At 70.6% G+C, this 57,671-nt stretch carries 51 protein-coding genes and 2 pseudogenes (1 of these 53 running past the window's edge); 33 read left to right on the forward strand and 20 right to left on the reverse strand.

Going from position 1 to position 57,671, the window contains the following annotated elements:
- The coding region (locus HHX35_RS36885; protein ID WP_182903250.1) for a glycoside hydrolase family 11 protein at positions 1-424 on the forward strand (424 nt) is incomplete at its 5' end.
- Positions 425-612: 188 nt separating this feature from the next.
- Positions 613-1,731: a hypothetical protein gene (locus tag HHX35_RS36890; protein WP_182903251.1), complete on the forward strand. Its 1,119-nt coding sequence runs from the start codon at positions 613-615 to the stop codon at positions 1,729-1,731.
- On the opposite strand, the gene HHX35_RS36895 is transcribed toward HHX35_RS36890, so the two are convergent.
- Entirely contained in the window at positions 1,678-2,781 is a 1,104-nt protein-coding gene (locus tag HHX35_RS36895) for a pyruvate kinase (RefSeq protein ID WP_396781557.1), read from the reverse strand. The genes HHX35_RS36890 and HHX35_RS36895 overlap by 54 nt on opposite strands.
- 46 nt (positions 2,782-2,827) lie before the next feature.
- On the opposite strand from HHX35_RS36895, the gene HHX35_RS36900 reads away from it, so the two are divergent.
- The 3 genes from HHX35_RS36900 (at position 2,828) to HHX35_RS36910 (ending at position 5,013) form a co-directional block, all read left to right on the forward strand.
- Complete coding sequence (locus HHX35_RS36900; RefSeq protein ID WP_182903253.1) at positions 2,828-3,643, forward strand: hypothetical protein; 816 nt, start codon at positions 2,828-2,830, stop codon at positions 3,641-3,643.
- Positions 3,644-3,665: 22 nt separating this feature from the next.
- Positions 3,666-4,220, forward strand: coding sequence for an NUDIX hydrolase (locus HHX35_RS36905; RefSeq protein WP_182903254.1), 555 nt, complete (start codon positions 3,666-3,668; stop codon positions 4,218-4,220).
- A gap of 112 nt (positions 4,221-4,332) precedes the next feature.
- On the forward strand, positions 4,333-5,013 hold the full coding sequence (locus HHX35_RS36910; protein ID WP_182903255.1) for an HAD family phosphatase: 681 nt from the start codon (positions 4,333-4,335) through the stop codon (positions 5,011-5,013).
- 141 nt (positions 5,014-5,154) lie between these two features.
- Here HHX35_RS36910 and HHX35_RS36915 read toward each other — a convergent pair whose 3' ends face one another.
- From HHX35_RS36915 to HHX35_RS36935, 5 genes are all read right to left on the reverse strand, one after another.
- Positions 5,155-5,661 carry a hypothetical protein gene (locus HHX35_RS36915; RefSeq protein WP_182903256.1) on the reverse strand — a complete coding sequence of 169 codons (507 nt, stop codon included), beginning with the start codon at positions 5,659-5,661 and terminating at the stop codon, positions 5,155-5,157.
- A 441-nt stretch (positions 5,662-6,102) separates the two neighbouring features.
- Entirely contained in the window at positions 6,103-8,556 is a 2,454-nt protein-coding gene (locus tag HHX35_RS36920; RefSeq protein ID WP_182903257.1) for an N-acetylmuramoyl-L-alanine amidase, read from the reverse strand.
- Between the two features lie 375 nt (positions 8,557-8,931).
- Positions 8,932-9,486 (reverse strand): hypothetical protein, encoded by a 555-nt coding sequence (locus HHX35_RS36925; RefSeq protein WP_182903258.1) that lies wholly within the window; start codon positions 9,484-9,486, stop codon positions 8,932-8,934.
- Between the two features lie 46 nt (positions 9,487-9,532).
- Entirely contained in the window at positions 9,533-10,288 is a 756-nt protein-coding gene (locus tag HHX35_RS36930; protein WP_182903259.1) for a hypothetical protein, read from the reverse strand.
- Positions 10,260-10,769, reverse strand: coding sequence for a CHAT domain-containing protein (locus HHX35_RS36935; protein ID WP_182903356.1), 510 nt, complete (start codon positions 10,767-10,769; stop codon positions 10,260-10,262). Before HHX35_RS36935 ends, HHX35_RS36930 begins: the two co-directional genes overlap by 29 nt.
- Before the next feature lie 174 nt (positions 10,770-10,943).
- Between HHX35_RS36935 and HHX35_RS36940 the strand changes: the two genes are divergently transcribed.
- A complete protein-coding gene (locus tag HHX35_RS36940) occupies positions 10,944-11,282 on the forward strand; it encodes a VOC family protein (protein ID WP_310739551.1) in 339 nt (112 codons plus the stop codon).
- Between the two features lie 112 nt (positions 11,283-11,394).
- On the opposite strand, the pseudogene HHX35_RS36945 reads toward HHX35_RS36940, so the two are convergent.
- Both HHX35_RS36945 and HHX35_RS36950 read right to left on the reverse strand, forming a co-directional pair.
- Positions 11,395-12,228: pseudogene (locus HHX35_RS36945) on the reverse strand (IS5 family transposase).
- Complete coding sequence (locus HHX35_RS36950) at positions 12,225-12,569, reverse strand: hypothetical protein (protein WP_396781561.1); 345 nt, start codon at positions 12,567-12,569, stop codon at positions 12,225-12,227. Before HHX35_RS36950 ends, HHX35_RS36945 begins: the two are co-directional and overlap by 4 nt.
- A 49-nt stretch (positions 12,570-12,618) precedes the next feature.
- Between HHX35_RS36950 and HHX35_RS44895 the strand changes: the two genes are divergently transcribed.
- From HHX35_RS44895 to HHX35_RS36975, 6 genes and pseudogenes are all read left to right on the forward strand, one after another.
- On the forward strand, positions 12,619-12,909 hold the full coding sequence (locus HHX35_RS44895; protein WP_310739566.1) for a hypothetical protein: 291 nt from the start codon (positions 12,619-12,621) through the stop codon (positions 12,907-12,909).
- Between the two features lie 9 nt (positions 12,910-12,918).
- Entirely contained in the window at positions 12,919-13,410 is a 492-nt protein-coding gene (locus HHX35_RS36955; RefSeq protein ID WP_182903262.1) for a hypothetical protein, read from the forward strand.
- A gap of 232 nt (positions 13,411-13,642) precedes the next feature.
- A pseudogene (locus HHX35_RS36960) lies at positions 13,643-14,632 on the forward strand (IS481 family transposase); the annotation flags it as partial.
- 107 nt (positions 14,633-14,739) lie between these two features.
- Positions 14,740-15,159 carry a hypothetical protein gene (locus HHX35_RS36965; protein ID WP_182903263.1) on the forward strand — a complete coding sequence of 140 codons (420 nt, stop codon included), beginning with the start codon at positions 14,740-14,742 and terminating at the stop codon, positions 15,157-15,159.
- A 93-nt stretch (positions 15,160-15,252) separates the two neighbouring features.
- The gene (locus HHX35_RS36970) at positions 15,253-15,606 is read left to right on the forward strand and encodes a transposase (protein WP_310739552.1); all 354 of its coding nucleotides are present in this window, start codon (positions 15,253-15,255) and stop codon (positions 15,604-15,606) included.
- Positions 15,607-15,688: 82 nt separating this feature from the next.
- Positions 15,689-17,272 (forward strand): IS1182 family transposase, encoded by a 1,584-nt coding sequence (locus HHX35_RS36975; RefSeq protein WP_182903357.1) that lies wholly within the window; start codon positions 15,689-15,691, stop codon positions 17,270-17,272.
- Between the two features lie 203 nt (positions 17,273-17,475).
- Here the strand turns inward: HHX35_RS36975 and HHX35_RS44120 are convergent, their stop codons facing one another.
- The 3 genes from HHX35_RS44120 to HHX35_RS36990 form a co-directional block, all read right to left on the reverse strand.
- Positions 17,476-18,906 carry a family 43 glycosylhydrolase gene (locus HHX35_RS44120; RefSeq protein ID WP_182903264.1) on the reverse strand — a complete coding sequence of 477 codons (1,431 nt, stop codon included), beginning with the start codon at positions 18,904-18,906 and terminating at the stop codon, positions 17,476-17,478.
- Between the two features lie 131 nt (positions 18,907-19,037).
- Positions 19,038-19,472 carry a hypothetical protein gene (locus HHX35_RS45240; protein ID WP_396781565.1) on the reverse strand — a complete coding sequence of 145 codons (435 nt, stop codon included), beginning with the start codon at positions 19,470-19,472 and terminating at the stop codon, positions 19,038-19,040.
- Between the two features lie 89 nt (positions 19,473-19,561).
- A complete protein-coding gene (locus tag HHX35_RS36990) occupies positions 19,562-19,879 on the reverse strand; it encodes a hypothetical protein (RefSeq protein ID WP_182903265.1) in 318 nt (105 codons plus the stop codon).
- Positions 19,880-19,949: 70 nt separating this feature from the next.
- Here HHX35_RS36990 and HHX35_RS36995 point away from each other — a divergent pair, with 70 nt between their 5' ends.
- The 8 genes from HHX35_RS36995 to HHX35_RS37030 all read left to right on the forward strand — a co-directional run bounded on the left by HHX35_RS36995 (position 19,950) and on the right by HHX35_RS37030 (position 31,793).
- Entirely contained in the window at positions 19,950-20,828 is an 879-nt protein-coding gene (locus tag HHX35_RS36995) for a LysR family transcriptional regulator (protein WP_182903266.1), read from the forward strand.
- A 482-nt stretch (positions 20,829-21,310) separates the two neighbouring features.
- A complete protein-coding gene (locus HHX35_RS37000) occupies positions 21,311-22,126 on the forward strand; it encodes an NAD(P)H-binding protein (RefSeq protein ID WP_182903267.1) in 816 nt (271 codons plus the stop codon).
- The gene (locus HHX35_RS37005) at positions 22,123-22,500 is read left to right on the forward strand and encodes a pyridoxamine 5'-phosphate oxidase family protein (protein ID WP_182903268.1); all 378 of its coding nucleotides are present in this window, start codon (positions 22,123-22,125) and stop codon (positions 22,498-22,500) included. Before HHX35_RS37000 ends, HHX35_RS37005 begins: the two co-directional genes overlap by 4 nt.
- 11 nt (positions 22,501-22,511) lie before the next feature.
- Positions 22,512-23,372: a haloalkane dehalogenase gene (locus HHX35_RS37010; RefSeq protein WP_182903269.1), complete on the forward strand. Its 861-nt coding sequence runs from the start codon at positions 22,512-22,514 to the stop codon at positions 23,370-23,372.
- Positions 23,373-23,566: 194 nt separating this feature from the next.
- A complete protein-coding gene (locus HHX35_RS37015) occupies positions 23,567-24,172 on the forward strand; it encodes a bifunctional 2-polyprenyl-6-hydroxyphenol methylase/3-demethylubiquinol 3-O-methyltransferase UbiG (protein ID WP_182903270.1) in 606 nt (201 codons plus the stop codon).
- 213 nt (positions 24,173-24,385) lie between these two features.
- A complete protein-coding gene (locus tag HHX35_RS37020; protein ID WP_259405740.1) occupies positions 24,386-25,996 on the forward strand; it encodes a TIGR02677 family protein in 1,611 nt (536 codons plus the stop codon).
- On the forward strand, positions 25,993-27,432 hold the full coding sequence (locus HHX35_RS37025) for a DUF2398 family protein (protein WP_182903271.1): 1,440 nt from the start codon (positions 25,993-25,995) through the stop codon (positions 27,430-27,432). Before HHX35_RS37020 ends, HHX35_RS37025 begins: the two co-directional genes overlap by 4 nt.
- Complete coding sequence (locus HHX35_RS37030; protein WP_182903272.1) at positions 27,429-31,793, forward strand: SbcC/MukB-like Walker B domain-containing protein; 4,365 nt, start codon at positions 27,429-27,431, stop codon at positions 31,791-31,793. Before HHX35_RS37025 ends, HHX35_RS37030 begins: the two co-directional genes overlap by 4 nt.
- Positions 31,794-32,762: 969 nt before the next feature.
- Here the strand turns inward: HHX35_RS37030 and HHX35_RS37035 are convergent.
- Positions 32,763-32,939, reverse strand: a complete 177-nt coding sequence (locus HHX35_RS37035) for a hypothetical protein (RefSeq protein WP_182903273.1) — start codon at positions 32,937-32,939, stop codon at positions 32,763-32,765.
- A gap of 257 nt (positions 32,940-33,196) precedes the next feature.
- Entirely contained in the window at positions 33,197-33,787 is a 591-nt protein-coding gene (locus HHX35_RS37040) for a TetR/AcrR family transcriptional regulator (RefSeq protein ID WP_182903274.1), read from the reverse strand.
- Positions 33,788-33,935: 148 nt separating this feature from the next.
- Between HHX35_RS37040 and HHX35_RS42875 the strand changes: the two genes are divergently transcribed.
- A complete protein-coding gene (locus HHX35_RS42875) occupies positions 33,936-34,121 on the forward strand; it encodes a hypothetical protein (protein WP_220506320.1) in 186 nt (61 codons plus the stop codon).
- Positions 34,122-34,328: 207 nt separating this feature from the next.
- Positions 34,329-35,267: an alpha/beta fold hydrolase gene (locus HHX35_RS37050; protein ID WP_182903275.1), complete on the forward strand. Its 939-nt coding sequence runs from the start codon at positions 34,329-34,331 to the stop codon at positions 35,265-35,267.
- A gap of 96 nt (positions 35,268-35,363) precedes the next feature.
- On the opposite strand, the gene HHX35_RS37055 is transcribed toward HHX35_RS37050, so the two are convergent.
- From HHX35_RS37055 to HHX35_RS37065, 3 genes are all read right to left on the reverse strand, one after another.
- The gene (locus HHX35_RS37055) at positions 35,364-35,765 is read right to left on the reverse strand and encodes a hypothetical protein (RefSeq protein ID WP_182903276.1); all 402 of its coding nucleotides are present in this window, start codon (positions 35,763-35,765) and stop codon (positions 35,364-35,366) included.
- A gap of 89 nt (positions 35,766-35,854) precedes the next feature.
- Positions 35,855-36,169 (reverse strand): hypothetical protein, encoded by a 315-nt coding sequence (locus tag HHX35_RS37060; RefSeq protein WP_182903277.1) that lies wholly within the window; start codon positions 36,167-36,169, stop codon positions 35,855-35,857.
- A gap of 256 nt (positions 36,170-36,425) precedes the next feature.
- Positions 36,426-36,974, reverse strand: coding sequence for a hypothetical protein (locus HHX35_RS37065; RefSeq protein WP_182903278.1), 549 nt, complete (start codon positions 36,972-36,974; stop codon positions 36,426-36,428).
- A gap of 440 nt (positions 36,975-37,414) precedes the next feature.
- On the opposite strand from HHX35_RS37065, the gene HHX35_RS37070 reads away from it, so the two are divergent.
- Complete coding sequence (locus tag HHX35_RS37070) at positions 37,415-37,774, forward strand: TIGR02679 domain-containing protein (RefSeq protein ID WP_182903279.1); 360 nt, start codon at positions 37,415-37,417, stop codon at positions 37,772-37,774.
- Positions 37,775-37,805: 31 nt separating this feature from the next.
- Positions 37,806-39,500 carry an AMP-binding protein gene (locus HHX35_RS37075; RefSeq protein ID WP_182903280.1) on the forward strand — a complete coding sequence of 565 codons (1,695 nt, stop codon included), beginning with the start codon at positions 37,806-37,808 and terminating at the stop codon, positions 39,498-39,500.
- Positions 39,501-39,562: 62 nt separating this feature from the next.
- Here the strand turns inward: HHX35_RS37075 and HHX35_RS37080 are convergent, their stop codons facing one another.
- On the reverse strand, positions 39,563-40,450 hold the full coding sequence (locus tag HHX35_RS37080; protein ID WP_182903281.1) for an oxidoreductase: 888 nt from the start codon (positions 40,448-40,450) through the stop codon (positions 39,563-39,565).
- 26 nt (positions 40,451-40,476) lie between these two features.
- Positions 40,477-41,910 carry an MFS transporter gene (locus tag HHX35_RS37085; protein ID WP_182903282.1) on the reverse strand — a complete coding sequence of 478 codons (1,434 nt, stop codon included), beginning with the start codon at positions 41,908-41,910 and terminating at the stop codon, positions 40,477-40,479.
- A 201-nt stretch (positions 41,911-42,111) separates the two neighbouring features.
- Between HHX35_RS37085 and HHX35_RS37090 the strand changes: the two genes are divergently transcribed.
- Entirely contained in the window at positions 42,112-42,690 is a 579-nt protein-coding gene (locus tag HHX35_RS37090) for a TetR/AcrR family transcriptional regulator (protein WP_182903283.1), read from the forward strand.
- Positions 42,691-42,756: 66 nt separating this feature from the next.
- Here HHX35_RS37090 and HHX35_RS37095 read toward each other — a convergent pair whose 3' ends face one another.
- A complete protein-coding gene (locus HHX35_RS37095; RefSeq protein ID WP_182903284.1) occupies positions 42,757-46,347 on the reverse strand; it encodes a LamG-like jellyroll fold domain-containing protein in 3,591 nt (1,196 codons plus the stop codon).
- A 445-nt stretch (positions 46,348-46,792) separates the two neighbouring features.
- Here HHX35_RS37095 and HHX35_RS37100 point away from each other — a divergent pair, with 445 nt between their 5' ends.
- From HHX35_RS37100 to HHX35_RS37125, 6 genes are all read left to right on the forward strand, one after another.
- The gene (locus HHX35_RS37100) at positions 46,793-48,070 is read left to right on the forward strand and encodes a sugar ABC transporter substrate-binding protein (RefSeq protein ID WP_182903285.1); all 1,278 of its coding nucleotides are present in this window, start codon (positions 46,793-46,795) and stop codon (positions 48,068-48,070) included.
- Between the two features lie 14 nt (positions 48,071-48,084).
- A complete protein-coding gene (locus tag HHX35_RS37105; RefSeq protein WP_310739555.1) occupies positions 48,085-49,038 on the forward strand; it encodes a sugar ABC transporter permease in 954 nt (317 codons plus the stop codon).
- The gene (locus HHX35_RS37110) at positions 49,035-49,841 is read left to right on the forward strand and encodes a carbohydrate ABC transporter permease (RefSeq protein WP_182903287.1); all 807 of its coding nucleotides are present in this window, start codon (positions 49,035-49,037) and stop codon (positions 49,839-49,841) included. The genes HHX35_RS37105 and HHX35_RS37110 overlap by 4 nt, the downstream gene beginning before the upstream one ends.
- Positions 49,842-49,868: 27 nt before the next feature.
- On the forward strand, positions 49,869-51,602 hold the full coding sequence (locus tag HHX35_RS37115) for an amylo-alpha-1,6-glucosidase (protein ID WP_182903288.1): 1,734 nt from the start codon (positions 49,869-49,871) through the stop codon (positions 51,600-51,602).
- A gap of 51 nt (positions 51,603-51,653) precedes the next feature.
- Positions 51,654-52,661, forward strand: a complete 1,008-nt coding sequence (locus tag HHX35_RS37120; protein ID WP_182903289.1) for a LacI family DNA-binding transcriptional regulator — start codon at positions 51,654-51,656, stop codon at positions 52,659-52,661.
- Between the two features lie 108 nt (positions 52,662-52,769).
- Positions 52,770-54,311, forward strand: a complete 1,542-nt coding sequence (locus HHX35_RS37125; protein ID WP_182903290.1) for a serine/threonine-protein kinase — start codon at positions 52,770-52,772, stop codon at positions 54,309-54,311.
- Here the strand turns inward: HHX35_RS37125 and HHX35_RS37130 are convergent.
- Positions 54,286-54,765 (reverse strand): Lrp/AsnC family transcriptional regulator, encoded by a 480-nt coding sequence (locus HHX35_RS37130; RefSeq protein ID WP_182903291.1) that lies wholly within the window; start codon positions 54,763-54,765, stop codon positions 54,286-54,288. The two genes, HHX35_RS37125 and HHX35_RS37130, sit on opposite strands and share 26 nt — an antisense overlap.
- A gap of 189 nt (positions 54,766-54,954) precedes the next feature.
- Here HHX35_RS37130 and HHX35_RS44130 point away from each other — a divergent pair, with 189 nt between their 5' ends.
- Entirely contained in the window at positions 54,955-57,021 is a 2,067-nt protein-coding gene (locus HHX35_RS44130; protein WP_259405741.1) for a hypothetical protein, read from the forward strand.
- Positions 57,022-57,154: 133 nt separating this feature from the next.
- Positions 57,155-57,671: the beginning of a DUF6537 domain-containing protein gene (locus tag HHX35_RS44135; protein WP_259405755.1), read on the forward strand. It continues 758 nt past the right edge of the window; the window shows 517 of its 1,275 coding nt (coding positions 1-517); its start codon is at positions 57,155-57,157; its stop codon lies off the right edge, out of view.

A 57,671-nucleotide genomic window follows, 5' to 3' on the forward strand; every position in this document is an offset into this window, starting at 1 on the left:
CGCCTGGGCCCGTTACGGCATGAACCTGGGCAGCCACGACTACCAGATCCTCGCCACCGAGGGCTACCAGAGCAGCGGCAACTCCAACATCACCATCGGCGGCTCCACCTCCACCGGCGGCCCCACCACCTCTCCGAGCAACCCGCCGTCCGGCGGCGGTGGCTGCACCGCGACGCTGTCCGCCGGTCAGTCGTGGAGCGACCGGTACAACCTCAACGTGTCGGTCAGCGGCTCGAACAACTGGACCGTGACGATGAACGTGCCGTCCCCGGCGAAGGTCATCGCCACGTGGAACATCAGCGCCAGCTACCCGAGCTCCCAGGTGCTGACCGCCAAGCCCAACGGCAGCGGCAACAACTTCGGGGTGACAATCCAGCACAACGGCAACTGGACCTGGCCCACGGTCTCCTGTAGCGCGAGCTGACCCCGGCGCCAGAAACACCGCACCCGAAACACCCCACCAGGAAACACCGCACCCATGGCGCGGCGGCCGATGGCCGCCGCGCCATCCTGCTGCCGATGGCGAGCCGCCTCCGTCGCCCGTGCCGGGCACGCTTGACCGGGGCGGATGTTACGGTCGGCTGATCTACGGCATCCCGAGGGACGGTCACGATGAAACCCGCTGTCCGAGTGACCCTTGGCGCCGGTCGTCGTTCGGAACTGGCACCGCACCTGCTGACGGCGACGCTTCCACTCGGAGACAAGAACCTCGAACTGAGGATCTGGATCGAGGATCCCGCGCTCGCCGGCTGTATGCGGGCTCGAATGCTCGCGCACGCCGCCGTCGCGAGCCTGCCCCTTGCCGCCACGGTCTCGGCCGTGTTGCTGAGCGGCTCTCCGGAGAGATACAACCTGGCCGTCGAGGGCGGAGTGCGGCGTGCTCTCAACACCCGCGCCCGCGAGGTCGTCGCCTTCGACTGCACGACCATGATCGAAGCTGATCTCGCCATGCGGTCCGCGATAGCGATCTCCCTGCCGGACCGGTTCGAGGGCATGCACGGAGCGTTGCTCCGGCTCAGGCGTGGGAACGCGGCCGGGGCCCCGAGCCGGACCGGAACCGTGGCGCTCCTCGGCGCGTCGGGCGCCGGGAAATCCCACATCATCGCCCGCTTCCTCGCGGACCCGGAGTACGAGGTGACCGTCCTCGCCGAGGACTGGTTCGTGGCCTGCGCCGACACCGGCAGGGCGTACTTCCTTCCGGAGCGACGCGTACTGCTCAAGCACGAGACCGCCGCCATGTACTCCCGGCCCGGGTCGGCGCCGGAGCCGTCGTATCCCGACCCGGCCGACGGTGCCCGGGCTCTCTACGACGCCGACCGCCTGTTCGCTTCCGCCTACGCCTCCGATGACGGAGGAGAAGTCGTGATCGACACACTTGTGGTCCTGCGAGCGGAAAGCCCGGCGGCTCCCCACTTCCGGCGCTTGAGGTCAGAGGACGCTCAGTGGATCCGCGCCGGCGAATACTCGGCGTATTACCAGGCGAACGAACAACTGCTCGACGGGAGCAGCGAGGTCTTCACCCCGGCGCAAACAGAGCGGCGGCTGGCGAATCTGTTGCGTCTGGCCGGACGGACATCGGCCTTCGTGTTCGCCGGGAGCCGGGTCCTGGACGGTCATGCGGTCCTTCGCACGCTGCTTTCCGCCGCGCCTGAGCCCGATCCGTACCGTTCGCACGGGTCACCCGCACAGGTCTCGCAGGACGCGGACGGCGCGCAGGGGGTCGAGCACTGAGATCGAGCCGGCCACCAGGAGCCCGTCCACTCCCAGGCGCAGAAGCCGTCGTACGTCGGCGACATCCGTCGCGGACGGCGTGGACCGGTCGCACAGGCTCTCGAGGATCCTCGACCCGACGACGACGGGCCGCCGGAGACGCCGGCACAGCTCCACCGTGTTCCTGACGACCTCACATACGGCGGAGGGGTCAAGCTCCACACCGAGATCGTGTCTGCCGACGAGCACGCCGTCAGCGGCTTCGGCTATGCGTTCCGCCTCGGCGTAGCCGCGGGCCGACTCGATCTTGGCGAACACCGTGACGCCGGCCGCGCTCTCGCGTATGCGGGTTATCTGGGACACCTGCTCGCAGAAGGACACGACGACAGCGTCCGCGAGCTTTGGGCCGAGGCGAGCGGCGAGCTCGAGTTCCGGTGCGGTCGGGCAGGAGACGCTCAAGGCCGTGCTCCGCCGTCCGACGCTTCTGGCCGAGAGCGTCATGGGCGAGGACGCCACGCATCGCGTCGTCACTTCCGCCGCGTTCACAGCGTTGACGACGAGCACGTAGGCCCCGTCGGCGACGACGATCTCGTCCCCGACGGCCACGGCGTCGAGCAGCCGCCGACCATGGTCGATCTCCATGACCCGCGATCCCGGATGCCTTCGCGGCGCCTCCTCGGTGCTGTCGGCCAGGACGACCTCGTCACCGGCGACCAGGTGGAGGGCTCCCGTCAGCCGCCTGACCAGAGGCTTGTCGCCCGGAAGGTCGAGCAGCACCCGGAGGCCCCCGTCTCTCGCGGCGTGAATCCAGGGGGTGAGTTCACCGCGGTCAAGGAGCGGGAGGATTTTCCCCTTTGCGATGATCCGGACGCCTGTGCATCCTGCCGCCAATAGATCGGCGGGAGCCGGCCAGGTCTCATTTCGATTCGACAGGGTCGTGAATATGTCGGTTCTCATGCTGACGCCTTCGGCGGGAGTACGGTCGACGCCGGTCGGGCATTCCCGGACGACGATTACGGACCGTCCGGAACATGGGTATCGGCACGATTGCCGCATCGCGTCGGGGTGCATCACCTATGGTAAGCGCGGGGCCGTGCAGTCCATACTGGAGATCGCCATGAGAACGATCCACTGGCGCGATTGGCTTGAGGCGGTCGCCGCGCTTCTCACCGTCACCGGTTTGCTTCTGCCCGTCGCGATATTAGCCGGCGTATCCGCGGGCCTGTGGGACTCGAAGGACCCTCTGCAGGACATCCGGCATGTTCTGGAGTTGGTCAGCGGAGCGGTCTCCGGGTTCATGCTGGCGGCGGGAATCGCGCTGTTCACCTTGCGGCGACAGAGTATGGCGAATGGGAAAAGAACGGCAGAGGTCGAAAAATCCGTACAGGCGCTTCAATCGATGATCTTTCCGGAGGTCGACGGCGTGCTGAAACGCCGCGAGGTGATGCCGGGATGGCCGCTGACCTTGCGCGGTGGCCGGCGACTGTCGCTCAGCGGTATGTCACTGCGCGCCTTCTCCCTGGAGAACCTGGGGGACCTCGAACGCATCCTTGAAGCGGGCGGTAGCTGCAGAGTCTTGTTGATCGAGCCGGGATCCAAGTCCAGTGCCGTCGCGGCTTCGAACTTTCTGAACCACTCCGACCCGACCGAGTATGATCGCGATGTTCGTCAGAGCCTCGACAGATTCGCTTCCCTGCGCGATCGTTACGCGACTCAGATGCAAATTCGGTTGCTCGATCATGTTCCGGCCGTGAGCCTTGCCGTGGTCGATCAGGGCCTTCCCGAGGCGCGCACTTTCGTGGAGTTCTACACATATGAAAGCTCTTCGAATGCTCGACCTCACCTGGAGCTCAGGCCGGCCACCTCACCAGTATGGTATGGGTACTTCACCAATCAGTTCGAAAAGATGTGGCAACGAGCCACGAACTACTGACATGACGTGATGGATGGTGGCCATGCGAGTGGACCGGATGCCCGCAGCGAAACGTGATTCTTTCCAGGTCGCTTACCACGGAAAGGTCTTCGACATAGCGACCCAAGCGACGCGGGATCCCGGCGGACAGCAGGTGCTCGCCGAATTCGCGGCCTGTGACGACGTGGTCAGGGTCTATCCGGTCGACGACGAGAACATATGGCTCATAAGGGAGAAGCGCCTCGGCATGGGCAGTGAGCTCGTCCTGCGAACCGTGGCCGGTGGGATCGAGGAGGGCGAGGATCCTCTGGTCGCCGCTCAGCGCGAGCTGCTTGAGGAACTGGGCATCGTGGCCGACTCTTTCGAGGTCTTCCACGAGTCGACACCGATGCTCAAGGCGTTGCACACCGTCTATCACGTCGTGGCTCGGGGCCCGAGAACGTCGGCCGACGCCTCGCGGTACAGCGATCCCGCCGAATACATCGAGCCCGCGATCTTCCCCATCGACCAGGTCGAGCACCTTGTCTGGGACGGCTCGATCCGGGAGGACATCATCGCGTTCGGTCTGCTCAGACTGCTTCGCTGCCTCCACCGATGAGGCGTCGACAGCGTCCGCGATCGTCGCCGAGTCGACCGCTCCCGGGTGCGAGCCGCCCTGGGGACCTCGGTGACTCGCGGCCGGAACGTCAGCCCGATGGCATGATCATGACATGCCCATCGTCCGGAAAACGCCGCCAGCCAGGAGATACGTCCTCTTCGACGTCGACGGCACGCTGATCGACGCCTTGGACAACCAGCGGCGAGTCTGGGCGGCGTGGGCGGTGAGATTCCGCCTGGATCCCGAGGAGGTCTACCGCGTCGCGCTGAGGACCCGGCCGGTGGAGACCTTCGCGGCCGTCGCGCCTGACCGGAATCCGGATGCCTGCCTGTCCGCACTGCACGAACTGGAGGACGAGGACGTGCGGTCCGGCGTCTACACGGCTTTCGGCGGAGCGTCGGAGCTGCTGCATGGCCTGCCGCCGGGCTCGTGGGCGCTGGTGACGTCGAACTACGCGCATCGGGTTCGTGGACGCTTCACACGTACAGGCTTGCCCGTACCCGAGGTGATCGTGGACGCGGGGGCGGTCGAGCAGGGCAAGCCGTCTGCGGCCCCCTACCTGCTGGCCGCCGAGCGAGTCGGCGCGGCACCCGAACAGTGCCTTGTCGTGGAGGACGCTCCTTCCGGCGTACAGGCCGGACTCCGAGCCGGGATGACGGTGTGGAACGTCAACGTGCCCATCGCCGTCGATGGTGCGCACCGTCACTTCACGAACCTCCGGGATGCGGCAGGCGACATCCTGGCCTTTGTCTCCGCTGGTTGGCGCAAGCCCTCGCGCCCTACGTCCCCATGACTCCCCGAACTGCCCCGTGCCTGCTCCGTGCCTGCTCCGTGCCTGCTCCGTGCCTGCCCCGCAGGGGCGTCACACCTGGTAGGTCGTGTCCCGTGATCTTTTCAGCCTACTGCGGTCGCTTCCGCCTGGTGGGCTGGTCGTTCAGGGCTGCCAGTCGTCCTGGTATTCGGTGTGCCAGTTGTACGCGGAAGCCTCCAGCTTCAGCAGGTGCTCCGCCTGGGCATGCTCCTCGAGCGCCAGGTAGAGCTCGTTGACGAGCACGGACTCCAGGAAATCCACGCGGTCCCGCTTCGCGCCCAGGTCCCGCTCCGCTTTGTGCGAGTTGCGCTCCCCGGCGTCCGCGGCCCTGTACGCCCGGTGCGAATCCTCGGCGATACGGGCCCGCAGGAACGCGATCAACCCCGCGAACACGGCTTTTCCCTGATGCGCACGGGCCCTGCGCGCGTCGGCCATGATCTCGCGGTAGCGGACGGCGAGGGCGGGTTCGTCCGTGCTCGTGAGTTCCAGCCGGGGGAAGCGCCGCCGATGCGTTTCCGTGTCGCCCGGCTCTTCGTCGCCGGCGGCCAGAGCGTCCCCGAGGAGCTCTGCTGCGAACAGGGGACGGTTGCGGACCAGCTCCAGGAGCGTTCCGCGATCGATCCTTGTCATGGCCAGGAGGTTACATGGAGTAATCGCGTACGCGCCAAGGGTGGCCGACGTGGGCTGTGGTGGTTTCCTTCCCTCCGGTGGAAGCTCTCTTCAACCCGGTGGTCCTTGACGACGTGCTCCGAGTCCCGGGCCGGGTTCGGGGGCGGCGTGAGGGTGAACACCGCTGCACTCGGCGCCGGCAACGACGGTGCGCAGAACCGGCGGTAGTACCTGCAGAACGTCTGCTTCGCGAGCGCCTTCGTCGCGAGCGCCTGGAAGTCCCTGCACCGTGGTCGCGAGGACTGGGACGACTTGCTCTTCTACATGCGCGACTGGGCGGGCAAGAACTGGAAGCACACGCTGAAGCCGGCCAGGGAGGCCGCCGAGAGCTCGTCTCGGCCTAGCCGCGGCACGCCTGACGGCCTGCCGGGGAGGGAAGAGCCTCCCCGGCAGGCCGCGCCGTCAGCGGGTCACCGGCCGGGTCGCCGCCGAGGTGGCGGTCGCCTTCGCGTAGGCCTTGGCCGACACGGTCACCCGTACGGCGACGCGGGCGCCGCGGTCGTGGCCCGTGAGGTGATAGGTCCGCCCCGTGGCGCCCCTGACCGGAACGCCGCCGCGCAGCCACTGGTAGGTGACCTTCTCGGGCGACGGCGTCCACGTGCCGGGGGACGCCTTCAGCCTGCGGCCGACCTTCGGCGTCCCGCTCACGGCGGGCGGCTCGGCCGAGGTGAACGTTCCCGGCGCGACCGGCGCGGTCGCCGCCGACCGTGCCGAGGTGGCGGTGAAGTACGGGTCGTCGACGGTCACCTCGACGAGCACGCTCTTGCCGAGGTTCGCGACACCCGGCCGATAGGTGGCCTCGGTGGCCCCGGAGACCGCCGTGCCGTCCACGTACCACTGGTAGGTGAAGCCCGCCACCTGCCGGGACCAGGTGCCGGGGGAGGCGGTGAGCTCACCGCCGACCTTGGCGGACCCGCTGATCACCGGCGGTGTGGTGTTGACAACCGGCGACCGCTGCGCGTCGTGGAGGTCTGCATCGGCGGCGCGGACGAAGACCTGGCGGTGGGCGTACCAGAGTTGGTAGTAGCGGTCCTGTCCTTTGAGGTCGGTGCGGTCGCCCGGCGCCGATCCGTCGAACGACACCGCCCGGTAGTAGTCGGTGACGACGTCGTCGTCGCTCACGGCGTAGGCCTGGCCGACCGGGATCTTGTATTCCAGCGGCGACAGGGCCTGGACCGGAATGCCGGTGCCGGTGTAGGCGGTCGCCTCGGGGTAGGCGCGGCCGTAGACGGCGGCGGGGGTGGTCGCCCCGGCCTTCACGGTGACCGTCTTCGCCTGTGTGCGGACCACGACGGGATGGTCGGCGGGGTTGTGCAGCCAGGCGAGGGAGCCGGCCCACCACACGCCGAGCCAGTTGCCCTGCACCTGGGCGACGACGAGCTTGTGGCCGGAGACGACGCGGGCGCTGATGTCGCTGACGTATGTCGTGCCCGCGGTGGCACCGGGTTTCCAGCCGGGGTCGGCGGCGAGCGGCGCGGTCTCGGAGGGTGACTGGTAGAGGGGCAGGAAGTTGGTGCCCGCTCCGGGGACGCAGTCGGGGGAGGGCGGGGAGGCGGCGGCGCAGCCGGTCAGCGGCTGCGGGTTGTCCTGGTAGCCGGTGCGGACCTCCACGACGTCGCCGGGGGCGACGTCGGCCGTCGCGTCCCGGCCGCCGCCGACGGGGGCGCCGAGCAGGTCGAAGTAGTGGTCCCAGTCCCAGTAGGGGCCCGGGTCCCAGTGCATGCTCTTGGTGGCGCCGAGGACGGTTCCGGGCACCTGGTCGTGGCCGATGACGTGCGCCCGGTCGAGGGGGATGCCGTATTTCTGTGCGAGGTGTTTCACCAGCGTGGCCGACGTCTGGTACATCGACTCGGTGAACCAGTTGGCGGTTCCGGCGAAGCCTTCGTGTTCGATGCCGATGGCGTGCATGTTGACGTACCAGTTGCCGGCGTGCCAGCCGACGTCCTTGGCGTCGAGGTGCTGGGCGATGTGGCCGTCGGAGGACCGGATGGTGTAGTTCCAAGCGAGGTATGTCGGGTCCTGGGCCAACCGCACCGAGGGGCCGTAGTAGCCCTCGGTGTCGTGGATGACGATGTAGTCGAGCTTGGGACCGCCCGGCCCGGTCCTGTCGGCGATGTCGTGGTTGCCGTAGTCGGTCGTGTTGTCCGGCTCGCTGGCGGAGCCCTTGGCGTACGGCGCCTCCAGCCACTCACAGTCGAGGCCGGACGGGCAGTCGACGCCGGCATCGGCGGCGATTCGCGCGGCAGGCAGCGCGACCGAGTCGTCGGCGGCGAGGGTGACCCGCTGGCCGTCTGCGGTGACGCGGCTCTCGCCGGTGCGGAGGGTCTGGTAGACCTGCCGGACGAAGTCGTTCTTCGCCCCGAACCGCGCCACCGCGTCCCGCCAGGAGCCCAGGTCGTCGCCGTCGTCGTGGTAGGACGCCAGCAGCGCCGCGCCGCCGCAGATGCCGGCGTTCGGCTCCCGGCGCAGCGCGTCGGCCGTCAGACCGGTCAGCTCGGCCGCCGCCGCGATCTGGCCTTTCGACTCGGCCGCGCGGCCCTTGTCCGCGCCGTCCCAGGCCTCGGGCGCTCCGTCGCTCAGGTCGAACACGCCGTAGCCGCCGTCGGAGCTCGGCTTGCCCTGGTGGTCGTCCCAGCGCGACAGCATGTACGCCACGGCCTTCAGCAGCGGTTCCGGCACGCCCGTCGCCTTGGCCGCCTCGCCGAAGGCGGCTTCGCGCGTGGGCGCCGACAGCGTTGCCGTGCAGGAGACCCCCGGCCCGGCCGTGGAGGTGGAGGCCAGGACGGACGGCGCGGCGGGGAAGAGCGCCGCCGCCGCGGCGACCGCGACGGCGATGCCGCGATGTGGAGTTCTCAACGTTGTGCGACCCCTTCTCGAATGCCTGTGGGGGGATCAGGCCGGGGCAATCACACCGCCGCGCGCCGCCGTACGCCAGAGCGCCACGCAAATCTCGTCGAGATCGTAACTTTTCGCCAGACAGGCCGAGTCAGATGAAAATCCTCGCCCGGAGCGCGCGGCCGCCCTTCGCGCCCCGTACGATCACGCTGGTCCTCGTGTCTGTCCGGGGACTTGGAGCCTCGGACCGTTGGTGAGGCCCCTTGCAGGGCTCGCTGCAGATCACCAGGCCGTCGCCTGGCATAGTCGCTGAAGGCGGGCTCGGGGCGCTCCGCGGTCTTTCCGACGCAGGCTCTCAGAGGCGTTTCGGCCTCGGGTCCGGGTGCAGCCGGTCCTCTACTCCTGCTGATCCTCTTGGGGATCGGCGTAGCGGAGCCAGGAGGTGCGGCTGCGGGGTTGCGGCCCACGCAGGAAGTCCGACAGTCGCGTGTTGAGCTCGCGTTCCTCCTCCAACGTGGCCGGCAGGGGCTGACGCATCGCGCGGAGCAGGTCGAAGCGGTGCAGGTCGAACGCGACCTCCAGCAGATAGCCGTAACCCACGGCGGCGGCGACGGCAGCGGTGTAGGACGCCGCAGCCATGGCAAGGGCCCCGGCCGCCAGCAGGCTCCACCATCCGTCGCCGGTCAGCGCCGCCGCCGACAGCACCGCGATGGCCAGGAACATCGCGGTGAACGACACCATCGCATCGACCTGGTTGCGCTGGGCGGTGAGCAGCCCGGTGAGCCGCTCGGAAAGGAGCGGATAGAGCCTTGGCCACACCACGAGCGCGTCCAGGCCGTAGCGCTCAACCGAGCGCAGCTCGCCGGCCCGCAAGGCGTTGCCGAGCACGGTCGGGAGGAGCAGATCGCGGGCCGGGTAACGCTCCCGCAGCCGGATGTCGAAGAGCTGCATGGCGGCGAGCTCTTCGGGAGAGACGGCCGCCTTGCCGCTATGGGACTTACGCTCCCAGCGGGCGCGCCGCCACCGCTGCAGTCCGACCGCCGCGCGGGCCGGCCACCGCTGCCAGCCTGGAGGCTCCCCAATAGCCCTCCAGAAGGCGGACCAGCGGGCGCTGCAGGGGCTGGGCGACGATGCTGAACACGAGCAGGACCAGGAACAGGCCGACCGCCTGAGCCGCGCTGATGCCGGCAACGCGGGATGCCAGCAGGGCCAGGTCGGGCCGGTGGGCGAATCCGTCGGCCATCCCCAGAGCGAGCGTGAAGGCGCCGAGCACGCCCATGGGCAGCAGGGCGGTCAGCCGGTAACGCGTGCCCAGCTCATCGGTGATGCCCAGCAGATCGGTGATGATCACCCTGCCTCCGTCAACGCGGTCTCGGGGTGCTGCGCGCAGTGCGGTGGCGCGGTTCGTCGAACGACAGCGCCCACTGGTCGCGAACCGGGCAACCGGCCACGGGCAGACCAGGTGGATCAGCTTGAGCCTGCTGGGCGGCGTCGTGCCCTCCAGGCGCGCGTGGTCGGCCTCACCGATGTCGCGTTCCTGCGGGGTGATGCTCCAGAGGAAGTCAGCCAGCTCCAGCCACCCGGCCTCGCGCCCGCCGACCACCAGGCTCACGCCCGAGACGTGCCGCTGCCGCGCGAAGAACGCGACCAGGACGTTTTCCGCGGCGATGTCGTCGAGCCCCGGATCGAGGATGACGGCTTGATAGTCCCGCTCGACCGGCCGTTCACGGGTGAGCGCGAGGATGTTTTCCATCTGACCTGCCTTCCTCGATCAGGACTCGTCCGCGTCCGTACACCAAGAACGCGGCCCACCACCAGGGGTGCGCGAACACGGGCTCCGTTCCTCGCTCCAAGTGCTGGCCGTACGCCAGCAGTCGGATATACGCCGCGGAGTCCTGTGCGCCGCCTGCGAGTGCGGACAGCCGCTCGGCGGCGCTGTCCCTCGACATGGCCCGGACGGTGTGGTTCACCTCGCGAACGAGGGCGGCGAGATCGGCGACGCCGGCCCCGGCCGTCAGCCGCTCGTAGAACAGGTCCGTCCAGAGTGCGGCGAAGCCCTCCTCGATCGGCCACATCGGTGCGATCACGGTGCCTACACCTGCGATGATCAAAGCGGAGGGCAGGTCGAGGCATTCGTCGAGCCGGGGGTCCATGCGCATGGCGGCGGACTGGCAGGAGGAGAGGACGGCGACGGCGCAATTTCGAAGGGAGCCCTCGACGGCTTGGGCGTGTATCGAAAGCGCCGGTCACAGTCACCCGTTGCTCTGAGCAGGGGTAAACCGCTACTTCAGCGGTGGATGTGGCGGGTACGGTGTGGCTGTGGCCGATGATCGCGTGCAGCGGCGGCTTACGGAGACAGACGCGCGGACACGAAGGAGCGAATGGTGCCAGGCGCTGTACTGCGAGGGGTGACTTTGGACTGTGCCGACCCGCAGGTGCTGGCGGGCTTCTACGGTGCACTGACCGGGATGCGCGAGATCTTCAGTACGGACGAGTTCGTCGCTCTGACGGACGACTCCGGCTGTGATCTGGGATTCCAGAGGGTTGACGGATACCGGGCTCCGCAGTGGCCGGGTCAGGACGTGCCACAACAGTTCCACCTGGATTTCCGCGCTGACGACCTCGATGCGATGGAAGAGCTGGCGCTGGAACTCGGCGCGGCCAAACCGGCCCATCAGCCCGGCGACGGACGCTGGCGGGTACTCCTGGATCCGGCTGGCCACCCCTTCTGCCTGACGTCTTTCTGACATCCCCGGCGTTGACAGGTATCCCCCGTCAGACGCCGTAGCGCTCAGGCGTGGTCGGGCGGTTCATCAGCTGCTGGCCGCCTCGGAGAGGGCATGGCGTCGGCTGTGCTGGTCACAGCCACTCGTTTATGGCCGCGACGAGGACGGTCGCCTCGTAGCGGACCGCGAGCTTGTCGTACCTCGTGGCCACAGCCCGGTGCTTCTTGAGGCGGTTGATGCCGCACTCGACCGCGTGCCGAGCCTTGTAACCCTGCGGGTCGAACTTCGGCGGACGGCCGCCGTGGGAGCCGCGTTTCTTGCGGTTGCGGGCCTGGTCGGCCTTGTCCGGGATGGTGCAGCGGATCCCGCGCCGCCGCAGGTAAGCGCGGTTCTTCCGGGAGGCATACGCCTTGTCGGCGCGCACGCGATCCGGCCGGGTGCGCGGCCTGCCCGGCCCAAGACGCGGGACACGGACCTTGTTCAGAACAGGCTCGAACTGCGGCGAATCGCCCCGCTGCCCGGGCGTGATCACGATGGACATGGGCTTCTGGCCCTGTTCGACAGCCAGGTGCAGCTTGGTAGTCAGGCCGCCGCGCGAGCGCCCGAGCCCGTGGTCGTCCGGCTCGACGGTGACGCCGCCGGGCGGCTCCTTCTGCAGCTCCCCTTTTTCCTCGCCCCGGCGGCGTGCTGGTGGGCCCGGCACACCGTGGAGTCGACGTTGATGTCCCAGGTGATCAGATCCTTCGCGTCAGCCCGGGTCTGGAGCGCGGTGAAGATCCGATGCCAGGTGCCGTTGCGCTGCCACCGGCGGAACAGGTCGTACACCCGGCCCCACGGCCCGTACTCGGCGGGCATGTCCCGCCACGGGATGCCGGTGCGGACCCGGAACCGTATGCCGTCGATCAGCTGCCGCCGGGTCCACGTCGGCGGCCGACGGTTCCAACACCGCCCATTGCGCGTCCGTCAGATCTCCCCGGCGCGGCGTTCGACGACCGTGGGCGGGTCCGCCGCGAGCGGCGCGGGTGGCTCAGCGAGCAACTCGGCGATCCCCGGGGGCAAGGGACCGGTTGAGAGTACGAGGCCGCAGCGTTCCGGCTGGAAGGGGTCGGCGCGGTCGTGGGCCGCCATGTGGACCAGTGACGCCGGCGCGGCCGCCTGAGTAACGCGAGGCAAGGTCGCGTCCGGTCCTGAGACCCGCACCACGTCCAGGCCGTACTCGGAGAGGCGACGGGTCGCGGCGTCGGCCTCCGCCCGCCCGATGGGTAGGTCGAGCGTGGGATCGTCGACGACGAGCGCTGGTCCGCGCATGACCGGGGTGTCCGAGCCTAGCCATGCGGCGACGTGCCCGAGGCTCGGCGTGACCGTAACGGTGACGTGCCGCAGGCTGGGCAGCGCGCCTGATCCCGATCCCTCCCTCGAGCCCGAGTGGCAGGATGACAGCCTCGGCGCCGAGGCGGGCGCTCGCTCCGCCGCGGTCGCCGTCGAGGACCGATCGGACATCTTCAACGAAGCCGCGGCCCAGCTCGGCGTGATGGCCGCCTCGTCCGCGAGGGGCTGCATCACAGAGGCGCGTGGCTGGCACTACGGCGTGCAGGAGCGGTTCATGGAGGCCCACGGCTGGAGCGGTGCCAAGGCGAAGATCACTTAGGAGTACGAGGTGGACCACCAGCTGGGGATCGGCTTCAAGAACACCGCCGGGAAGTGGTCGGGAGGCGGAACGCGCAAGGTCGACCTGATGGCCACCGCCGAACGGGACGGTCTCATCAGCGTCTGGGCCTACAACAGAGTCAACTATCGGGACTACACCCGGGTCTGCACGTATACGACGAGGGTGGTCGGTCCGACCGAGCGCCGGCCGATGGGCGTGCACAGCCTCCTCACCAAGGTCACCAAGGCGAAGCCCGTGATCTTCAAGGACCCGCGCAAGTGCAATGCCTACACCAGCGGAACCTTCATCAAGAAAACCGGCAAGAACGCCACGGTCAGCGGCGGCGTCGACCTCGGGGTGGTGAACGTCTCCGCGCAGTCGGGGTTCAACTCCTCCTCGTCCATTACCTGGGTGGTGCACAAGAAGACCTGGTTGCGCGGTAATTCACCGTTGGGCTGGGTCGACGGCGCCTTGCGGATCGCCGAAGCGCACAAGTACTGAGACCAGTCGATCGGGGTAAGGAGTTCCGCCATGCGTGCCCTCATCCACCGGATCCTGCCGGCCATCATCATCGTGGTCATGACAGCCGGCTGTGTGGGTGAGGGCCCACGGCTACTTGTACTGACCACAGAGGTTAGGTACGGGGCGACACGCACCAATGATCTTGTAAATGGGTGAGGGCCTTCGGTTTGGTGTGGATTGCGACATCTACACGCCAACCAGAAAGGCCCTCATGCCCCACCGTAACGCGCCGCTGACCGAACTCGGACGCCTGCGCCTGGCCCGGTGTGTCGTCGACGACGGCTGGCCGCTGCGCAGGGCAGCCGAACGCTTCCAGGTCGCGGTCACCACCGCCCGGCGCTGGGCCGGCCGCTACCGGCGCTACGGAGCAGCCGGCATGGCCGACCGCTCCTCGCGCCCGCACCACAGCCCTCGCCGCACCCCAACCCGCACCGAGCGGCGCATCATCAAGGTCCGCGTGCTACGCCGGTGGGGCCCGGCCCGCATCGCCTACCTGCTGGGCCTGCACCCCTCGACCGTCCACCGCGTCCTTGCCCGCTACCGGCTGACCCGCCTGGCCCACCTGGACCGCGCCACCGCCCGCACCATCCGCCGCTACGAACACCCCGCACCCGGCGATCTCGTGCACGTCGACATCAAAAAGCTCGGCAACATCCCCGACGGCGGCGGCCATCGCGTGCACGGCAGACAGACAGGTGCCCGCAACAGCTCCGCCCACCGCGACCCGGACCGGCCGCGCACCCACCACGGCCGTCCCAACCTCGGCTACGGCTACCTGCACAACGCCATCGACGACCACTCCCGCCTGGCCTACACCGAAATCCTGCCCGATGAGACCAAGGAGAGCGCCGCCGCGTTCTGGCACCGCGCCCAAGCCTTCTTCACCACCTGCGGGATCACCGTGCGCCGGGTGCTGACCGACAACGGCAGCTGCTACCGCTCCCGCCTATGGCGCGACACCCTGGCAGCGGCCGGCATCACCCACAAACGCACCCGCCCCTACCGGCCCCAGACCAACGGCAAGGCCGAACGCTACAACCGCACCCTGCTCGACGAATGGGCATACGCCCAGCCCTACACGTCCGAGACCCAACGCCGCGCCGCCCTGCCCGCCTGGTTGCACACCTACAATCACCACCGCGGCCACACCGCGCTGAACGGCCTACCACCCGCCAGCCGCGTACCCAACCTCACGGGACAGAACAGCTACTCCTCGACGAAGACCCCAAAACGGGCGAGACCGCCTCAATCGGTATCGTCCTGCCCGACACCGTGGCCCGTCGGCCCTACTCCCTGGGAGGGTGGGTGATGTGCCTTGATCGGCCGGGTTCGGTCACCATCGACAAGGTCGACCTGATCAGGCCGAGTGGCGGAATCGTCCTGCAGGCGTTCTCCTCCCGGCTACAGAGCCGTACACGTGCCATGCTCGGCAACGCCGAGCAGCCTCTGACCGAGCTCGAATTCCCGGCTCGCAGTCCCGCCGTGACCACGCCCTGCAGCAACAGGGACCACGACGGACTCCTCACGGAGCTCGGTCTGCAGTACGGGAAGACCCGCAACCGCACCGCGCGGGCCGAAGGCGTTCGCGTCACCTACACCTCGGCGGGCCGGCAGCGCACCGTCGATCTCGACCTGGACGTGCAGCTGTGCGCTCCCGACGACATGAGTACGAAGCAGTGCAGGGAGATGTACAAGGAGCTTCGGACACCGAGCGAGGGCGACGAATAGCCGCCCTCGCGTCGTCCGGTTCGACCAGGCTCGCCTACCTCGCCCGGCAAAGCCACAGGCCGCCCAGGACACCGAGGGCGGTTCGACTGGCAGGTGTCGGTCGACTCGACCACGGCTCGGGCCCGGCCGCCCTCGCAGCCGGCCGGAGGGTGTCAGCGCGACCAGGCCTACAGCTCCCGCTCGAACCGCTCCTACCTGCGGAGACGTAAGATCTCGCTCACCATTCCCGAGCCTCGTGACCAACGGGGCAATCGCCGCAGGCGTGGCTCGGCGGGTGGGCGCCCCGCCGGGTTCGACAAAGAGCGCTACAAGAAGCGCGACGTTGTCGAGCGGGCGACCAACCGGCTGAAGAACTTCCGGCCTGTGGCCACCCGCTACGACAAGCGCGCATACATCTATCTCGGCACCGTGACCGTGGCAGCCCTGGTGATCTGGCTCCGAAGGTGATCCAAGAAACAGGGCCTAGAAGGCCACTGAAGATCTTGCGTTCTGGCCTCGTTCTTTCTGGCATGAGGTCACAGTGGTTGATGTGCAGGGTGAGTGGGCTGGGGAACTGGTCGGGCCGGATGTGTGGCAGACCTGCCGGGAGCTGATCCCGGCAGGCAGCGTGTTCGCGTTCTTGGCCGAGTATCGTCAGGCGCTGTTTCCCGCGGGGATGTTCGCGGACATGTATCCCTCGTGCAACGGGCGGCCGAGTATGCCGCCGCAGGTCCTGGCGGCTGCGGTGGTGCTGCAGACGCTGCACGGGCTGTCGGACGCCGACACCGTGCAAGCGCTGCGGTGTGACCTGCGCTGGAAGGCGGCCTGTGGGCTGGGGCTGTATGACACCGCGTTCGATCCGTCGCTGCTTACCTACTTCAGGCGGCGGCTGGCCCGCTCCCGCAGGCCGAACCGCCTGTTTGAGGCTGTGGGCGAGGTGGTCGCGGCGACCGGGGTGCTCAAGGGCAGGCAGCGGCGGGCGCTGGACTCGGCGGTGCTAGACGATGCGGTAGCCACCCAGGACACCGTCACCCAGTTGATCGCCGCGATCCGCCGGACGATCCGTCACGTGCCCGGCGCCGCCCAAGTCGCCGCCGAGTGTTGCACCGCTCATGACTACGCCGATCCGGGCAAGCCGCGTATCGCCTGGGATGACGAGCAGGCCCGGGATGTGCTGGTGGACGCCCTGGTCACCGACGCGATCCGGCTGCTGGCCGGCCTGTCTGAGCAGCCCTTGGACGAGCAGGCGGCCACCGCCGTGGGCCTTTTGGCCCTGGTCGCCGGTCAAGACGTGGAACCGGCCGAGGACTCCGACGGCCGGGACGGGCGCTGGCGCATCGCCCAGCGCACCGTCCCCGACCGGGTGATCTCCACCGTCGATCCCGAATCCCGGCATGTGCACAAGACCCGCACCCACCGCCAGGACGGCTTCAAGGCCCATGTGGCGGTCGAACCGGAGACCGGCCTGTTCACCGCCGTGGCGTTACGGCCCGGATCCGGCGCCGCCTATCACGAGGCCGCCCTGGCCGCCGAATTGCTCGCCGAGCAGACCAGCCCGGTGGAGGTCTTCGGCGATGCCGCCTACTCCAGTGGGCCCTGCCGTCAAGCGCTGATGGAGGCCGGGCATCGTGCCGTGATCAAACCCGCACCGCTGCGCCCGGCCGTGCCCGGCGGATTCGACCTGGACGACTTCGCCATCGACACCGCAGGCAGCACCGTGACCTGCCCGGCCGGGCACCAGGTTGCGTTGTCGGCGCCGTCGGGCCGCAACCAGCAGCGCAAGGCGTTCTTCACCGGCCAGTGCACCGGATGCCCACTGCGCCCGCGCTGCACCACAGCCAAAGCCGGGCGCATTCTCACCATTCGCCCGCACCACGACGAGCTTGCCGCTGCCCGCCGGCAGGCTGCCACCGATCCGGTCTGGCAGGACGACTACCGGCGCTGGCGGCCTCCCGTCGAACGCGCGATCGCCTGGATCGTCGCACGAGGCAACCGGCGATTACGGTACATCGGCACCATCAAGAACAACGCCTGGCTCCACACCCGCGCCGCCGCCCTCAACCTGCGAACCCTTATCAATCTCGGACTCACCCGGACCGGCAACGCCTGGACACTGGAGCCCAAACTCACCTGAGCGGACCACGGCCGACCTACAAGCACCGGCTGTCATCGAGACAAGATCTTCAGTGGCCTTCTAGCCGCCGCCCGCGTGTTGGCTGTTGAGACGCTGACTGTTCCTGGGGTCACAGCGCAGGAGTACGGTGCGCCGCCAGGCCCGTCCTTACAGGGCAAACAACCCCCAGCCCTGGAGGCGCATGCTTCGTCGTCTCCTCGTCTTCAGTAGACGTAGGGCCAGCCGGCGCTGTCCCAGCCGAGCTTGTTGATGCCGAGGCGGGAGGAGCCGTCGTCGGCGTACCAGTGGTAGAAGAGGATGTCTCCGTCGTTGTCGGCGAGAACGGCCTGGTGGCCGGGACCGTGGATGCTCCCGTGCCCGGCCAGCACCTGCGTGCCGCCCCCTGACGTCATCGCCGTCCCGTTGCGGTCGACGTACGGGCCGGTGACCGAAGTGGAGCGGCCCACCATGATGCGGTAGGTGCTGGACGCGCCCTTGCAGCAGAGGTCGAAGGAGACGAACTGGTAGTAGTAGCCGCCGTGCCGGTAGATGAACGGCGCCTCGATCGCGCCGCCGTTGCGGCCGGCGATGCTGCGGATCGTGCCGTCCAGCCGCTTGCCGGTGGCCGGGTCGAGCTGGACCATCTTGATCCCCGACCAGAACGAGCCGAAGTCGAGCCACCAGCGGCCCTGATCGTCGATGACGAGGTTGGGGTCGATGGCGTTCCAGTTGTCGGAGGTGGTCGACTCGACGACCAGGCCCTGGTTGCTCCACGATCCCGACGCGCCGGTCGTGCTGGTGGCCAGGAAGATGCCCGAGTGGTTGGAGCCGAAGGTCGAGGCCGCGTAGTACATGTAGTACTTGCCGTTGACGTAGGTGATGTCCGGCGCCCACAGGGTGTTGCTGCCGTTGGTGTAGGCATGCGTCCAGGAGGCCCCGCCGGGGAACGCCACGCCCGCGTTGCGCCAGGTGGTCCGGTCGGTCGAGGTCTTGAGCACGATGTTGTCGCCCGTGTGCGCGAGCAGGTAGGTGCCGTCCGGCTTCTTGGCCACCTCCGGGTCGTGCACGGTGATGTCACCGGTGACGTAGCCCGGGTCGGGGTAGGAGGTGACCTTGACGAGCTGCCACTGCTGGTTGGCGCCGTTGAGGTCGGCGTACTGGGAGACGCGGCCGCCGTCGGCGGTGGACCACTCCCAGACCTCGAGGGCCTTGCCGCTGTTGCGGTTGATCAGCTTGACGTATCCGCTGTCGGTGTCGACGACCCGGAACTGCTGGTTGGTGGCGTTCTTGTCGGTGTACTGGATGACGTCGGCGCCGTCGGCGGTGGAGCGGCCGGAGATGTCGACGACCTTGCCGCTGTGGCGCGACCTGAGGCGGTAGTAGCCGCCGCCGGAGTCGACGAACTGCCACTGCTGCCAGGCGCCGTCGTTGCGGGACCACTGCACCAGGGGCGCGCCGTCGTTCGTCGCCATGTTGTAGACGTCCAGCGCCTTGCCGCTGTTGCGGTTGACCAGTACGTACGACGCGCTCGTGTCGACGCTCGCCGCATGGGCGGCGCCGGCGGCCACGACGGATGGACAGATCGCGAGCAGCGCCAGGATCGCCAGGGTGAGGATGCGGCGCGGCCAAGCGGGAGAACGTGCGGAGGTGTCCATGGGGGGTGCCTCTCGTCGTATCGATGTGAGCGCTAACAAACGCAGTCCGGAGGTGCCCTCGATCACGCTGTCGTTCACCGGAGATCGCCGCTCAGTGTCAGCGTCGGTTCCCGGGTCGTCAAGGGCCCCCGTCAAACGGCGCCGGCGCGCCCCGCGCTCGCCCGGCCGCGTGCGTGCGCGATGAAAACGCTTGCACAAACTCGGGTCGCCGGGCGGGAATCGTCCATTCGACCTGCTTCCGGCGCTCCGGACCGGTCGTCGCGGTCTCCCGGTGAGAGGAGTGTCCTCCCGTGCCGAGAATGCGACGATGGCGGTGAAAGTTTCTCACCGCGCACCGCGCCGAACAGGTCATCGCGCGGAGCGTGCTTGAGCAGGTGACCGGTCGCGCCGGCATCGATCGCCGGAAGGGTGTCGGAGTCGGTGTCGTACGTGGTGAGCACCCTGACCCGCGCGCCGTGCCCGTTGCCGATGCGCCGCAGCCGGTACGGGATGCCTTCGCCGAGGTGCCCGAGTGCGACGGCCAGTCCCGGGTGGCGGTCCAGCGTGCCGAGGTCGAGCACGGCCACCGCGGCGCCGCTCCGGGCGAACTGGAGCGGCACCGCGCGGCCGGTCCCGCCGGCCCCGGTGACCAGGCCCGCCTTTCGCGAAGTGCCGCTTATGCCAGCGCCTCGTGGTTCGCCCAGGCGACCTTGTACGGGTGCCGGGACTGCCAGCGGTCGATGACCTCGTGCATGCCCGGCGCGGTGAACGCCTTGGCGAGGGCGTCGGTGTCGGCGACGGCCACCTGCACGATCACGGTCGCGATCAGGGCCGGAATGGCCTCCTCGCCGGGGATGGGAATGTGGTGCCGGGTCGCGACCGACTGCACGAAACCGGAGTCGAGCATGACCTGTTCGATATCCATGAGGTATTGGTCGAGTTCGGTGTCGGGCAGCGGCTGGTCGAAGGAGACAATCATCGTGTGGTTGATCATGCAGCAATTCTGGGCTCCGCACGGCACCTGTGTCCAAGACCGGTTCGCCATTCGGCGATAACCTGGAGGCATGGTCGAACTGGAGATTCGCGAACTCGAGTACTTCGTCGCGCTCGCTGACGAGCTGCACTTCGGCCGTGCCGCCGTCCGGCTCTCGATCGCCCAGCCCGCGCTGTCGAAGGCCATCCGACGGATCGAGACCCGGCTCGGTGTCCCGCTCTTCATCCGCTCCAGCCGGCACGTCGAGCTCACCCCGGCAGGGGAGGCGTTACAGGAACATGGCCGGCACGCGCTCAACGCGGTCAGCGCCGCCATCCGGCACGCCCAGCGTGCCGGCGACACCCAGGCCCACCTGCGGCTCGTGCTCAAACCCGGCGGCGACGGCGGCCTGCTCTCCGGGCTTCTGGCCGAATACGCGCACCAGCCCGACGCCCGCCAGGTGGACATCCTGTTCAGCGGCCCGGCCGATCGCGCCGACTTCCTGCGCGACGGCAGGGCCGACGTCGGCCTGCTCTACGCGCCGTTCGATGACCTCGACGGCCTGGCCCACGAGACGCTGCACACCGAGGATCGCGTGGTCATCGTCCCGGCCGGACACCGGCTGGCCGGGCGCAATTCGGTGCGCATGTCCGATCTGGAGGGCGAGACGCTGCCGCGCTGGAAAGGAATACCCGGGGGCGACGGCACCGGTCCCGAGGTCGCCGACGTGGTTCAGATGCTCCAGATGATCACGGTGGGCCGGATGATCGGGGTGCTGCCCCGCTCGCTGGTCGAACCGGTCCCGGGCGGCCTGGTCTGCGTCCCGGTGGCCGACGCGCCGCCCAGCCGCCTGGTGCTCGCCTGGATCGAGCAGGACCGCCGGCCGCTGGTCGCCTCGTTCGTGGCCGCCGCACTCAGGTCGCGCCGGGACAAGACTCGATCAGACATCGACCGCCCGCCACCCTCCTGACGCAAGAGTTCCTCCAGCACGGCAGCGCCGGCAAGGTATGGCAGAGCGGGCGGCACCGGCTGCCGGCGGATAGGTTGACGATCCGGCTCGTCGGCGCGCCCACCGGCGGGAGGCTCGCCTGGCAGCGGGCCCGCAGAAGCGAGGCGAGCAACCGGCGACTCGCCATCAGCGACCGGCGTCTCGTCGAACAGCGTGCCAGGCCACCGCCCGCCGCATGGCGCACCGACAATACTCGCGCGGACAGGGCGATGCCGAGCGCCGGCTCCGACTCGAGGTCGATGGCCCCGGCGACCCGCTCGGCGCGGGCCGCATGCCGATCCGCTGAGCTTCGCCCACGGCCGCGGGATCTCCGTACGCGCGGACCGTCACGTGCCGGCACCTCTCGTACTTCTGAGTCCGTCAACTGACTAGGAGTGGACAAGTGGTCTCGAAGGCCGCTACGGTTCGTCTCAGTCAGCCAGCTAACTCACTAAGGAGCAATCATGATCGTGGTAACGGGGGCCACCGGAAACGTCGGCGGCCAGGTGGTCGCGCTGCTCACCGCCGCGGGTGAGCGGGTGACCGCCGTCTCCCGGCGGACCGCCGAACTGCCCGAGGGCGTACGGCATGTGCGAGCCGACCTGGACGACCCCGCCGGGCTGAAGGACGCCTTCGACGGTGCGGACGCGCTGTTCCTGCTGGTGGCAGGTCAGGACCCGCAGGCGATCCTCGACGCCGCCCGGGCGGGCGGGGTCCGTCGTGTCGTCCTGCTGTCCTCGCAGGGGGCGGGGACCAGGCCGGAGTTCTACCGCCACCCCGCCGCCTTCGAGGACGCGGTGCGCCGGTCCGGCCTGGAGTGGACGATCCTGCGGCCCGGCGGCTTCCACTCCAACGCCTACGCCTGGGCGGAGTCCATCCGCGGCGGTCGTACGGCCGCCGCCCCGTTCGGTGACACCGGCCTGCCGACCATCGACCCGGCCGACATCGCCGAGGTCGCCGCGACCGTCCTGCGCGAGGACGGGCATGCCGGCCGCGTCTACGAACTGACCGGTCCCGCGCTGACCACGCCGCGGGAACGGGCGGCGGCGATCGGCGCCGCGGTGGGTACGCCGGTGCGGTTCGCCGAACAGACCCGGGAGGAGGCCCGGGCGCAGATGCTGCAGTTCATGCCCGAGCAGGTGGTGGAAGGGACTCTCGCCATCCTGGGGGAGCCGACGGACGCCGAGCAGCAGGTCAGCCCGGACGTCGAGCGAGTCCTCGGCCGCGCTCCCCGATCCTTCGCCGACTGGGCGGGCCGCAACGTCGCCGCCTTCCGATGAGCCTGACCGAGGCGTTCCTGGCCGAGCCGTCGGTGGCGACCCTGACCACCCTCCGCCCCGACGGCTCCCCGCACGTGGCGGCCGTGCGCTTCACCTGGGACCACCGAGCGGCCCTGGCCCGCGTGCTGACCGTGGCCTCCTCTCGCAAGGCCCGAAATCTGGCCGCCGGCTCCGGTGGCCGGGCCGCGCTCTGCCAGGTGGACGGGTTCCGCTGGATCACGCTCGAAGGTCCCGCCACTGTCCACGACGACTCCGGCCGCGTCGGCGAGGCGGTCCGCCGCTACGCCGGCCGCTACGGCGCCGCCCCGCCCAACCCGCCCGGCCGTGTCGTCATCGAGATCGCGGTCGATCGGATCATGAAGCTCAACCTCTGAAAGGACCTGTCGTGCCCGTTCAGCACGTTCTCGGCTCCACCATCCACTACCGCGACACCGGCTCCGGGGCGCCGATGGTCTTCCTGCACGGCAACCCCACCTCATCCCACCTGTGGAGGCACGTCATCCCCGCGATCGGCGAGGGCCGCCGGCTGGCCCCCGACCTGATCGGCATGGGTGATTCCGGCAAGCCCGACATCGCGTACACCTTCGCCGATCACGCCCGCTATCTGGACGCCTGGTTCGACGCCCTCGGCCTTCACGACGTGGTCCTCGTCGGTCACGACTGGGGCGGCGCACTTGCCTTCGACTGGGCCGCCCGTCACCCGGACCGGGTGCGGGGAATCGCCTTCACCGAAACCATCGTCAAGCCGATGACCTGGGAGGAGTTCCCCGAGGGCGGCCGGGAGCTGTTCGCGGCGATCAAGACCGAGGGCGTCGGAGAGAAGATGATCCTGGATGACAACGCCTTCATCGAACAGGGGTTGCCGGCCACCGTCGTGGCCCCCATGGACCAGAGCGACCTGGCTGTCTACCGCAAGCCGTACCCGACGCGCGACAGCCGCCTGCCGCTGCTGCGGTGGGCGCGCTCGATGCCGCTCGGCGGTGAGCCCGCCGACGTGGTGGCACGCGTGGAGGCGTACGGCAGGTGGCTGGCCGCCAGCCCGGAGGTGCCGAAGCTCCTACTCGCCTTCGCGCCCGGGACCGGCACGATGGTGCACCAGGACATGATCGACTGGTGTGCGGCCACCATGGCCGGCCTCGAGATCCGGCAGTACGAGGAGGTCGCGGGGCACCACACCCCGGAAGACCACCCGGAGCTGATCGCCGCGGCCGTCGCGGCCTGGGCGGAGGCGCACGGGCTGCGGTGACGCCTCCCCGGTGGCACCCGGGCGTCCGGGCCTCCAGCACCACAGCGAAGTGAGGTCCTGGAGCCGGTGGGCCGCCTGGTCGCCGAGCAAGGGCTGACCCTGATGGTCGCCACTCACGACGACGTGAGCCCTGCGGGCGGTGGCATACTCTGGGCCGGTCTCTCATCGCCTCCTCCGCTCGGGAGAATTCAGGCATGGTTGAACAGAGCATCTGGATGCAGAAGGTAGCCGCCGATCCCGATCACTCCACCTGGTTCATCGAGCGCTTCCGCTCCATGGCTCACGCCGGTGACGACCTCGCCGGGGAAGCCCGCCTCGTGGACGCCATGGTGCCGCGCCGCGCCCGCATCCTCGACGCCGGCTGTGGAACCGGCCGGGTCGGTGGCGCATTGGCCGAGGCCGGCCACGAGGTCGTCGGTGTCGACGTCGATCCGGCCCTGATCGAGGCCGCCGAGCAGGACCACTCCGGGCCGCGATGGATGGTCGGAGATCTGGCCGAACTCGACCTTCCCGCGCAGGGCATCACCACGCCGTTCGATGCCGTCGTCTGCGCCGGGAACGTGATGACGTTCCTCGCGCCCAGCACCCGTCGTGAGGTGCTGAGACGGTTCCGTGCGCACCTCGCGCCGGATGGCCGGGTCGCGATCGGCTTCGGCGCCGGCCGCGGCTACGAGTTCAGCGAGTTCTTCGCGGACGCGGCCGCCGGCGCGCTCGAACCCGACCTGCTGCTGTCCACCTGGGACCTACGTCCGTTCAGGGACGACTCCAGCTTCCTGGTCGCACTCCTCCGCCCCGCCTGACACGGCGGTTGATCCGGCGGCATGGGCTTCCGCACCGCGGCTACTCGCCCTCCGGGAGCTGAGGCCGCCGGTCGCCTGCCCCCGCGCAGGTCGCAACTGTCGGTGCCCTCCAATACGGTCTTCTCGGCACGCGGAGCCCCGCCCGCCTCTCGTGGCGGGCGGGACTCCGCGATCGGGCGGGTGCGGCGCGGATCGGTGAGACGGACCCGCGACATGGATCGGGGGGACCGGATGGCGGACCGCAGGGCGTTGGACCTCGACTCGCTGGCGATCAGCGATCGGTTCAGGCTGTTCAACTTCACCAGGCGCGACGACCATGTGGCCTATCTCTGGGTCCTGCGGGCGATGGACCGGCTGCGGGAGGTGCACCAGGTCCAGGTGGACGCCGGTGAGGTGCAGGCGGCCCTGAACGAGCTGGCCCGGCTCCACGACGAGGTCTCCACGTTCGACGGCAACCTGCGCGACCGGCTGGACGCCCTGTACGAGGACGGGGTGGTGCACCGGTTCGACGACGCGTCCCGGGCCGGCAACCTCGTCCGCTACCGCAACAGGCAGTCGGTCTACCAGTTCAGCGAGCTGGGCTACTGGGCGTACACGTCGGTCGAGGGACTGCTGGCGGCCCGCATCCAGGACGCCAACCTGTCGCGGCTGGTCTTCTCCGACATCCTGGAGGACCTCAAGGCGCTCGCGGCGGCCAACCGCGCGGGGGAGGGGGAGCAGGTCTACCGCCGGTTGTCCCGGCTGGACTCGGTGATGGAGGACATGGGACGTCGCTCCGCGCACTTCCACGTGACGCTCGGCGAGATCATCCGGTCCACCGACGCCTCTCCGGAGACGTTCCTGCGCTACAAGAACGCCCTGCTGACCCACATGTCGGAGTTCATGGCGGAGCTCGACCGCTACCTGCCCCGCCTGGCCACGGCCGTGCGGGATGTCGAGGCGAGCGGTCTGGCCTCCCTGCTCGACCGCGCGGCGGCCGCGGACGAGCGGCCCTTCATGGATCGGCACGAGCGGCTGGAGGACTGGCGCCGCCGCTGGTCCGCCCTGCGGGCGTGGTTCGCTCCCGAGGGATCGCAGGAGTCCCGTGCCGGGGAGCTGCGCAACGCCACGCGCATCGCGGTCTCGGGGGTGATCGCTCTGCTGCGGCAGATCTCGGAGGCGCAGCGCGGCGGCGTCAACCGGGCCACCCAGCTGCGGCATCTGGCCGAGTGGGTCTGGAACGCGCCGGACGAGGGCGCCGCCCACGCGCTGATGGTCGCGGCGTTCAACCTGCGGAGCGCACGGCACCTGGGCGCCGCCCACGAGGACACCGAACAGATCTCGCCCAGGGCGACCTGGTGGGACGCGCCGGGGGTGGAGGTGTCGGTCACGCTCTTCCGCAGCGGCAAGGCGCCCACCCCGGGCGTGCCGGCGCCGGTGCGCGGCAACCCCGGCGCGCGGGCGGCGCTGCGCCGCGAGCAGGCCGCGGAGCGCGCGGCCGAGCGCGAGGCCGCCGACCACCTGACGGATCTGGGCGCGCACGGGCGGGTGCTCGACGAGTCCGAGACCCGGATCCTGCTGAAACTGATGACGCGGGCGCTGGAGGGACGAACGGTCGTCGCCGGCCGTCTGAAGAGAGGATCCGGCGCCAACGACGCCGTGATGATCCGGCTCGTGCCGAGCGACACCGGAAGCGCCGTGCGCACCGCGCAGGGACTGCTCCACCTGCCCGGGTTCCGGGTCGAGCTCGCCGGGCGGACGCCGGTGACAGGTCCGGAGGCAGGTCCGGGGGCAGGTTCGATGACGGGTTCGAAGGCAGATTCGATGACAGGGGGTGCCAGGTGACGAGTCCTCGCGCCCGGGCCGCCGCCGGCGTCTCCGTCGCCGACCTCGGCTCCTACCAGCAGGCGGTCCGCCGCGTGCTGACCTGCGATCTGATCACCAAGGAGCGGCCGCGGCCCGGCGTGCTCGACCAGGTGCTGCGCTGGGCCGACGAGATGGCGCGCGACTTCCGCGAGCTGCTCGGCTACACACTGATCGCCACGACCCACCACGTACGGCTGGTCCGCCGCCTCGACGTCCTGGACGGCACACAGCAATCGATCTTCTCCCGCAGGGGCAAGCCGTTCGACCGCCGCAGGTTGGCCTACCTGTGCCTGGTCCTCGGGTCGTTCCAGCGCTCCCGCATCGAGATCAGCCTGGCGGACCTGGTGCGGATCTTCACTCCGCTGGCCAACTCCATCGACGGCCTCGGCTTCGACCCCGCGATCGGATCGCACAAGGCGGCCATCGTCGACGTGCTGGGCTGGCTGGTGGACCGCGGCGCGCTCCGGCTGTCCGACGGCAGCCTGGAGTGGTGGGCGCGCGACACCGAACGCGGCGACGCGCTGTACGACATCGACCATGACATCTGCGCGGTGCTGTTCAAGCCGGCCCGGCCCGTCCAGCACCTCACCAGCGCGGCCGGCCTGGTGCACGAGCCGCCGCATTCGAACCCGGCCCGCAGGGCGCGCCGGCTGCTCGTCGAGTTCCCCGTGGTTTACTACGCGGACGTCGAGCCGGAGGTGGCCGACGCGCTTCGCGCCCCGGGTCTCGCCGAGGACCTCGTCCGGTTCACCGGCCTGGTCCTGGAACGGCGCGCGGAGGGCGTCATGCTCGCCGACTCGGGCGGCGTCTTCACCGACCGGCCGTTCCCCGGCCGGGGCAACGCGGTGAGCCGGGCGGCCGGGCTGCTGCTGGCGAAGATCGCCGACCTGCTGGAGGACCCCGAGCACGTGCCGGAGCCGCTGCCCGTGCCCGCGCTCGCCGACGACCAGGCCGACCTCGTGTCCCGGATGGACGCGGGCCTGCCCCGCGACGGAATCGTCGCCGAGCTCGCCTGGTCCCCGTCCGAGGCCGAGCCGCCGTCCCCCGACGACCGGCCCGCGCCCGCCGAGGCGCCGTTCGTGGAGCGCAGCCGCCTCGAGACGATGACGACCGAGCTGTACGACGAGTTCGGGGCGGCCTCGTTCACCACCACCTGGCAGCAGGACCCCCGGGGGCTGCTCGACGCCGTCATCGGCTTCCTTTCGGACCTGATGCTGCTCAGGCCGGTGCTCGGCGGCGTGCTCGTCCTGCCCGCCGCCCTGCGGTATCGCAACATCCGGGCCGCCCTGCCCACCCGGAGCTCGGGCGGCCAGTTGGCGCTGGTGGCGCTGCCGGAGCCGGCCACGCGGAAGGACCCGCCACTACAAGATCCGCGCACACAGGAGGTTTCGCACACACAGGAGGAAGAGCGATGACGCCGCCGCCCGACCGGTTCCAGCCCAGCAGGGCCGGTGTGATCAACGTCTGGGACTACGTGGACGAGGAGTTCGCCTTCGCCGACGGGCGTCTGGTCCTGCGCGGGCACAACGGCTCGGGCAAGACCAAGGCGCTGGAGGTGCTCTTCCCGTTCATCCTCGACGGCGTGGCGGACGCCCGGCGGCTCGACCCGTTCAGCGGCGAGAACCGCACGATGAAGTCCAACCTGCTCTACCGGGGGCAGGAGGCCGAGTACGGATACGTGTGGATGGAGTTCGCCCGGCGGGAGATCGGGGCGGAGCCGGCCGCGACCGACGAGACCGTCACCCTCATCATCGGCATCCGCGCGCACCGGCACAGGGACGGGGTGCGGACCTCGTTCTTCGTCACCGACAAGCGCCTCGGCGTCGACTTCGGGCTGCTGGCGCCCGACTCCCGGCCGCTCACCGAGCGGCAGCTCAAGGCCGTCCTCGGACCGGACGCCCACAGTGAGACCGCCACCCAGTATCGGGACGCGGTGGACGCCCGGCTGTTCGGGCTGGGCAGGGAGCGCTACACCCAGCTCCTCGACCTGCTGCTGGCGCTGCGCCGCCCGCTGCTGGCCAAGGACCTCGACCCCGACAAGGTCTCGGCCACGCTCACCTCGGGTCTCAGCCCCATCGACGAGGAACTGGTCGACCAGGCGGCCCGCGACTTCGAGAACCTGGCGGCGGTCCAGAAGCAGTTCGACGACTTCGCCGTCGCGGACTCGGCCGTGCGGGCGTTCCTGACCGACTACGTGGCGTACCTGCGCACCCATGCGAAGGCCCGGCTCGCCCGCATCCAGACCGAGATGGACGGCGCGGTGGAGCACGCCCGCACGCTCGTGCGGGCCGAGGACGCGCGCAAGAGGGCCGTGGCCGCACGCGAGGCCGCCTCGGCGGCGGCCACCATGGCCGAGGCCGAACGGGAAGGGCTGGAGCGCCGCCTCGCCGCGCTGCGCGCGGACGACGCCTACCGCGCACGCGGAGAGCTGGAACTGCGCCGCCGACAGATCGCCAAGACCGGCGAGGAGGTCGAACGGGAGCGCGCCCGGCTGGCGGACGGCGCCGAGCACCTGGCCGTCCTGGAAGGCGAGGCGGGCGAACTCGCGGAGCGACTGGAGAGCGCACGGGCGGCGATCGTCCGTTATTCCGCCGACCTCGCCGACGCGGCGGAGCGGGCCGGCGTCTCCCACGACGGGGACGGCCCGGCCGACACGGGGGAGGACCTGCTCACGACGGCTCGGGCACGTGCGACCGCCCGCCGGGACGACGTCGCGAAGGTCCGCGACGAGATCGCAAAGGTGTCGGGGGCGGAGCGGGACCGCCTGCGGGCGGAGACCGACAGGGACAAGGCGGACAAGGACGTCGCGGAGCGCGAATCGCGATGCGAGACCGCCGACGCCGCGCTGACGACGGCACGCCGCCTCGCGGGGGAGGCGCTCGACGCCTGGGCCGCCCGCTGGGCCCGCTCGTCGAGGCTCCCGGGAGACGACCTGGAGGACGGGCGCCCGGAGGACGACGAGGCGGTGGCCGGGCCCGCCGATGTGGCGGCGCTGGCGGAGGCCCTCGCCCACGCCGGAGACGCCGGGGCGCCGTCCCTGGCCGAGGTCTACAGCGTGCGGGCCGAGGAACGGCGGACGGAGGCGGCCAGGTCCGCGGAACGCCTGTCCGCACGCGTGCGCGACCTCGCCGCCGACCTCGTCCGCCTGCGCCGTGAGCGGGAGGAGATCGCGGCGGAACGCGACGAGGCGCCGCCGCACGACGATCGCCGGACGGCGGACCGCGACGGACGCCCGGGGGCGCCCCTGTGGCGGCTCGTCCGATTTGCCGACGGCCTTGACGAGAAGGAGGCGGCCGGCCTCGAAGGCGCTTTGTACGGCGCGGGACTGCTGACCGCCTGGGTGCACCCGGAGGTACGGCAGGCTCTCGACGCCGTCGAGGTCCTGGAATCCGACGGTTACCTGATCCCGCTCCCCGAGGAGAGCCGCCCGTCCGGCCGTACGCTCGCCGACGTCCTCGTGCCGGAGGAGCAGGACCTGGTGCCGGCGGCGGTCGTCGCGGACGTGCTGCGGTCGGTCGCGGTCTCCGACACGATCACGCCCTGCCGGGATCAACAGGGCGGACCGGCGCCGACGGTGACCGGCCGGGCCCAGTTCGGCCTCGGCCTCCTCCTCGGCGCCCGGCCCAAGCCGTCGCCCGAGTACATCGGCGCCACGAACCGGGCCAATCGCCGCGCGGCCAGGCTCGCCGAGTATGACGAGATGATCGGCGAGACGAGCCGGGCGCATGAGGACGCCGAGCACGATCTGGCACGCGCGAACCGCCGGCTGGAGGACTTCGCACGAGCCCGGCGGGAGCTCCCGCCCGCCACGGCGGTCGTCGAGGCCGTCACCCGAGTGACTCAGGAGTCCGCGCTGCTGGCCCAGGCGCGCTCGGCGCTCGCGGACCGCCGCCGCGACCTCGACGCCGCGGTGGCCCAGGTCGACGCGGCGCGCCGGCGGCTGCGGCAGGTCGCGGCGGAAAGGAGCATGCCTGCCGCAGAACAGGAGGTCGACGCGGTCGCGCGGGCCGTCGACGACTTCCTCGCCACGGCGCAGCGGCTGCACGACGGCCGCGAGCGGGCCGCGTCCGAGGAGCGGGACCTCGCGTCGCGGCAGGCCGCGATCGCCCGGCAGCGCGAGCGGCACGACGCGGACTCCCGCGCTCTGGAGGACAAGGAGCGGGAGCACCGGGCCGAGGTCGAGGAGTTCAGGGCGGGCGAGGAGGCCCTGGACGCGCCGTTGCGCGAGGTGCTCGCCCATATCGGCGAGGCCGAGCAACGCCTCGCCGAGGTCCGTGAGCGGTGCGAGGAGCATTCCGCCACGGCGGCGCGGGAGAACGAGGCGCTGATCGTCGCCCAGGCCGACCTCAGGCACGGCCAGACCTCCCTCGGCCAGGCGCTCGGGCACCTCTTCGAGCACGTCGCGGCGTTCGGGCCGTACGCGCATCTGGAGCTGCGCCCGCTCCTCGGCGTCACCGCCACGGCCCCGTGGCCCGCCCACGTCGGCTGGCCCGAACCGGCGGAGGCGGCCGCGTCGGCGGCGGCGGAGCTGTCCGCGCACCCCGGCGCCGGAGAGGGGGACGGACCGCCGCCCGATCCCGCCGCCCTGGTCGGCCGGGTGCTGCCGGGAGACGTGGCCGCGCTGCTGGACGCCTTCGCCGCGGAGATGGCCGACATCCGCGTGCCCGGGGAGAGCACGCTCAAGAACGCCGCGACCCGGCTGTCGGCCTCGCTGCGGACCTTCCAGGACGCGCTCGACGGCTGCGCGGAGGACTACCGCCTGGAGCACGACCCCACCGGCGTCGTCATGGTCTACGTCAGCGACGAGGGCGGCCGCAATCCGGTCGCCGCCTTCGCCCGGCGGGTCGCCGACCGCGTCCAGGAACAGGGAATGCTGCTTGAGAAGCGGGAGCGGACCGTGCTGGAGGACGAGTTGCTCACCGCGCTCGCCCAGCAGGTGCACGACCGGGTCCGCACCGCACGCGACCTGGTGCGCGGCATGAACGACGACACCCGGTCACGGCCCATGTCGTCCGGCACCAGGATCGGCATCCGCTGGGGCCGCTCGGACCGGCTGAACGACCGGCAGGTCGCGGTGTCGCGGCTACTCGACAGGGAAGCGCGGGGACTCGGCGCGGCCGGGCTGGCCGAGCTGCGCGGCCAGCTGCGGGAGATGATCCGCGACTACCGGGCCGCGCATCCGCGTGCCACGTACAAGCAGGCCCTGGCCGACGTGCTCGACTACCGCACCTGGTACGGCTTCGAGCTGGTGCTCGCCGTGCCGGGGGAGAAGGAGGTGAAGCTCACCCGGGCCAAGCACGAGGAGATGTCCGGCGGGGAGAAGTCGGCGGCCATCCACCTCCCGCTGTTCGCCGCGGCCAACGCCCTCTACTCGTCCGCCAAGCCCACGTGCCCGCGGATGATCGCGCTGGACGAGGCGTTCGCCGGCATCGATGACCGATACAAGCCCGAGCTGCTGGGCCTGACCGTGAAGTTCGGCCTCGATCTGTTCATGACCGGCCATGACCTGTGGGTCCACTTCGACACCGTGCCGATGGCCGCGCACTACGACATGCACCACGACAAGAGCGCGCACGCGGTGTCGGCGATGCTGATGCTCTGGGACGGCGCCCAGACCATCGACGCCGACGCCGGTTTCTCCGGCAACGAGGAGCTGGCCGAAACGCTGCTCGGCCTCCGGCCGAGCCGCCGCGCCCCCGCCCTCACCGAGGGCACGCTCCTCGCCGCCGACGGCGACGGCGACGGCGACGAGGAACACGAAGGTGGGCCTCAGTGAGGCCCAATTCGACGGGGCGGTCTTCACCGGGGACACCTCGTTTCGCGCGTCGAGGATGGTGCCGAGCGCGCGCGGTGTCATGTGCACGGGCCGGCCGCGCACGTCGAGGTGTCGAGGTGTCCGGGTGTCCGGGGCCGAGGACGCGTTCGTAGACGAGGAGTAGGGCGGGCGAGCTGGTCGCGGGCCGCGGCTGAGCCGGGCCCACCGCCTGAGGGTGTCTATGGCCTCGGCGTAGTCGCGAGAGGACAGGTGGCTGATGCTCGCGCTGTGGTTGGCGCGCGGCCCTGCTCGTGCTACTCGCCGTCCACGGCGGGCGGGATCCCTGGAGTGCCGAGCGGTTCACCCCGAAGGGGACGGACTGCCATGTGTACGTCGCCTTCCTCCCAGCCGGAGTACAGGATTGGGCCGCGCCCGCGCGGCAGCAGCTGCTCGCCGAGCTCCAGCCCGATCTCCCCCGGCTGCAGGTCGTCCGGCTTCCGTCCGGCCAGGGAGGCGCGCAGCCGGATCGCTGCGGCTCGCAGCCCTCCTTGTGGACGTGCGCGGTCGGGCGACTGGGGACCTAGCGTTCGAACTCGAGCAGCTCGGGCAGACCATCGGCAGGGGTCCTCACCAAAGGTCCGAGGCCCTCACGGAAATCTCTGTGCTCCGGAGCAAGGAGCTCAGGAATGGCCATCGCCCGCAGCCTGGCGGCGGCAAGCGCCAAGCGCTTGTGATCATAAGGACCGCTAGGCGGGGAGCCGATGCCGGCTCGGGCTCACTGAGCATCACCAGGCCGTCGCCTGGCATAGTCGCTGAAGGCGGGCTCGGGGCGCTCCGCGGTCTTTCCGACGACCTCCCCTACGTCTGGCCCGACTCCGACCGCGTCAACGCCCTGCTCCCACCCCGCCGTCCTGTCGAGTGATCCGCTGGGTCCCGCGGTAGGGACGGCCCGGGCGTGCGCGTCGAGGTCAGGCTCTCCCTCCGGCGTCGTCAACGCCCGCCTCGGGAGCCGGCGCGAAGGTCACGCAGCGCCCGGATCACCCGTGCCTCCCAGTGGGGTGCCCGCATTCGCCTGCTGACGGCGACGGCCCGGTGGAGACAGTCGGCCGCCTCGTCGTAACGGCGCTGGCCCTGCCGGCTGTCCGCCAGGGCCAGCAGGATACGCACCTGGTAGTCCTGCTGCAGCTCAAGGCCGACACAGCGCAGGACCCCTGGTGGGAGGCCGCCGGCTCGCGATCGGCGGGGACCACGGGCGGACGCTTCAAGCTGGCGGGGTACGGCGCCCGTGCGCGTTCCTTCAGGTCCGGGATGTGGTTGTAGAGGGTGCCCGGCGAGACGCCCAGCAGCTTCGTGATCGACCAACTTCCTCTTCTTTGTCGTTGAGGTACCGCCGTCGGCTACCGGCTTGGGCAGCTCGTCCAGTGCTAGTCGCGCGTGCGCAACGTCTGTGAGAGCGCGTCGACGGTTACGCCCACAATGGCCAGGAGCTGCGCCGGGCTCGCCCCAGCTCTGCTCATGACGGCGAGAGACTGGTTCACGGCCGCCACGTGTTCAGCGAAGGCCTCGGCGTCCTGGTCGGTCAATCGGCCGGCCTTCAGTGCGGCGCGTAGACGCAAGCGCTGGAAGCCCAGCGCCTCCTTCGCGTGCGCCGCAACGCTCGGGCTCAGCACCGGGATTGCCATGGCCGATTGGGCAACCAGGCATCCATCCGGCAGTTCGGGATCGGCGATGCGCTCGAGGGTGACGTCGAAGAACGCACGAACGGCTGTAAGGGGCTCCGAGGCTGCACACGACAGGGCGGCGTCGTACTTTTCGCCGTAGCGCGCGGCATAGCGATCCAAGCAGCGCAGGAAGAGCGTGTCCTTGTCGCCGAGCGAGGAATAGATGGAGCTGCGGTTCAGGCCGGTTGCCCGGGACAGATCGTCCACTGAGGTGTCGGCGTAGCCGGCGCGCCAAAACTGGATCATCGCGGCGTCAAGTGCCGAGTCCATGTCGAATTGCTTCTTGCCTGCCACGATGGCACTTCCTTGCCGGTGCGTCGTTATCTCGGGCCGCGCTGCGCACCATCCTATCTTGAACTGATCGGTTCAAGATGTGCTAGCGTCCAAGCATGCTCACGGCCCGGAGTCCCCACACCTCGCGACAGCGCGACAAGCACACCACGTGGTCCCAGCCGCCGCCGTCGTCCTCGTCTACACCGTCGTCATGGCCGGCGGGACTCAGGCCACCGCCGCCAACGTCGGCGGCCTGAGTCTGGGCACCATCGCCGCGGGCCTGCTCGCGCAGTCCGTCCAAGCGCCAACCCGCACCCCGCCAGCGGTGTGCTCGTCGCCGCGTCCTCCGGTGTGAACGGCTTCTTCTCGTCTCTGGCGTCTTTCCTGTTCGTCTATTCCGGGCTCGTCGTCCCCGTCCTGCTACTGGGCCTCATCGATCAGGCCGTCGGGACCCGGATGTCGAGCACCACGCTGGCCGCTCTCGTCATCTGCACTGCGCTCGTGGGCCTGACCCTCGGGCGAAGCACCGAACCAGCACACCTAACACCGATGGAGGCATCCCGTGACTGACCCTGCGACCAGCGCTTGGCGCATCTGCGAAAGCAACCCTGTCCGCGACCTGCCCCTGCACGACCTGGCGGGATTCACTCACCGCTGGGTCGACGCGGACGGCGTCCGCCTTCATGCCGTCGAAGGCGGCCAGCCGACCGGCCCGGCCGTTGTCCTGCTCGCCGGATTCCCGCAAACCTGGTGGGCTTGGCGAAAGGTCATGCCCAGCCTCGCCGGCCGGTTCCACGTCATCGCGATCGACCTGCCGGGCCAGGGCCACTCCGAGCGTCCGGAGCGCAGCTACGACACGCACACGGTCGCCGCGCACGTCCACGCCGCCGTGAAGGCTCTCGGAGTGCCGACTTATTGGCTGGTCGCCCACGACATCGGCGCCTGGGTCGCTTTCTCCCTCGCACTCAAATTCGAGAGCCAGCTGCGCGGGGTCGCTCTGCTCGACGCCGGAATTCCCGGCATCACCCTCCCCGAAGCGATTCCCACCGACCCGGATCGGGCGTGGAAGACCTGGCATTTCGCGTTCCACCTCGTGCCCGACCTGCCCGAGACGCTGCTTGCCGGCCGCGAACGGGACTACGTCGGCTGGTTCCTGAAAATGAAGGCCCTCTCTCCAGACACGTTCGACGACGCCGAGCTCGACCACTACGCAGCGGCCGTCGCCGTCGACGGTGGCCTCCGCGCTTCCCTCGCCTACTACCGAGATGCCGCCGCGTCGGCGCGCAAGAACCACGAGGCGCTCAAGCGGCAGCACCTGACTGTGCCCATCCTCGGAATCTCCAGCAGCCATGGCTCCATCCCGGACATGGCGGCCTCCATCAGCCCATGGGCCGACGACGCCACCGGAGTCGTCGTGCCCGACGCTGGACACTTCATCCCCGATGAGCAGCCCGAAGCCGTCGCTGCCGCAATAGCCGATTTCATCCTCGACGGCGACTGACACCGGTCAAACCTGCCCGGCTGCGCACCGCCCCGGTCCGAGCGAAGTCACGAGCGGCCGCCCGATCCTCCCGGTCTGTTCACTCGGCGCCGCGTTTCAGCCCAGGAGGCCGTTCAGGACACGGCCGATCGCGCCGTCGAACGGATCCGCGCTGACCGCATCCGACGGTGGAGCGGCCGTGAGGGCGGCCGTGACGCGGGGGTGGATGCCGGCGGCCGCCACGTGGCGCGGGTAGGCGGTCCGGCGTGCCGCAGAGGAGGCGGTGGCGGCCAGTTCGTTCTGGACGAACATCGCGATCATCGCGTTGAGGAGGCCGAACGCCTCCAGCTTGCGCGAGACGAGCTCGGGGCCGCGAAAAAGATCTACGCGACCGCCCGGCGCCCCGCGCTCGTCGACCTGCCAGGCGTGGAGGTGCTCCGCCTCGACATCACCGACCCGGCGTCGGTGCAGGCCGCGGCCGGGGCCGGGGTGCTGCGGCTCCTGCTGTGCCATTGACACGGGGAGCGGGGCTGCCCCTCCCTCCGGAAGTGCTAAGGGCGGATGGCACTTGCTGTCAGCGGCGTGTGGCGGGGGTATGCGAGCCGGCCTCAGTGACCCTTCCGGGCGTCGAAGCGGGGATCGCGGTAGCTCCTCCGGAAACGCGTGGCGGCCGTGGTCCACCCCAGGAAGTGCGCAAAGTCGTCAACGTCCTCGAACAAACGAGCCGAGAGCGAGGACGGGCCCAAGCGGGAACGGACACGTGCGCACAGGGCTATCAGGCCGACGAAGACGAAACCCAGTGCCGTCAGCAGCTTCAGGAGCTTGCCAGGACGATCATTGATCAGGGCGGCGAGCTCCTCGGCGCGGCCCTGCGCCCGCGTCCTGTCCGCATACCGCAGGCGAGACGACCACGCGACCAGCACCCGAGCGATCCAGGGAGGGTGATCTCCGCTGATGAGCTCGTCGGCCGGCGGCTTGTACGGGCCACCCCGCACCTCTTGGTGGCTTCGACGTTGGCACGGGGCGACCGCCCTGCCGGCGTACTCGGACAGTCACGGACCGGATGGCTCGGTGTCTCCCTTCTCGTTGGGTGCCAATGGGTTTCGTTTGCGCTCGTGCTCCCCAGCACGAGACGGACAACGAGTACTGCGTCATGCGCCCGCTGCCGGAACAGATTCTTCAGAGCTGGAGGAGCGACGGGATGGCGTAGAGGAGAAACCAGGCCAGGGCGGCGATCCAGGGGAATTTCACGTAGGTCTTCTTCTCGCGCGCCTCGTGTTCGCCGTTGTCCTTGTGGTTGGCGAGGGCCTGCTGGAGGCGGCGCAGCGGGCGGCGAAAGGTGGGGTAGCCAGTGATGCCTCCGAGTACGGATCCGCCGAACTGAAGCGAGCCGATCACGGTGTCGTCGTCGAGGACGACGAGGATGCCGTTTTCGAGGACGATGTCCTTGACGTGGTGCCAGGGGATCTCATGAACGACGAGGAAGTTGTCGACGAACAAGCCGCGGGGGGTGGCCCGGATCTTCGAGTGCCAGGCGAGCAACCAGATCACGAACGAGCTCTCACCCAGGATCAGGGAGAAGACGAGCGCGTCCGCGAGGTTGTGGATGATTGCGGCTTCGAGGATCGCGTACATGCCCATGAGGGCCAGAGCCCCCGGCACCAGAACCGTCAGGACGATCGCCACGGGCTTTCTGGCCACCACCCGCTTCTTCCCTCGCTCACTCATTGAGCCGGCTCTCTCCCAAGTACTGGATCCCCGTAGACGGTGCAGCCGTCTCGGCGTTGACGAGCAGATTCTCGGCGGTGATCCCCAGAGCGAGCCGCGTGCCACGGGCAGGGCCGGCCTGCCTGGCAGACCCCCTGGCTTTCACCCCAACCTTGGTCCACGGACTGGCGAACCACCCCTCGCTCCAGTTGTCTCCCACCATTGGCCGACCTTGCTCAGCCAGCTCTGATTGCGAGCCGTGCGCTGGGCGGCCTGGGCCGCAGCGGCCTTGGCTGCCGCCGCCTGGGCGGCGTGTCGCGCTGGGGGTGGAGTATCAGGCGACGACCACGCAGGTGTGCGGGCTGTACCCGTTCGTCACCGGCGCGGGCGCCCCGTCGATCGGCACGCCGATCGGACGGCATCAGCGTCGGCGGGCTGGGCCGGCAACAGCTCGAACGCGGATGACGGCCACCCATCGGCGCAGCACTCTGGAGGAGATCAGAAGGCGTGACCCGGGCGTCCAGCGCATCCGGGTGACGCTGCGCGACCTCGACGCCGCCGTCCGCGCCGGCACCGAGCTCGGCCTCGCCGAACTGCTGGAGGCCCTCGACGGCCGCCCGCTGGCGAAGCGCCCCGCCGAAGCCGCTCGAACCCTCGCCACCAGGCATAAGGCTCTGCGGCCGGCCGAGGAGAGCGCGCTGTACGAGAACGCCGAGTGGTACCGCGCCTGGCTGAACGCGGTGAGCCGTGACGGGGCGTCGCCGGCTCGCTGGTGGCGGATCTTCGGGGGTGACACGGCGCGAGCGACGGTCGTACGTTGACGTCCGTGGCCTGCGCGACAAAGGAGTCACCGTGAGCGAGACGACCAGCACCCATGTCTTCAGGGAAGCCCGCGACCTGCTGCTCGGCCTGAGGGAGGAGCCCGAGCGGGCGGCACGCGAGTTCGCCTGGCCGGTCTTCGGCGGCAGGTTCAACTGGGCCACGGACTGGTTCGACGCGATCGCCCGGGGCAACCCCCGTACGGCGTTGTGGATCGTGGAGGAGGACGGCTCCGAGCGGCGCTACTCCTTCGACGAGATGGCCCGGCGCTCCGATCAGGTGGCGGCCTGGCTGGCCGCCCAGGGGGTCGGCAAGGGCGACCACGTGCTGCTGATGCTCGGCAACCAGGTCGAGCTGTGGGAGTCGATGCTGGCGGTGATGAAGCTCGGCGCGGTGATCATGCCCGCGACCACCGCCCTGGGCGCGGCGGACCTCTCCGACCGCGTAGGGCGGGGACGCGTCCGGCACGTCATCGCCAACGCGGCCGACACACACAAGTTCGACGGCGTGCCGGGAGAGTACGGCCGTGTCTGCGTGGGCGAGGCGACCGGGTGGCTCCGGTACGGCGACGCCTACGCGACGCCGGAGCCGGACCCGTTCGAGGCCCTGACCTCTCCCGGCGACCCGCTTCTGCTGTACTTCACCTCGGGGACGACGAGCAGGCCCAAGCTCGTGCGGCACACCCAGGTGTCCTATCCGGTGGGGCACCTGACGACGATGTACTTCATCGGGGTGCGGCCGGGCGACGTCCACCTCAACATCAGCTCGCCCGGCTGGGCCAAGCACGCCTGGAGCTGCTTCTTCGCGCCGTGGAACGCCGAGGCGACGGTGTTCGTGCACAACTACTCCCGCTTCGACGCCGCCGCCCTGCTCGGGCAGATCCGCCGCGCCGGGGTCACCACGTTCTGCGCGCCGCCCACGGTCTGGCGGATGCTCATCCAGGCCGACCTCGGGGACGGGCCGGGCAGCCTGCGTGAGGCGGTCGCCGCAGGGGAGCCGCTGAATCCCGAGGTCATCGCCCAGGTGGAGCGGGCGTGGGGGCTGACGGTCCGCGACGGGTACGGGCAGACCGAGACGACGGCGCTGATCGCCAACACGCCCGGCGTTCCCGTGAAGGCCGGCTCGATGGGCCGCCCCCTTCCCGGCGTCCCGGTCGTCGTCGTCGATCCGGTGACCGGCCGGCCGGCGGACGAGGGCGAGATCTGCCTCGACCTCGCCGCCCGCCCGGTCAACCTGATGACCGGATACCTGGACGGCGAGGAGGGGGCCATGTCCGGGGGCCTCTACCACACCGGCGACGTCGCGGCCCGGGACGCCGACGGCTCGATCACCTTCGTGGGACGCACCGACGACGTGTTCAAGGCGTCCGACTACAAGATCTCGCCGTTCGAGCTGGAGAGCGTGCTCATCGAGCATCCCGCCGTCGCGGAGGCGGCGGTCGTGCCCGCCCCCGACCCGATCCGGCTCGCCGTGCCCAAGGCGTACGTGGTGCCGGCCGCGGGCTGGGAGCCGAACGGGGAGACCGCCGCGGCCATCCTGCGGCACGCCCGTGAGAGGCTCGCGCCCTACCAGCGGGTGCGCCGGCTCGAGTTCGCCGAGCTGCCCAAGACCATCTCGGGGAAGATCCGCCGGGTCGAGTTGCGGGCCAGGGAGAGCGACGCCGCGGAGGCCGGCGCCCCGCCGTCCGGGGAGTGGCGGGACGACCAGTTCCCCGAGCTGCGGGGCTGATCCGGCCGGTCCTCAACAGGCCCGGCGCCTCCGGCGGCTGCCCGGAAGCGGGGCCGGGGCCGTCACCGCGCGCCGTGCGCGAGGAGGCGGGCGACCGGCTCCTCGGTCAGCCCCACGACGCCGTCGAAGTCCGTCGAACGGCTGACGGCGGCCCAGCGCTCCGCCTCGGCCGCGCGGGAGCGGGACGCCTGCTCGGCCATGCGCAGCGCGTCGGAGCCGAGCAGGAGCCGCAGCGGCGGATCGTCCACGTCGACCAGCCCGGCGATCACCCTGGCCGCCCGCCGGGGGTCGCCCGGCTGGGTGCCGTCCACCGCTCGCCGGTAGGCGTTGACCCGGCCGACGGTCTGCTCGTAGCCGGGCCCCACCGGCGGGATGCGCATCGACGAGCCGCCCCAGTCCGTACGGAACCCGCCGGGCTCGACGATGACCACGGTGATCCCCAGCGGCCGGACCTCACTGTTCAGCACCTCGGAGAACCCCTCGACGGCGAACTTGGCCGCCTGGTAGGCGCCGAGCCCGGGCGTGCCCCCGACTCGGCCGCCCACGGAGCCGATCTGCAGGATGTGACCGGACCGCTGCGCGCGCAGCACCGGCAGCGCGGCTTTGGTCATGGTGACGACGCCGAACAGGTTGGTCTCGAACTGCGCCCGGAAGTCCTCGTCGGAGGTCTCCTCGATGGGTGAGGAGTTCGCGTACCCCGCGTTGTTCACCAGCACGTCCAGCGAGCCGAACTCCTCGACGGCCAGCCGTACGGCCCGCTGCGCCGCCGTGGCGTCGGTGACGTCCAGTGCGACGGCGCGTGCCCGGTCGCCGTGGGCCCGGACGAGGTCGTCCAGCGGTTCCGGCCGGCGGGCGGTGGCCACGAGGCGGTCGCCGCGTTCGAGCACCTCCCGGGCCAGAGCGTGTCCCAGGCCCCGGGACGCACCGGTGATGAGCCATGTCCTCTGCATGATGTGTTGTCTCCTTTCCACGATGTTCAGCGCGCCGCGCCCGCCGGGACCGGCTCGGCCACCTCGACGGCGGGCGCCGTACGGCGGCGCGCCCCCGGGACCAGCAGCGCCACGGCGACGGTGGCCGCCAGGGTCACGGCCAGCACCAGGAAGGCGGTGGTGAAGCCCGACTCGTACGGCAGCCCGTCCGGGCGCAGGTGACCGGTGACGACGGAGCTGACCACGGCGGTGCCGATGGAGCCGCCGATGGTGCGGATGTTGGTGTTCATTCCGCCGGCGACGGCGGTCTGGCCGGCCGGCACGCTCTGCACGATCAGGTTGGTCATCGAGGCGTAGGCCAGGCCGAGACCGAGCCCGAACACGGCGGTCGCGACGGCGAGCTGCCAGGGCCGGTCGTGCCAGAGGGCGACGCCGGCGCTCGACAGCGCGCCGAGCGCGCAGCCCCACACGAGCTGAGCCTTGACCCCGGCGACACGGGAGATCGGGCCGCTCACCGTGCCGGCGACGGCCATCGTGACGAGCATGGGCAGCATCAGCAGCCCGGCCTCGGTCACGCTCGATCCGAACCCGTAGCCCGTCACGGCCGCCGGTATCTGCATGAACTGCGGGAGGAACGCGTACGAGGCGAACATGCCGGCGCCGAACAGCAGCGCCACCAGGTTGGTCGTCCATACGGCCGGCAGCCGCATCATGCGCATGTCGATCAGTGGGTCGCGCGAGCGCAGCTCGACCGCGATCCATGCGGCGAACAGCAACGCGGCGGCGGCGAGCGGCGCGACGACGGCGGCCGAACCCCAGCCCCAGGCGGACGCCTCGGTGAGCGGGACCAGCAGTGCCACCAGCCATCCGGACAGCAGCGCGGCGGCCGCCCAGTTGACCCGGCCGGGCGTGCGCACCGGGGACCGGGGAACGTTGCGGTACGCCAGGAACGCGGTGGCGACGACGATGATCGCCGGGATCCAGAACAGCCAGCGCCAGCCCAGAGCGTCGACGATCGGGCCGGCGAGAACGATTCCGACGCCGCCACCTGCGGCGATGACGGCGGAAAGGACGCCGACCATCGAGGGCACCCGGGTGGCGGGGAACTCGTCGCGCACGATCCCGAACGACACGGGGAACACGGCACCGCCGAGCCCCTGCACGATCCGTCCGGCGATGAGCACCCCGACGTTGGGGGCGACGGCGGCGACGACGCAGCCGAGCGCGATGGCGGCCAGCGCGATGAGCAGCGTGCGGTCCTTGCCGATCATGTCGGCGATGCGGCCCATCAGCGGCGTGGCGACCGACGCGGACAGCAGCCAGGCGGTGAGCACCCAGGTCACGGTGCTCTGGCCGGTGTGCAGGTCGTGCTGGATGGTGGACAGCACGGGGCTGACCAGGGACTGCAGCATGGAGAACGAGGCCGTGGCGGCTGCCAGCGCGAGGAAGGTCAGCCGTTGCGGCGAGGTGGTGCGTGACATCGAACATCCTTCGACAGGAGGATCCCGCGCGACGAGGCGCGCCGGTGACGCCGCCCCGGCCAGGGACGGCGCGAAACAAAGACGACGATCGGGGCGGCGTTGACAGGGAAGACGCGAACGCGAATGCCCGCCTGCTAAAGTCGAGGCGTGCCTCCACATTAGCGGAGGCATACCTCCGGTTCAACTTCGAGAGGAAGACCGGTGAAGGAGAAGGCGGCCGAAGGCCCCCGGACGAGGGTGCGGCGCCCCCAGCGCGCCGACGCGCGGCGCAACTTCGACGCGCTGCTCGCCGCCGCGCGGGAGGCGTTCGCCGAACACGGCACGGCGGCCTCGCTGGAGGACATCGCCCGGCGCGCCGGCGTCGGCATCGGCACGCTCTACCGCAACTTCCCCACGCGGCAGGACCTGTTCGACAGCGTGTACCTGGACGAGATCGATGAGCTGTGCGGCGCCGCGGGGCAGGTCGCGGACCTGCCGCCGTGGGAGGCGCTGGCCGCCTGGCTGCGCCGGTTCGTGGACTACGCGGCCACCAAGCGGGCCATCTACGAGGCGCTCAACCGCGACTCGGAGATGATGCGGTCGAGCCGGACCGCCATGTACGAGGCGGGGGAGCCGCTGTTCGACCGGGCGAGGGAGGCCGGAGAGGTCCGCGGCGACGTGACCTTCGACGACGTCCTGCGGATGATCTCCGGCATCACCGGAGGCGGGTTCGTCGACGACGACCAGCGTGAGCGGGTGCTGGGCATGGCCCTGGACGGCGTCCGCTCCCGCCCGTCCTGAATCCTGGCGGAAGACAGGAACGCCGGGCGGGGCCGATGGCCCCGCCCGGCTGGTGTGCCCGGCGTGTTACTCCTTGGAAAGCGGCGTCACCGCGATCTTGTCGATGATCGGGGCGTACTTCGATCGGAGCAGGATGTCGGGGAAGGTCTCGGAGATGTAGGTGTCGCCGTCGAAGTTCGGCAGTTCTCGTGAGGCGAAGGCGACGGTGTTGGCTCCCTTCTTGAGCTGGACGGGGATGGTCAGCTCCCAGAAGTTGTCGGCGTGGAACGAGTGGGGGAACCAGGCCTGCCGCGGTGTGGCGCCGTTGACGGAGATCTCGGCGTGGCGGGCCAGCGGGTCGGGGTTGTAGTGGGACGCGGGCGACTGTTCGGGGTTGGAGTAGCGAACCGTCAGCGCGTACGTCCCGTTCCTGGGGGCGGTGACGTCGAAGGTCAGGGTGCCGGCGTTGCCGGGGGCGCCGCCGATGTCGGTGACGGCCTTCCCGCCGCTCGCCAGCGGATAGGCGGCCACCTTGGCGGCGCCGGCGACGTGGGCCGACTCGGCCTCGTACCAGGCCGGCGCGAGCGCGCCCTCGGTCTTCTCGACCCGCAGCCGGTCCAGCCGCACCCTGCCCGTCCGCGCGGCGTAGGTGATCTTGTTGACGCCGCCCGACAGGAATGCCTTGACCCGGGAGGACCCGGACGGCTCGGCGATGTCCTGCCCGTTGACGGTCAGCGTGCCCTTGCCGCCGCCGCGCAGGTCGACACCGAGCGTGGACTCGCCGTCGCCGGGCGAGTAGACCCAGAACGTCGCCGACTGTCCCTTGCGCAGGTCGGCCACGCCGGAGCCGGACACCTTCTTCTCGCTGTAGTCGGTGCTCGCTCCGTCGAGCGTGGCGTACTCCGCCTCGTAGATCGCCTCACTCGCGGCCGGGTTGGCGAGGGTCAGGTCGATCTTGTCGACGAGCGCGTCCCCCTTGGTGGCCCGGGTGCCGTCGAGGCTCCTGGCGGCCAGGGTGATCGTGTGGTCGCCCTTGGACAGCGCGACCTTCGTATCGGTGTGGTCCCAGACCACCCACTTGTACCCGAGTGGAAGGTGGAGCTCCCGCTCGTCCTTGCCGTCGACCCGGAGGAAGACGTTGGTCGGGCCCTGCTCCTGAACCGCGCCGTAGGTGTTCAGCGAGTTCGCGAAGACCGACAGGTCGTACGTGCCGTCCTGCGGGACCGACACCGAGAAGTTCAGCGTGACGTCGGAGCCGGTGCGCAGCCCGCCGACGTCGTAGCCGCCGGAGGTGTAGAACTTGCCGACGTCGGACGGAGTCCCCTCGGGACCGTTGCGGCTGTACCCCGCGCCGGTGTGGCCGGCGTCCTCCGCCTCGTACGTGGCCTGCCAGAGCGTGGTCGCCGGAGTGCCGGAGGCGGCGCCCTCGCCGGGGGTGAGGATGATCTGGTAGGCCGACGACTCCTTCAAGGCGGGCAGCGTGGATCCGAACTCGAAGGTCACCGCGCCGTCCGTCACCTTCTGGTTCAGCTCGGCGACGACACGCGGCTGCGCGGAGTCGCCGATCTGGCCGGTCCACGGGATCTCCTGGATCAGGGCATGCACCGTGCCCCCGAACCCCGTGCGGCCGAACAGCGTGGTGTCGACGTCGTCGAAGTGGATGCCGACGAGACCGGACGCTCCGCCGAACAGCGCGCGGGCCTGCGCCTTCGCCTTGTCGAGCGTCGCGACGCCCTGCAGGGTGTAGCTGACGTTCGGCCGCGGCGGGGTGACCTTGACCGTGTTGCCGGTCATCTGGCCGTAGGCGTGGAGCAGCCACCACTGGCCGTTGCCGCGATTGGCCTGCACGGCCGAGTCGGACAGGTTGCCGTCGATGTTCCAGTACGCGATGTCGGCGTCGACCTTCGACTCCTCGATGGCCGAGGCCCACTGGACCATCTGGCCGGGCACCGAGGTGTGGTAGTTGAAGGCGTACTCGTCGAGGTTGATCGGGAGCTGCCTGCCCTCATACGGGGTGCCCGTGAAGATGGCCTGCTCCCACTGGCGGTATTTCGCCACGTTGGTGCGGATGCGGGCCGGGTCGCCCAGCTCGTGCCAGGTCATGACCTCGGGGACCGTCCCCGCCTGCACGGCGTGCCGGAGGAAGCCCTGCACCTGGTCGTACAGGACGCTGGTGTTGGGGCCGGCGATCCTGGCCTTCGGCATCTTGCCCTTGATCAGGGCGTTGACCTCGTCCCAGGCCTTGAAGTAGTACTGGGGGTCGCTCAGCCAGTTGATCTTGTTGTAGCTCCACGTGCCGGTGCCGAACATGTTGCCCTCGGGCTCGTTGAACGGCACGAAGACGATGTGGTCCTGATATCTCGGGTCAAGCTTGAGGACCTGGTCGACCTGCTTGGCGATCTTGGCCTTGAAGTCGTCCAGCCTGGCCTCGGGCGTGTCGCCGGGCCACTGGTAGGGGAAGCCCCGGTAGATGTCGGTCATGTAGATGTACACGTCGCCGCCGGTGCTGTCGGCGAGCGGCTTGACCACCTCCAGCGCGTCGGCGCCGGGGTGCTGCGGGCCGTCCTGGGCCTTCGTCGCGACCGTGCGCAGCCGCATGCCCTCGAGGAGGTTGGAGGTCGGCACGCCCTCGCCGTACACGCCGTACAGGGTGCCGGACGCGCCGCCGTGGAAGGCGCCGGTCTCGGTGCCGAGGTCGATGGTCAGGTCGTTGGCGACGACCTTGACCGTGGCCTCGACCGTGGTCCCGTACGCGGTGCCCTTGACCGTGAACCGGCCCGGCTTGGCGTACCTGGCCGGGTCGACCGCCTCCCAGGTGACCGGCACGCCCCGGAGGATGCCGTCGGAGAACTGCGCGTTGACGGTCGCGGGCAGTGCCGGTGCGGTGCCGGGATAGGTGGTGATCTCGAAGGAGGTCTGCTCGACCTTGGTGAGAGCGGCCTTGCGGTCTCCGGCGAGCTCCGCGACCTGCTCGGCGTTCATGGCGGCGTCGTAGACGCGGAAGTCGTCCAGGTCGCCGGCCAGGAACGGGTGCCCGCCCCAGAACGCCTTGCCCAGGAAGCCGGAGGTGCTGTTGCGGTCGGAGTGCATCACCGCGGCCAGGTCGATCTGGGCGGTGGTGCCGCCGATGGCCACGCCGTTCACGTAGTAGGTGAGGGTCCTGCCGTCGATCGTGGTGACGAGGTTGACCCACTGACCGGTGGGCAGCTTCTGCGCGCCCGGCACCCCCACCTCGGCGCTGCCGTTGACCGGCTTGATGGACGATCTCGTGGTGGCGTCACCGGCGTAGGACGGGGTGACGAAGGTGGCGGTCGCGGCGTCCTTGCCGAGGTTGTAGACCCACTGGAAGTCGGCGCCGCCCGCCCACTTCAGCCACGTGGAGACGGTCATGGCGTGGCGGTCGCGGAACAGGCCGTTCGGGATCGTCACGTAGGGGGCGGTGGCCGAGCCGGTCGGCCCGCCGGGCAGCGACAGGGCCTGCGTGCCGTCGGGACCTGCGGCCGTCTTGGCCGAGCCGGGGTTGGCCAGGGCCCCGTCGAGGCCGGAGGGGGAGAGGTCCTCGATGACGCCGCTCGACAGGTCGCCTTCGAAGTCGTAGTGGAGGACGAGCGCCGGTGCGTCGGTGCTCTGGGTCGATGAGGCGAGTGCCGGTAGGGCGGCGAGGGGGATCGCGGTCATCGCGAGGGCGGAGGCGAGAACGGCGTGAGGCGCGAGCCTGTGTGCTCGCCCGGACAAGGGTACGGCCATGCGCTGTCCCATTCACGGGGGGAGTGAAAGACGTGTCGAATCGATTCGCCGAATCGATTCGACTGGACGATAAGCGGGGTGCCGCGAAACGGTCAAGGGCCCGAAACCCTCCCGGCACGTCATCGTCACCTCGTCGTCACGCGCCGGCGCCTGTCACGGCCCGCACCGGACGACGGCTCCGTCAACCCCGAAGGCGCACGGCGCACGCCGGCGGCGACGTCTCCGCGAACGTCTCCGCGAACGTCTCCGCAAATCGTGCCGCGCAGCCCATTGACGCATGCGACGGACCGGGCCTATCGTCAGCGAACCGATTCGCCGAATCGGTTCGACTTCGATCGGAAACAGGCGCGTAACGCTGTCAGTGGAGGTCACGTCAATGAGACCAGGGTCAAGCGGCCGGCGTGCGGCCGGGATGGGTGCGGCGCTCCTCGCGGCCGCCGCCGGGCTGGCCGCCTGCTCGTCACCGTCCGACGGCACCGCCGCCTCCTCGGCGGGCGCGAGCCAGGCCGCCGGGGGCGGGACCTACACGATCTGGGATCCGTACCCGCAGTACGACAAGACCTCCGACTGGGTGAAGCTGCTGGACACGTGCGGCACCCAGGCGGGGGTGAAGGTCGAGCGGACCGGCTACGACACCAGCGACCTGACCAACAAGGCGCTGCTGGCGGCCCAGCAGGGCAACTCGCCGGACGTGCTGATCGTGGACAACCCGGTGGTCTCGACGCTGGCCGAGGCCGGCGTGCTGACGACGACCGAGGAGAACAAGCTCGATGTCACGTCGATCGCGCCGAACCTGCTCGCGGCGGGCCAGCTCGGCGGCAAGACGTACGGGGTCCCGATCGGGGCCAACACCCTCGCCCTCTACTACAACAAGGGGGTGTTGAAGAAGGCCGGCGTGGACGCCGCCGCGGTGAAGGACTGGGCGTCGCTGACCGCGGCGCTGGAGAAGGTCAAGGCGGCGGGCAAGAAGGGCATCACGTTCTCGGCGATCGGCACCGAGGAGGGCAGCTTCCAGTTCCTGCCCTGGTTCTGGGGCTCCGGCGCGAACCTCACCAAACTGGACTCACCCGAGGGTGTCTCGGCGGTGGCCCTGTGGGCCGACTGGCTCAAGAAGGGCTACGCGCCCAACTCGGTCATCAACAACACCCAGACCACGAGCTGGCAGGAGTTCGCGACCGGGGACTTCGCCTTCGCCGAGAACGGCACCTGGCAGCTGGCCAACGCCAAGAAGACCGGCTTCGACTACGGCATCATCCCGATCCCCGCCAAGGACGGCGGCACCGCCCCCGCCCCGACCGGCGGCGAGTTCGTCAGCATCCCGGTGCAGTCGGACACCGCACGCTACACCACCTCCCAGAAGCTCGTGAGCTGCCTGACCAGCACCGGCAACTCGCTGGCGACCACGACCACGCTGTCGTACATCGCGCCGACGGAGGAGGTGCAGACCAAGCAGGTCGAGCAGAACGCCGAGCTGAAGGTGTGGGTGGAGGCGGTCAAGGCCGCCAAGGGCCGCACCAGCGACAACCTCGGCACGAAGTATCCGAAGATCTCCGAGCCGATGTGGGGCGCCGTGCAGGCGGCGCTGAGCGGTTCGAAGGCTCCGCAGGAGGCGATGGCGGCGGCGCAGTCGGCGGCGGCGAGCGCGACCCAGTAATGAGCATGAGCCGAGTGACACGAACGCCGGTGCGTTCCGCCCGCGCCCCCGTCCCCGCGCAGGGGCGGGAGCGCCGGGCGGCACGCACTCGATCGGGGCAGTGGGCGGCGTGGGCGTTCCTCGCCCCCGTCGTCGTCTACCTGCTGATCTTCTACGCCTACCCGCTGTATCGCAACGTCGAGCTGAGCCTGCGCAACTACACGGTGCGCTCGTTCGTGCAGGGGGACGCGTCGTTCGCCGGATTCGCCAACTACGCCAAGGTGTTCGCCGACGCCACCTTCGCCCCGGCGCTGTGGCACACGATCGTGTTCACGGTGGTGTCGCTGGCCTTCCAGTTCACCATCGGGCTCGCCCTGGCCGTGTTCTTCAGCCGGAACTTCCGGCTGTCCGCCACACTGCGCGCGCTGTTCCTGGTGCCGTGGCTGCTGCCGCTGATCGTGTCCGCCTCGACCTGGTCGTGGATGCTCAACAGCGACTCCGGCGTGGTCAACGCCGCCCTGAGCTGGGTCGGCGCCGGCCCGGTCAACTGGCTGACCTCGCCCGACTGGTCGCTGTGGTCGGTGATCATCGCCAACATCTGGATCGGTATCCCGTTCAACCTGGTCGTGCTCTACAGCGGTCTGCAGGCGATCCCCTCGGCCGTGTACGAGGCGGCGGCGCTGGACGGGGCCGGTGCCTGGCAGCGGTTCTGGCGGGTGACCTTCCCGCTGCTGCGTCCCGTGTCGGCGATCACCGTCCTGCTGGGGCTGGTCTACACGCTCAAGGTGTTCGACATCATCTGGATCATGACCAAGGGCGGGCCGAGCGGTTCCTCCAGCACGTTCGCCACCTGGTCCTACCGGCTGGGCTTCGGCAACCTCGTGCCCTCCTTCGGCCCCGGCGCGGCGGTGGGCAATCTGCTGATCCTCATGGCGCTGGCCTTCGGGCTCGTCTACATCCGCGTGCAGCGACGGCAGGCCGCGGCATGAGGCGGCTCAAGACCGCCGTCGGGCTGGCGCTGACGGCCGTGATGCTGTTCCCGGTCTACTGGATGGTCAACGTGTCGTTCACGCGGGACCAGGACATGCGCAAGTCGCCGCCGTACTGGTTCCCGGTCCACGGCACGCTGGACGGCTACCGGGCGGTGCTGGAGCGGCAGCTGCCCTACCTGGGGGTGAGCCTGGTCGTCGGGCTTGGCACCGTCGCGCTGACCCTCCTGGTCGCGGCGCCGGCCGCGTACTCGCTGGCCAAGCTGCGCCCGCGCGGCGGCGGCGTGCTGAGCTTCGTGCTGCTGATCGCGCAGATGATTCCGGGGATCATCATGGCGATGGGCTTCTACGCCATCTTCCTCACCACCGGCGTGCTCAACACCGTTCCCGGACTGATCGTGGCCGACTCCACCCTCGCGGTGCCGTTCGCCGTGCTGATCCTCACCACGTTCATGTCCGGCATTCCCGAGGAGCTGCTGCAGGCGGCCAGGGTGGACGGCGCCGGGGTGACGCGCACGTTCGTCTCGATCGTGCTGCCGGTCTCCCGCAATTCGATCATCACGGTCTCCCTGTTCGCGTTCCTGTGGGCCTGGTCGGACTTCGTCTTCGCCTCCACCCTCGACCAGGGCGGCGCCCATCAGCCGATCACGCTGGGGATCTACCACTACATCGGCAACAACAACCAGGAGTGGAACGCCATCATGGCCACCGCCGTGGTCGCCTCCATCCCGGCCACCGTTCTGCTCATCGTCGCCCAGCGTTACGTCGCCGCAGGCGTCACCGCCGGCGCCGTCAAGGACTGAGCCTCTTCGAGAAGGGACCCCCTCTTCATGACCGTCGCCGCTTCAGGCCCGGTGTTCTCCCTGCGGGAAATCCCGTTCAGCTACCGCGGCTCCTGGTTCGGCTTCTCGCCGGTGGTCGCCCAGAAGACCTACGCCCGGGACGTGCACCTGGTCTCCCACCAGACCGGCATGCATCCGATCCTGCGGCTGGCGCCGTCCGCCGAGAGCGACGTCACCGCCACGCCCCACCAGCTCACCTGGAGCCGCGCCGGCGGCCGGATCGACCTCGCCTACGAAAACGCCGACACGGTGCGGCTGCGCGGCCGGGGCCTCGGGCTGAGCCTCCTGGCCGCCGACCCCGTCCTGACCCCGTTCAGTGGTCCGTACTTCTACCAGGACCCGACGGACGGATCGTTCGTCTTCACCGTCTACCAGACCGGCCGCCGCTATCGGGTCACGGTGCTCGCCGGTCAGGCCGAGGCGCGGGGCGCCCAGGCGCTCGGCGCCGCGGAACGTGGCGTCGTCCTGAGCGGCGAGTGGGAGATCGCCGTCGAGGAGTACGAGACCGCTCGCGCCCCCTACGCGCGCACGGACGCCTTCGAGCAGGTGGCCGAGGCGGCGCGGGCCGAGTTCGACGCCTTCACCGCGGCGGTCGCGCCCTGGCGCAGCGACCGGACGCCCGCGGCCGAGCTGGCCGCCTACGTCCTGTGGTCGGCGACCGTACGCCCGGCCGGGTTCGTCACCCGGCCCGCCGTGCTCATGTCCAAGCACTGGATGGACAAGGTGTGGAGCTGGGACCACTGCTTCAACGCCATCGCCCTCGCCGACGGCCTGCCCGGCCTGGCGTGGGACCAGTTCCGGCTGCCCTTCGACCACCAGGACGACGCGGGGGCGCTGCCCGACTCCGTCACCCACTCGGAGATCCTCTACAACTTCGTGAAGCCGCCCATCCACGGCTGGGCCCTGCGCAGCCTCCCGCCGGCGGCCGAGCCGGAGGAGGTCTACCGGCTGCTGGAACGCTGGACGACCTTCTGGCTCACGGCGCGGCGCGTCCCGGGCCGTGAACTGCCGCACTACCAGCACGGCAACGACAGCGGCTGGGACAACGCCACCACCTTCGACCCCGAACGCGTCGTCGAGACCGCCGACCTGGCCGCCTTCCTCGTCCTGCAGCTGCGTGAGCTGGCCCGCCGGGCCCCTGACCCGGCCGCGGCGGCCCACTGGTCCGGCGCCGCCGACCGGATGCGCGACGCGCTGCTCGCCGAGCTGTGGACGGGGGACCGGTTCGTCGCCCGCGGCGCGCACTCGGGGCGCACCTGGCCCAGCTCCAGCCTGCTCGACCTCATGCCCATCGTGCTCGGCGACGAGCTCCCCGAGCCGGTGCACACGGCGCTCGCCGCAGGCATCGCCTCGCATCTGACCGCGTTCGGGCCCGCCACCGAGCACCCCGAGTCCGAGCACTACCAGGACGACGGCTACTGGCGGGGACCGATCTGGGCCCCTTCGACCGTGCTCATCGAGGACGGCCTGCGCCGCGCCGGCCACGTCGGGCTGGCCGACGAGATCAGCGCCCGCTTCCGCGGACTCTGTGAGCGGTCCGGCTTCGCGGAGAACTTCGACGCGCGTACCGGCGAGGGGCTGCGCGACCGCGCCTACACCTGGACGGCCAGTGCCTACCTCATCCTCGCCGCCGCTCACGAACGGCGGACACAGACGGCGGGGACGGCAGCGGACACGGCGGCGGACACGGCGGCTTTGACACGACCGCGGACGCCTGCATAGCCTGCTGTCGAATCGATTCGAATCGCGTCGACGAGTTGCCGCGGGGGACGGGTGAACATCGGGGAGATCGCCAGGCGGGCGGGCGTGTCGCGGAGCACGGTCTCCTACGCCCTGAGCGGCAAGCGCGCGGTCTCCGCCGCGACCCGCCGGCGCATCCTCCAGGTCATCGACGACGTCGGCTACCGGCCCAACGCCTCAGCCAGAGCTCTGGCGGAGGGCCGCACCCGTGCCGTCGGCCTGGTCATCCCGCCCGCCGGGCGGCGGCTGACCCCGATCCAGCTCGGCTTCGTCGCCGATGTCGTGGCCGCGGCCGGTCGGCGCGAACTGGACGTGCTGCTGTCGCCCAGCGGCGGCGAGCACGACCGCTCGTTCGAGCGGATGGTCCGCGGTCGCCGCGTCGACGGCGTGATCCTGATGGAGGTCCGGCTGCGGGACGCGAGGGCCGCCCGCCTGCGGGAGTCGGGTGTGCCCTTCGTGGCGATCGGCCACACCGCGGACGCCGCGACCGGATACTGGGTGGATCTGGACTACCGCGGGCTCGTCGCGAGCTGTGTACGTCATCTGGCCGACCTCGGGCATCGCGAGATCGCCTTGATCAACCGGCCGCGAGAGCTCCTGGACTCCGGCTACGGCCCGGCCCGCCGTTCCCTGGACGGGTTCAACGCCGCCGCGGCGGCACGGTCCCTGTCCGCGACCGCGTCGTGCTGCCCCGACGAGGCGACGGCGGGCGAGACCTGTATGGAGGACCTGCTGGCGGCCCGGCCGGGGCTCACCGGCCTCGTCACGGTGAACGAGGCGGCCCTGCCCGGCATCGAGCGCGCGCTGCGACGCCTCGGCCGCGCGATACCCCGGCAGATCTCCGTCACCGGGGTCGTGGGGCGGCACTGGGCCGAGGAGTTCCATCCGCCCCTCACCGCGGCCGACGTCCCGATCACCGACATGGCCGAAAGGGCCGTCGAACTGCTGGCCGAGCGAATGGCCGAGCCCGGCACGCCGCCCCGCCATGTTCTGCTCTCCCAGCCGATCTCCCTGCGTTCGAGCACGGCGCCGCCGCCGTGAACGGGTTCCGCCGGTCCGGCCGATCCGGCCGTTCTCGCCCGGCCTGCCCGAGAGGATAGGTTGGCTCCCGATCATCGGGGCGCGAGTGGCCATGGGGAGGTGCGGGACGTGGTGCCGTCCACGCTCGGCGGTCGTTATGAGCTGGAGGAGCTGATCGGCCGGGGCGGGATGGGCGAGGTCTGGCGGGGCCGGGACCTGCGGGCCCACCGCCCCGTGGCGGTGAAGATCCTCACGCCGCAGGTCGCCGGGGTCGCCTCGCGGGAGCGCTTCGCCCGCGAGGCCCGCGCCGCCGCCCGCGTCGTCCACCCGAACGTGGTCACGGTGCTCGACGTGGGCGAGCAGGACGCGCGGCCCTACCTGGTGATGGAGCTGCTCACCGGCCGCAGCCTGGCCGCGGAGCTGCTCGACCGGGGCCGGTACGGCGTGGCGGAGGCCTGCCACCTCATGAGCCAGGCCGCCGCGGGCCTGGACGCCGCGCACCGCGCCGGGGTCGTGCACCGGGACGTCAAACCCGCCAACCTGCACCTCACCGCGAGCGGCGTGCTCAAGGTGGTCGACTTCGGCGTCGCCCAGGTGGCGACCGAGGCGGCGCGGCTCACCATGGTGGGCACCGTCGTCGGCACCGCAGCCTACCTGGCTCCGGAGCAGATCGACGGCAGGGGCGGCGGGTCCGCCTGCGATCTCTACGCGCTGGGGTGCGTCTGCTACGAGCTGCTGTGCGGGCATCCGCCGTTCACCGGGTCGGCCCCGGAGCTGGTGTATCAGCACATCCACCAGGCCCCCGTGCCGCCAAGCCGGCACCGTCCCGACATCCCCGCCGAGCTGGAGCGCCTCATCATGGCGCTGCTCGCCAAGGATCCCGCCGGCCGGCCCGCCGACGCGGAGGTCGCGCGCCGGATCCTGGCGGCCGTCGCCCTCTCCGCGGGGAATCCGGCACGCGAGGCCGGGATGCCGTCGGGGGAGGCCGGAAGGCCCGCGTGGGAGGCGGGAATGCCCACTCCGCCCCCGTCGCAGGCGCCCTACGTGGGCGGCGCGCGTGCGGGCGACACGGCGCTGCTCGACGCCCCGCCGCCCGGCGTCCCGGCCGGCCGTGCCGCGGGGGCGTCGCCCGAGCGGCGCACGCTCATCCGGCTCGGCGCCGCGGTGGCGGGGCTCGCCGCGGTCACGATCGGGGTGGCGGCGCTGTCCGACGGCGGCGGGCAGGCGGAGCCCGCGGTCGCGGCCCAGTCGCCGGCGGCCACCCACGCCGCTCCGTCACCCGCCCCGGCGAGGAAGGTCTCGACCAGTCCGACGCCCCGGCCGACCAGGACACCGTCCTTCGGGCCGTCCCCGAAGCCGTCTCCCACGCCGTCCGCGCGCCGCGTCTACCGGAGCTACCAGGAGTGGCTGGCCGCCTTCGACCACGCCGTGCAGGAGCAGGAGAGCCGGGGCGGCATCGAGCCGAAGCTGGCCCGCGACGCCCACGAAGCGATCAGGAAGACGGCCAGGGACCTGTTCAGGGGCCGGGGCGAGGGCGACAAGGCCGCGCGGCGCATTCGCGACCTGCTCATCAAGCTGCAACGGGCGCACCAGACCGGCAGGCTCGCCGACGGCCCGCTGGTGGACTTCGTGAACGCCACCGGCCTCAACGGGCGGGAGGACGACGACTGAGGTCGTCGACCGGCCCGACGTCGCGGGTCCATGAGCCGAGCACGAGCAGGGTCTTGGTGCCGGTGACGTCGCCGGCGCGGCGCAGCCGGTCGATGACCTGCTGGAGGTGCCCGAGGTCGCGGACGCGGACGTGGATGAGCGCGTCCGGGTCGCCGGCGATGGTGAACACCTCCTGCACTTCCGGCACGTCCGTGGCGGTACGGACGATTTTGGCGACCGGGGTCGTGCCGGGATAGCGCAGTTCGGTGAACGCCTCGATGCTCCAGCCGAGCTTGGCGTAGTCGATCCGCACGGTGAAGCCCGTGATGACGCCGATCTCGCGCAGGCGGTCGACCCGCCGCTTGACGGCGGCCACCGACAGGCCGATCTCGGCGGCCATCTCGGAGAAGGTCCTGCGCCCGTCCTCCCGCAGCAGGCGCAGCAGCCCGTGGTCGATGTCGTCGATCTCCGCCATGGCGTGCTCCCTCTTCAACCGGCCTCTCCAGACGGCACGGCGCAAAGAACAGTAGCGCCCAAGGCGGACTTCTCCATCTTTTTGCGTCTTGCCGGCCGTTTCTCGCGCGATGCTTGCGCGTACCCCCCGGGCGTTGGTGTGCTGTGGGTCACTTCCAGACCTCAGGAGGTTCGCACCGTGTCTCCGCCCGTGTCCACGTCTCCCGTCTCGCTCGACGACAAGTACGCGGCCGAGCACGGCACCGTGCTGATCTCGGGCGTCCAGGCCCTCGTGCGGCTGACCCTGGAGCAGCGCCGCCTCGACGCCGCGCGCGGCCTGGACACGCGGGTCTTCGTCTCCGGATATCCCGGCTCGCCGCTGGGCGGCGTCGACCTGGAGATGGCCAGAGCCGCGCGGTTCCTCGAGGAGGCGGGCGTGGTGGCCCGGCCAGGCCTCAACGAGGAGCTCGCGGCCACGGCGGTCGCGGGCACCCAGCTTCTCGCCCAGGTGCCGGGCCGCAGGCACGAGGGGGTGACCGGGTTCTGGTATGGGAAGAACCCGGGCCTCGACCGGGCCGCCGACGCGATCCGGCACGGCAACCTCGCCGGCACCGCGCCGCTCGGCGGGGCGGTGGCCTGGATCGGCGACGACCCCGGCAGCAAGTCGTCGACCGTGCCCAGCTCCTGCGAGCCGATGTGCCAGAGCCTGTCGATGCCGCTGCTCGCCCCCGGCTCCGTGGCGGAGGTCGTCGAGCTCGGGCTGCACGCGGTGGCGCTGTCGCGGGCCACCGGCCTGTGGGCGGGTCTGAAGATCGTCGCCGACGTCGCCGACGCCACCGCCACCGTCGACCTCGGACCGCTGCACGAGAACGTCCGGTCCGGAGTCCCGGTGCCGGACCGCGCCGACCGCGGGGCGCCGCCCACCCTGGTCGGCCCGGCCTCGCTCGAGGCCGAGCACGACATGCTCACCCGCAGGCTCGGCCTGGCCCGCGAGTACGCCCGCGCGCACGGCCTCAACCGGGTGACCCACGACGCGCCGCGGGCCACGACGGGCGTGCTCGCGTCCGGCACCTCCTACGCCGTGGTCCTGCGCGCCCTGGCCGACCTCGGCCTGGACGAGGCCGCCATGGACCACCTCGGCCTGCGGCTCATCCGGCTCGCCATGCCGTTCCCGCTCGCGTACGACGACCTCGCCGCGATGACCGCCGGGCTCGGCCGGGTGCTCGTGGTCGAGGACAAGGTGCCGTTCCTGGAGGGACACCTCAAGCAGGCGCTGTACGACACCGGGCAGCGCCCGGACGTCATCGGCCGGGAACTGCTGACGTCGCGCGGCACGCTCGGCGCGGAGGACGTGGCCTCGGCGCTCGCCACATGTCTCGGCGGGGACCGCCTTCCCCGGCAGGCGGCCATCCTGTCGCCCGCCCCGTCCGCCACTCGGGCCAAGCGCCGTACGCTCCCGCTGGTCGCCGCCCGCACGCCGTACTTCTGCTCGGGCTGCCCGCACAACGCATCCACGCGTGCCTCCGACGACACGTTGGTGGGCGCGGGCATCGGCTGCCATGCCATGATCGCCTTGGACGGCAACGGGCGCGGCAGGCAGGTCGGCATGACGCAGATGGGGGGGCGAAGGCGCCCAGTGGTTCGGCCTGGCCCCCTTCACCTCCGACCGTCACTTCACCCAGAACCTCGGCGACGGCACCTTCCACCACTCCGGCTCGCTGGCCGTACGCGCCGCCGTCGCGGCCGGCGTCTCGATGACGTACAAGCTGCTCTACAACGACGCGGTCGCGATGACCGGCGGGCAGCGCGCCGAGGGCCGCCTCGACGTCCCGGCGCTGACGCGGTGGCTGGCGGCCGAGGGGGTGCGCCGGGTGGTGGTGACCACGCCGGAGCCGGAGACCTACCGAGGTGTCCGGCTGGCGCCGATCGCATCCGTGCGGCACCGCGACGACCTCCCGGCCGTGGAGAAGGAACTCGCCGCGGTCGACGGGGTGACCGTGCTGATCCACGACGACCGCTGCGCGGCCGAGGAGCGACGGCTGCGCAAGCGCGGCAAGCTGCCCGCGGCGCAGGCCAGAGTGGTGGTCAACGAGCGCGTGTGCGAGGGCTGCGGCGACTGCGGGGACACCTCCACCTGCCTGTCCGTGCAGCCGGTGGAGACCGAGTTCGGCCGCAAGACCCGCATCCACCAGGCGTCGTGCAACTCCGACCTGAGCTGCCTCAAGGGCGACTGCCCGTCGTTCCTGCTCGTCGAGCCTCGCGCCGAGACCCAAGCTGAGACCGCGCGGCCGGTGCCCGAGCCGCCGGTGACGCTGACCGAGCCGGTGCCGCGCTTCCCGGAGCGCTCGGTGCTGCTGCGGATGCCCGGCATCGGCGGCACGGGGGTGGTGACCGTCTCACAGATCCTGCAGATGGCCGCACACCTCGACGGCCTGCACGCCGCCGGCCTGGACCAGACCGGGCTGGCGCAGAAGGGCGGCCCCGTCGTCAGCGACGTGCGGATCTCTCCCGACCCGATCACCGGCTCGGTCCGCGCCGCCCGCGGCACCGCCGACGTCCTCGTCGGCTTCGACGTGCTCGGCGCCGCCGCCGACGGCACTCTCGGTGTCGCTTCGCCGGAACGTACGGTCGCCGTCGTGAACACCGCGATCGTGCCGACGGCCGCCATGGTCACCGGCCGCGCCGCCCTCTCCGGGGCCGAGGACGCGATCGCCCGCATCGCTTCGGCCACCGTGCCCGACGCGGGCCTGCACCTGGACGCCGGCGCACTGTCCGAGGCGTTGTTCGGCGACCACATGCCCGCCAACCTCGTGCTCGTCGGCGCGGCCTACCAGCACGGCTGCATCCCGATCTCGGCGGAGGCGATCGAGCGGGCCATCCGCCTCAACCGGGCTGCCGTGGAGCAGAACCTGGCGGCCTTCCGCTGGG

The sequence above is a fragment of the Microbispora sp. H10830 genome (assembly GCF_014161375.1).
In the GTDB taxonomy this organism is placed as follows: Bacteria; Actinomycetota; Actinomycetes; order Streptosporangiales; family Streptosporangiaceae; genus Microbispora; species Microbispora catharanthi.

What these genes read in the sequence shown, in the direction of transcription:
- HHX35_RS36890 (WP_182903251.1), top strand. Translation starts at nt 613, where the DNA reads ATGAAACCCGCTGTCCGAGTGACCCTTGGCGCCGGTCGTCGTTCGGAA.
- HHX35_RS36895 (WP_396781557.1), bottom strand. Translation starts at nt 2,781, where the DNA reads ATGCACCCCGACGCGATGCGGCAATCGTGCCGATACCCATGTTCCGGA.
- HHX35_RS36900 (WP_182903253.1), top strand. Translation starts at nt 2,828, where the DNA reads ATGAGAACGATCCACTGGCGCGATTGGCTTGAGGCGGTCGCCGCGCTT.
- HHX35_RS36905 (WP_182903254.1), top strand. Translation starts at nt 3,666, where the DNA reads ATGCGAGTGGACCGGATGCCCGCAGCGAAACGTGATTCTTTCCAGGTC.
- HHX35_RS36910 (WP_182903255.1), top strand. Translation starts at nt 4,333, where the DNA reads ATGCCCATCGTCCGGAAAACGCCGCCAGCCAGGAGATACGTCCTCTTC.
- HHX35_RS36915 (WP_182903256.1), bottom strand. Translation starts at nt 5,661, where the DNA reads ATGACAAGGATCGATCGCGGAACGCTCCTGGAGCTGGTCCGCAACCGT.
- HHX35_RS36925 (WP_182903258.1), bottom strand. Translation starts at nt 9,486, where the DNA reads ATGCAGCTCTTCGACATCCGGCTGCGGGAGCGTTACCCGGCCCGCGAT.
- HHX35_RS36930 (WP_182903259.1), bottom strand. Translation starts at nt 10,288, where the DNA reads ATGGAAAACATCCTCGCGCTCACCCGTGAACGGCCGGTCGAGCGGGAC.
- HHX35_RS36950 (WP_396781561.1), bottom strand. Translation starts at nt 12,569, where the DNA reads ATGCGCGGACCAGCGCTCGTCGTCGACGATCCCACGCTCGACCTACCC.
- HHX35_RS36965 (WP_182903263.1), top strand. Translation starts at nt 14,740, where the DNA reads ATGTGCCTTGATCGGCCGGGTTCGGTCACCATCGACAAGGTCGACCTG.
- HHX35_RS44120 (WP_182903264.1), bottom strand. Translation starts at nt 18,906, where the DNA reads ATGGACACCTCCGCACGTTCTCCCGCTTGGCCGCGCCGCATCCTCACC.
- HHX35_RS36990 (WP_182903265.1), bottom strand. Translation starts at nt 19,879, where the DNA reads ATGATCAACCACACGATGATTGTCTCCTTCGACCAGCCGCTGCCCGAC.
- HHX35_RS36995 (WP_182903266.1), top strand. Translation starts at nt 19,950, where the DNA reads ATGGTCGAACTGGAGATTCGCGAACTCGAGTACTTCGTCGCGCTCGCT.
- HHX35_RS37000 (WP_182903267.1), top strand. Translation starts at nt 21,311, where the DNA reads ATGATCGTGGTAACGGGGGCCACCGGAAACGTCGGCGGCCAGGTGGTC.
- HHX35_RS37005 (WP_182903268.1), top strand. Translation starts at nt 22,123, where the DNA reads ATGAGCCTGACCGAGGCGTTCCTGGCCGAGCCGTCGGTGGCGACCCTG.
- HHX35_RS37015 (WP_182903270.1), top strand. Translation starts at nt 23,567, where the DNA reads ATGGTTGAACAGAGCATCTGGATGCAGAAGGTAGCCGCCGATCCCGAT.
- HHX35_RS37020 (WP_259405740.1), top strand. Translation starts at nt 24,386, where the DNA reads ATGGATCGGGGGGACCGGATGGCGGACCGCAGGGCGTTGGACCTCGAC.
- HHX35_RS37030 (WP_182903272.1), top strand. Translation starts at nt 27,429, where the DNA reads ATGACGCCGCCGCCCGACCGGTTCCAGCCCAGCAGGGCCGGTGTGATC.
- HHX35_RS37065 (WP_182903278.1), bottom strand. Translation starts at nt 36,974, where the DNA reads ATGAGTGAGCGAGGGAAGAAGCGGGTGGTGGCCAGAAAGCCCGTGGCG.
- HHX35_RS37070 (WP_182903279.1), top strand. Translation starts at nt 37,415, where the DNA reads ATGACGGCCACCCATCGGCGCAGCACTCTGGAGGAGATCAGAAGGCGT.
- HHX35_RS37080 (WP_182903281.1), bottom strand. Translation starts at nt 40,450, where the DNA reads ATGCAGAGGACATGGCTCATCACCGGTGCGTCCCGGGGCCTGGGACAC.
- HHX35_RS37085 (WP_182903282.1), bottom strand. Translation starts at nt 41,910, where the DNA reads ATGTCACGCACCACCTCGCCGCAACGGCTGACCTTCCTCGCGCTGGCA.
- HHX35_RS37095 (WP_182903284.1), bottom strand. Translation starts at nt 46,347, where the DNA reads ATGACCGCGATCCCCCTCGCCGCCCTACCGGCACTCGCCTCATCGACC.
- HHX35_RS37100 (WP_182903285.1), top strand. Translation starts at nt 46,793, where the DNA reads ATGAGACCAGGGTCAAGCGGCCGGCGTGCGGCCGGGATGGGTGCGGCG.
- HHX35_RS37110 (WP_182903287.1), top strand. Translation starts at nt 49,035, where the DNA reads ATGAGGCGGCTCAAGACCGCCGTCGGGCTGGCGCTGACGGCCGTGATG.
- HHX35_RS37115 (WP_182903288.1), top strand. Translation starts at nt 49,869, where the DNA reads ATGACCGTCGCCGCTTCAGGCCCGGTGTTCTCCCTGCGGGAAATCCCG.
- HHX35_RS37130 (WP_182903291.1), bottom strand. Translation starts at nt 54,765, where the DNA reads ATGGCGGAGATCGACGACATCGACCACGGGCTGCTGCGCCTGCTGCGG.